Genomic DNA, 51,368 nt, shown 5'->3' on the forward strand with positions numbered 1-51,368 from the left:
GCAGACGCGCGTCTGGCATATTCGCACGCCCTGGTCGGTGGGCCGACGGAACTGACGCAGGACGCCACAAAAAGAGTCGCGGCCTTCGAAAGCTATTTCCGGTTGCAGACGCAGTATTTCAAACTGGACAGTATTTATTCTATCCTCGATATCGACAGCCTCTGGATCAAGAAGGATACGCTTGAAGGGAGGACAAAACCCGATTCCTCGCTGGGCCAGAGCATGAAAGAGCAGGCTGTCTCATCGACGAGGAAAAGCCGTACCATTGCATCAGTAACAAGGGATTCCACAGCGGCTCCACAACGGGACTCCGTACTCATTAGCGCTAGGGTGGACTCCGCGATCACCTCGGCCAAAACCGATTCGCTCCGGCCAAAAGGTGACAGCGCCCTTGTCTTCGCGCGAAGAGATACGCTCAACGCCCGCGGTGACACTCTTCACTCCATGGCTATGCGGGATTCGACCCAAACGAAAGCCAAAGATCTCCCAAAGTACTGGCCGAAGCCTAAGAAAGACACACTGATCGCGTCGCTCGGGAAGCTTTCATACCTCACGGGTGAGTTGTTCTATGCAGATTTGGACGTTCCGGACTCTGCGTTCTACTGGCTGAGCAAATCGCTCAAGCTGGGAATCGACAGCATCCAAACGCCCCGGGCCCTGTACGTATTGGCGGAGGTTGCGCGCGCAAATGCTGAAAAGAAATATGGAAACGAAGAAGACCTCTATCTGCTCATCACGGAGAAATATCCGAAATCCACATACGCGGAAGAGTCTCGCATCGCGCTCGGTTTTCGTCCAACCATGAAGGAAGTGGATCCCGCTGCAGGAGTGTACGCGGTCGCGGAATCGCTCATGTATGCCGGCGAACACAAGAGGGCGCTCGATACTCTGTGGCGGATCGTAGGCGAGTTTGGAGAATCCCCGCTTGTGGCGAAAAGCAGATACACTATGGCTTGGATCTATGAGAATTATCTCGCGCGTCCGGATAGCGCTCTTTCGCAATACAATACCCTTGCGCAGAAATTCGCTGCCACCAAATATGGCCTGGCCGCACAGAAACGAATTCCTCCCCTTGAAGCGCCAGTGAAGCCTGCCGCCGATTCGCTGAAGAAAGCACTCCCGGACAGTGTCAAGTCCGCTGGCAGCGGCGTGCCTGCAAAAGCCCTTCCGGATTCGACGATGAAGGGGACGAAAATGGCGATTCCGAAAATCGCGGACGATTCCACGGAGCACCGGAACATCACGCGTCCCCCGATGCCTGATTCATTGCGCATGCGATTCGAACCGGATCTCATGCAAAAGAAGCCCCCAGTTGAAGTCGACACAGTGAAACGTGAAGGTAAGAAGGAAAAGTAGTGAACGAAGCCCGTACAGCAATTATCCAGTCTTCAGTCGAGGTCGTCAGCCGCAAAGAGGTTGCCGAGAGCATCTACCGGTTGGCAATGCGATCTCCCGAGATTGTGCGACGATCGGCCCCTGGTCAGTTTGTCAATATCCGATGCGGTGAGGGATGTTTGCCGCTCCTTCGGAGACCTTTCAGTATCTCACGCGTCGATGGCGATCTGGTTGAGCTGATGTTCAACGTCATTGGGCACGGAACGAAGATGCTTTCATTGAAGCAGCCCGGCGATGTGCTCGATGTCCTCGGGCCGCTCGGGACTCCGTTCGGCACATCGGGGGACTTTGCCAAAGCGATCCTGGTTGGCGGTGGATTGGGAGTGGCCCCGTTTCCATTTCTCACGGATTTCCTGCTCAAAGAGAAGAAAGAAATCGTCACGCTGATTGGAGCCCGTACCCGCTCCCAGGTGACTGAACATCATCTCAGAAATATCCGGGTAGCAACGGATGATGGATCTATGGGGCTCAAAGGGAATGTCGTTGACCTCCTGAAGGCCGAATTGAGAGGTGTGGTTGGAACGAATGTGAAAGTATTCGGTTGTGGTCCCACCGCTATGTTGAAGGCGTTGTCTGCTTACGCGTCCAGCATGGGAATTGAGTGCGAACTTTCCCTGGAAGGAGATATGGCGTGCGGAATGGGGATTTGTCAGGGATGTCCCGTTGAGCGGACTGACGGCAAGAAGAAGTATGCCCTTGTCTGCACAGATGGCCCGACCTTTAAAAGTAAAGATGTCATTCTTCGGTAGTGTATGAAAGAATCCTTCTCCATACGAGGCGTCGAATTTCGAAACCGGGTGCTGGTTGCATCGGGCACGTTTGGCTATGGCGACGAGGTCAAACATCTCGTGGACGTAAACGAACTCGGAGGGATCTGCACAAAGTCGTTGTCCTGGAAACCCCGCGATGGTAATCCGCCGCGTCGCATTGTTGAAACGCCAAGCGGCATGCTAAACTCCATCGGTCTGGCGAATATCGGCGTGCATTCGTTCATTCAGGAGAAGCTGCCGTATCTCAGGACTCTCAACACAACGATTATTGCCAACATAGCGGCGAGTTCGGTGCAGGAGTATTGCGACGTCTTATCCCTTCTGGAACAGCAGGAAGGGATCCACGGATACGAGATCAACATTTCGTGCCCCAATGTGAAGGAAGGGGGCCTGAACTTCGGGACCAACTGCGACATGACACGCCAGATCACCGCGCGGCTCAGGCCCTTGACTCAAAAACCCCTCATTCTGAAACTGACGCCAAACGTCACGCACATATCCGAGTTCGCGAAAGCAGTCGAGGAAGCTGGCGCAGATGCGGTTTCGGTCATAAATACGCTTATAGGCATGGCTGTCGACATCCGCGCGCGCAAACCCAAGCTTTCAACTGTGACAGGCGGACTTTCCGGTCCTGCAATCAAGCCGGTAGCTCTCGCGAAAGTCTATGAAGTGGCTCAGGTGGTGAAGATACCAATCATCGGCATCGGCGGAATTATGACTGCCGAAGATGCTGCCGAATTCCTGCTCGTCGGCGCGACGGCCGTTCAGGTTGGCACAGCGAACTTTGTCGATCCCTCGACAGGCGTCAAGGTTGCGAAGGGGCTGCGAGCATTTGCCGAGTCGCAGGGTCTTTCGGATGTGGGACAACTTGTCCGTGCCATGGAGTCAAATGTGCAGTTTTCCGTCATGCAATCCTGGCTTTGACCTTTTCCTCATTTCCCTTGCTCACATACTCTCAATCCATTCAACTCCTTTTCGGGCTTGAACGGCTCGGAATGAAATTTGGCCTCGAAGGGATCTCCCGGCTCCTCAAGGAGTTGAAAGATCCGCAGAAGGAATTCCCCTCCGTGCACATCGCCGGTACGAATGGCAAAGGGTCGACTGCGTCGATGCTCGCTGCGATGCTGACAGCGGCAGGATATAAGACCGGGCTGTATACTTCACCCCACCTCGTCAAGTTCGAGGAGAGGATCCGCATCGACGGAAAAGCGATCCCGCGTGCCTCATTGAGCAGGCTCACCACGTTTCTGAAGCGGTCGATACTCAGGCACCATCCCACGTTTTTCGAAGCGACAACGGCTATTGCGTTTGCCCACTTTGCCCAGCGGGAGGTCGATGTCGCGGTCATCGAAACCGGTCTCGGCGGTCGGCTCGACTCGACGAATGTGTTGCGTCCGGTCTGCTCTGTTATCACGAACATCGGCCTGGAGCACACCGAAATACTGGGAGATACTCTGGAGAAGATCGCTCTTGAGAAAGCTGGGATTGTGAAGAAGGACACTCCCTGTGTCACAGGAATTCGTGAGCCGCGGGCTCTTGCTGTGTTGAAAAGAGCATGCAGACAGAACCACGCTCCATTGTTTCTCGGAACCGGGTACCGCGCCAGGGTGAGAGAGGCTACACTTGAAGGAACTTTGGTCGATTTCACCTTGGGAAAGAACAAGTATAAGAACCTCCGGGTCTCCCTGCCCGGACAGTACCAGCTGGGGAATCTGGGGGTTGCACTTCGGGCCGTTCAGGTGCTGAATGATTCGGGTTCATTTCGGATCGATGAGGCAGCACTTCGAAACGGGCTCGCCTCTCGGCTCTCCGATCAGGTCGTGGCAGTAGCTGCTCATACGCCCAGGTCACGCTCTGCAAGCGATATTGCAGCAGCATTTGAAAGGGAGAAATGCAGAACCCGGGCAGCTCTGAGTGTTGAAGGAGGTATCAGGCTTGCGATGGAGCTCGCCGGACCGAATGGAACGATTCTCGTCACAGGGTCGCATTTTGTCGTCGGCGAAGCCGTGGCAGCTCTGGGCCTAAAAAGGGCTTGACAATCAGGGCTCATTGGGGTATATTACCCCCGTAGTTCTTGAAGTTTCTTCTGTTCGTGTTGTTTGTCATCCAACCAATTCACTTCTCAATCGTCAAATCGCTACTCCCAACCTTTGATACTTCAACGTAGGTCATCCTCAGCGCCAACGAGAGGATTTCGTTTTCAGATTTCTCCAACTCCATCTTTCTTCCAATAGGATCGTTCTACTATGCCAATGGACATTACCGAACTCAAGTCCAAAAAGATCGCCGAGCTGAATCAGATTGCAAAAGAACTGAATATTTCAGGGTACAGTGATCTTCGAAAACAGGAACTCATTTTCAAGATTCTCGAAGCTCAGACAACGAAGGACGGCCTTAGCTTCAGCAAAGGGGTTCTTGAGGTACTGCCGGACGGGTATGGCTTTCTGCGTTCCGTAAACTACAACTATCTTCCCTCTCCCGACGACATTTACGTTTCTCCCTCTCAGATCAAGAAATTCGGCCTTCGGACGGGAGATAGTGTGAGCGGCCAGGTTCGCCCCCCCAAGGAAGGCGAACGGTTCTTCGCACTCCTGCGCGTCGAGGCCGTCAACGACGACCATCCGGACGTAATCAGGGAACGGACGCTGTTCGACAACCTGACGCCGTTGTACCCCACAAGTCGGCTCAAGCTCGAGACTGCGCCTGGTGAGTATTCGATGAGGATTATGGACCTCCTCGCCCCCATAGGCAAAGGTCAGCGCGGTATGATCGTTTCTCCGCCAAAAGCAGGCAAGACGGTTATCTTGCAGAAGATCGCAAACAGCATCCTCCGTAATCATCCAGAAGTAAAGCTCATCGTATTGTTGATCGACGAACGCCCCGAAGAAGTGACCGATATGGAGCGGACAGTCGGTGCTGAAGTGGTGAGTTCTACGTTTGACGAACCACCCGAGAGGCACGTGCAGGTGTCCGACATGGTACTGGAGAAGGCGAAACGCCTTGTGGAAGCGAAAAAGGACGTGGTTATTCTCCTGGATAGCATTACACGGCTTGCCCGTGCACACAATACCGTTATTCCTCACAGCGGCAAGATCCTCTCCGGCGGTGTGGACGCAAACGCTCTCCACAGGCCGAAACGCTTCTTCGGAGCAGCACGAAACATCGAAGAAGGAGGGAGCCTTACGATTATTGCAACGGCTCTTGTCGAAACCGGCAGCCGTATGGACGAAGTTATCTTCGAAGAATTCAAGGGAACCGGCAACAACGAAATTGTGCTCGACCGCAAGCTGAGCGATCGTCGAGTCTTCCCGGCGATCGACGTCAACCGGTCTGGAACACGCAAAGAAGAACTCCTTCAGGATGCGGAGGAACTCGCTCGTGTCTGGATCCTCCGAAAACTGCTGAGCGACCTTACGCCCGTGGAGGCAATGGAATTCCTGCTTGAGAAGATGAGGGGAACGAAATCGAACAAAGAATTCCTGAAGTCGATGAATAGCTGATCCTGTAGTGTGGGGGAGCAGTGGGGAGCGTGGTATTGCATGCGGCGTGAATCCTTCCTGATAGTCCAATCATTCGGAAAGAACTGAGTATGGCAAACGATGTCGTCATCGTGGGTGCCTGCAGGACCCCTATTGGCTCATTCATGGGATCGCTCGCTTCGGTCAGTGCTCCCCGGCTTGGCGCTCTTGTAGTCGAGGAGGCGGTTCGCAGAGCTGGTATCGGGAAGACCGATGTGCAGGAAGTCATTATGGGAAACGTCCTGGCTGCCGGCATTGGACAGGCCCCCGCCCGTCAGGCCGCGCTGTTCGCGGGTCTCCCGGATTCAGTCGAATGTCTGACGATCAACAAGATGTGCGGCTCCGGTCTCAAGGCTGTCATGCTCGCAGCCCAGGCCATACAGCTGGGAGATGCGGATTCAATTGTTGCAGGCGGTATGGAAAGCATGTCGAACTCGCCATACCTGCTCGAAAAGGCGCGTGATGGATACAAAATGGGCCATGGCAAGATCATCGATTCGATGATCAGGGATGGCCTGTGGGATGTTTACAACGATTTCCACATGGGGAACGCCGCGGAAATCTGTGCGCGTGAATGTTCCATCCCCAGGGAAGCCCAGGATGAATTCGCCATCCTCAGCTACAAACGGGCACAAAGTTCCTGGACTGACGGCAGGTTCAAGGAGGAAGTTATCCCCGTGACGCTCAAGAACAAGCAAGGCGACAGTCTCGTTGAACAGGACGAGGAGCCTTTCAAAACGGATTTCGAAAAAGTACCGAAGTTAAAACCGGCATTTCAGCAGGATGGGACTGTCACCGCAGCAAATGCGTCGAAAATCAACGATGGCGCCGCAGCGTTGTCTGTGATGTCAACGACGAGGGCGGCACATCTCGGCGTGAAACCATTGGCAAGAATTGTTGGCTTTGCATCGTCCGCGAAAAAACCGGAGTGGTTTACAACAGCACCGGTGGATGTGATTAAGAAGGTACTCACACGATGCGACCTGAAAGTCGAGGACATCGACCTCTTTGAAGTCAATGAAGCGTTCTCGGTTGTTTCGCTCGCAGTCCAGAAGATGGTGGGAATCGATATGGAGAAGCTAAACGTCAATGGCGGGGCTGTGGCTTTGGGACATCCCATCGGCGCAAGCGGCGCACGAATCCTCGTAACGTTGCTCCATGCACTGAAACAACGAAACAAGAGGCGGGGATTGGCGGCAATCTGCATCGGTGGGGGTGAGGCGAGCGCGGTAGTTGTCGAGCTTCTCAAGTGAAGTGGTGCATTCTTAACGTGAAACGGAATCCAATGCGATGATAACGGAACAGATCAAAGCGGTGACAGTTGTCGGAGCTGGTACCATGGGCAATGGCATTGCCCACACATTCGCACAGTTCGGCTATGCGGTGACGCTCCACGATGTCAAACAAGAGTTCATTGACCGTGGTCTCCAGACTATTCGAGCGAATCTTGATCGGCAGGTCAAGAAGGGGGCAATCACCGAAGAGAAAAAGGCGGTGACGGTTGGCCGAATCAAGGCGGAGCTGATCCTCGAAGCAGCGTGCAGCGGGGCCGACATCATTATCGAAGCGGCCACCGAGAACGAGCCGATCAAGAAACAGCTCTTCAGGGATTTCGACAGGTTTGCGAAAGTCTCCACAATCCTCGCATCCAATACGTCGTCGATCTCGATCACAGAGTTGGCCGCCGTCACCGCAAGGCCTGCGAAGGTCATCGGGATGCACTTCATGAATCCCGTCCCTGTCATGAAACTCGTTGAGGTCATACGCGGACTTGCGACGACAGATGAAACGTACCAGACAGTGAAGTCGCTTTCTGAATCGCTCGAGAAGGTGCCTGTTGAGGTGAATGACTATCCGGGATTCGTCTCAAACCGGGTTTTACTGCCGATGCTCAACGAGGCGATGTACTGTGTCATGGAAGGAGTTGCGACCCCCGAATCGATTGACACGGTCATGAAACTCGGCATGAATCACCCGATGGGTCCGCTGACCCTGGCGGATTTCATCGGCCTGGATGTCTGTTTGTCGATCATGGAAGTTCTCCACAAGGGACTTGGAGATTCAAAGTACCGCCCGTGCCCACTTCTGAAGAAGATGGTTGCAGCAGGACATCTTGGACGGAAAACGGGCCGGGGATTTTACACGTACACAACCTGACGGAATCTTATGGATTTCCAGTACTCGGATACTCACCTGATGATCAGGGACACGGCGCGGAAATTTGCGCAGGACAAGCTCGCTCCGACCGTGTTGGAACGCGATGAAAAAGAACTGTTCCCGTATGAGGCCGTGAAGAAGATGGGGGAACTGGGGTTCATGGGGATGATGGTGTCGGAAGAATACGGGGGAGCCGGGCTCGATACGATCTCGTATGTGCTCGCCCTCGAAGAAATAGGGAAAGTCGACGCTTCAGCGTGTGTGATCATGTCGGTCAACAACTCGCTTGTCTGCTGGGGACTGGACATGCATGGTTCGGACGAACAGAAACAAAAATATCTCATCGATCTCGCGTCCGGGAAGAAACTCGGGGCATTCGCACTTTCTGAACCTGAAGCGGGAAGCGATGCCACGAACCAGCGCACGACGGCCCGGCGGGACGGTGACCATTATGTTCTCAATGGAACAAAGAACTTCATTACAAACGGTTCGAACGCAGATGTGGTCATCGTGATCGCAGCGACCGACCGGTCGAAAGGCGCGCGGGGAATAAGTGCATTCATTGTCGAGAAGGGGATCCCGGGATTCTCGGTGGCGAAAAAGGAAAAAAAGATGGGGATCAGGAGCTCAGATACGGTCTCGCTCGCATTCGAAGAGTGCCGTGTTCCGGCGGCAAACCGGATAGGGGAAGAGGGATTCGGTATCAAGTTCGCCCTCAAAACGCTGGATGGCGGGCGTATCGGGGTCGCTACCCAGGGTCTCGCGATAGCCGAAGCCTCGCTTGACGCGTCAATAAAATACAGCAAGGAACGGAAGGCATTTGATAAGCCGATTTCTGAATTGCAGGCGATCCAGTTCAAGCTCGCAGAGATGGCGACTGACATCGAGGCCTCCCGGTATTTGATTCTTCACGCGGCCGCGCTGAAAGATCGCAAAGAGCCCTTCGCCGCTGAGGCTGCGATGGCGAAGCTCTTCGCTTCAAAGACCGCAGTTCATTGCGCGCTCGAAGCTATTCAGATTCATGGGGGATATGGGTACATGCGTGAGTACCACGTGGAGCGCTTTCTCCGTGATTCGAAAATAACGGAAATCTATGAGGGAACATCGGAGATTCAGAAGATCGTCATCTCGAGGGCGCTCTTGAAGTAGTATTCAGGATCCGTAGGAACGTAATGCCCATTCAAAGGCGACTCGCGGGTCGCCTTTTTTTTGTTCATGACGGAGCTTCCCGTAGACATTGAGTCCGGAAATCTGCTTCCTGGAGCGAAAATGGATGATTATCCGAAACCGCCAGTCCTTGTTTTTCCTGCCAAGTTTTGGTACAATGCTCATGATATTCTTGATATAAACTGTATAAGCGGCGAATTTCCAATCTATGACAGCCGTGTGGCGCTAGAAGTCTTTGCTGTGAAGAAACGCAGTTGAAGCACTCATTCATTTATATCGGAGTTTCCCTATGAATCGAACGTTGGCGATAGTTCTGGGAGTCGTTGCTTTCGTAGTTCTCATTGTGCTCGGATTTGTTGGCTATGGTATTTCCGTCAACAACAAAATTGTAAGCGCTGAAGAAGGGGTGAAGGCTGGCTGGAGCCAGGTGGAGAACCAGTATCAGAGGCGGTATGATCTCATTCCGAACCTGATCGAGACGGTAAAAGGATTTGCCAAACAGGAGAAGGAAGTGCTTGAGAACGTAACGGCCGCCAGATCCCGCGTTGGCCAAATGTCCATTACGCCCGAAGTACTGAACGATCCAAAGGCTTTTGCGAAATTTCAACAGGCCCAGGATGGTTTGAGTTCGGCGCTGTCACGTCTTCTCGTGGTGACGGAAAACTACCCTACGCTGCGGTCAAACGAGAACTTCCTTGCGCTGCAGAAGGAGCTTGAAGGGACCGAAAACAGGATCTCGGTGGAACGGCGCAGGTTTAACGAGACGGTACAGGCCTACAACACAATGATTCGCCGATTCCCTGCTTCTTTCATCGCTTCTATGGGCGGGTTCAAGGAGAAGTCGTATTTCGCGGCAGCAACCGGAGCCGATCAGGCTCCGAAAGTTAAATTCTGAGGAATCCATATGCGAACCTTTCGGGTTCTGTTGCTGATAATGCTTTCACTCTGTTCGGCGACGCTTCGAGCACAGCCGGAAGTGCCGCAATTGCAGCAGCGAGTAACCGATTTCACGAACTCGCTCAGCTTCAATCAGTGGCGGGCTCTGGATGCGCGTCTCAAGCAGTTTGAAGATTCCACCTCGACGCAGGTCGCGATCCTTCTCATCAATTCCCTCGAGGGCGGGTCGCTTGAAGACTACTCCATGCGGGTATTCGAGAAGAACAAGCTTGGTCAGAAGGGGAAAGACAACGGAATCCTCATTCTGATAGCCAAAGCGGACCGGAAGGCGAGGATCGAGGTCGGCTATGGGCTGGAAGGCGTCCTCACTGACGCCGCCACGATGCAGATACGAGAACGCGAGATGAACCCGCGCTTCAGAACGGGGGATTTCTACGGAGGCCTGGATGGTGCGGTAACGGCGATCATCTCTGCGACCGCCGGTGAATACAAGGTTGGGCCGAAAGGCAAGAAGGCTCCTCTGACATCAGTTATACTCGCGATGCTATTCTTCGGCATCATGGGAGCATTCGTGCTGCCGATGTTCTCGTCGCGAAGGCGCACTGTCATCGGTTCAGGGGGCTCGATGTATCGCTCGGGATGGGGATGGCCCTACATCGGAGGAGGAGGATTTGGCGGGGGATCGTCGGGTGGAGGTTCCTTTGGCGGCGGTGGCGGGTTCAGTGGTGGAGGAGGAATGGCCGGGGGCGGTGGATCCTCGGGCAGCTGGTAACAGTGTGAATGAAAGCGGAGAGATGCGATGCTTGTATTGATGAAACAGGGAGTCTCGAACGAAGAGCTCGAGAAAGTGAAGCAGAGGATTGTCTCCCTTGGCTACACTCCCCATGAAATTCCAGGTGCGCAGCGGGTGGCAATCGGAATTACGGGTAACAAGGGGGGACTTGACCCTGATCTTTTTCGAAGCCTCCCGGGTGTTCAGGATGCCGTTCCTGTTTCAAAACCGTACAAACTAGTCAGCAGGGAAGTCAAACCCGACGATACGGTAGTCGCCGTGGGTGGAGACCGTATCGGTGGTCGGGAATTGACAATGATTGCCGGTCCCTGTGCGGTGGAGAGTCGCGGCCAGATTTTTGAAATCGCTGAGATTCTAAGCGGGATGGGGGTCAGGTTTCTGCGCGGCGGTGCCTTCAAACCCAGGTCATCTCCTTACTCATTCCAGGGACTGAAGAATGAAGGATTGGAACTGCTCCGCGAAGCGGCAGACAAGTGGGGCATGCACGTAGTAACGGAGGTGAAGGATACGGAGACACTTCCGATGGTTGCACAGTATGCCGACGTTCTTCAGATCGGTGCGCGGAACATGTACAATTTCTCTCTCCTTGAGAAGGTAGGTGAATCCGGGAAACCGGTGATCCTTAAGCGGGGTCTTTCCGCGACGATCGAGGAGCTCCTGATGTCGGCAGAGTATATCGCCTCGCGCGGAAACTACAACATCGTGCTGTGCGAACGAGGGATCCGTACCTTCGAACCGTACACTCGCAACACGCTGGACCTGAACGCGGTGCCTCTTGTGAAGAAACTTTCGCATTTGCCCATCATTGTCGATCCGAGTCACGGAACTGGTGCCTGGGACCTTGTGGTCCCGATGGCTCAAGCCGCGATTGTCGCCGGTGCTGACGGCCTCATGATTGAAGTTCACCAGGATCCCACGGCTGCGTTTTCCGACGGTTTCCAGTCACTCAAACCGGAAAAATTCCGCCATCTCCTTGATCGCATCTCAGAACTTTCCAGGTTCGTAGGGAGGCGTGCAGTCACTCCGGTGGATCTGATCGAGAGGTCATGAAGAGCACCTCCGCCACATATCGGGGTTCCAAGGGAAGAGTGAAGAAGCGGGTGGCGAGCAAGAGCACCACGCCGAGAGATGCGAAAAACCCCTCTCCTGAGCCGCACATTGACGTGTTCAAATCAGCTTTTGGAAAATCCTTTGTTCCTCTTCTCATTACCGATCGGTTCGGCCGGTGCCTTGAGGCGAATGAAAGCGTAGTCAAGCTCTTGAATCGGCGGCGCAGTGTATTGCAGCGGAAGACGCTTGATGCGATTTTCACTCTTCGTGGCACCAGCACTGTGGGGGGATTCCGGGCCAGGCTCTCTCATGGAGAAGCCCTTGATGCCGAAGTTGCGTTCGAGCAGAAGGAAGGCAAACCGCTGAGGCTGCGACTGCATGCGACGATTCTCGACGGAGAGTTGAGGCTTATTGGTCTTGCGCGCATCCATGAGCAAACTTCAAACGAGGGTTTGGCAGTAAAGGCTCGCGGGACTACGGCTTTGTTGGACGAGTTCTTCTCCGTCCCCTGGGGTGACGAAGACACCGACTACCATTCTCTGTTTCAACATTCTCCGTACGGAATCGCAATACTGCAGACTGAAAAGCTGGCGGTTGTAAATCCAACATTCTGCAAGCTTCTCGGTTACCGGTCAGGTGAAGAGATTGTGGGGAAGGAAATCCGGGAATTCCTGGATGACGGTTCGCGCATGTTCTTTTCCTTGCTGCAGCACAGGGTGTTCCGGGGCGAGGCGATTCCCATGCGTTTTGAAACCCGCATGCTCAAGCCAGGAGGGGCGACCGTCGACGTGGAGACATCGTTTGCGCTGATTTGGTACAGGGGAGCGCCAGCTCTGAACGTGACGATCGGCGACATCACCGACCGGAAAGAACTCGAAAAGCGCCTCACCGACTCCGAAAGCCTTCTACGGAACGTCATCAATTCGATGGTCGACGCCCTGGTGATCACAGACCTTCAGGGAAAGGTCCTTGATGTTAATGACGAGTTCCAACGGTTCACGGGGTTCTCGCGGCGTGAGGCCTTTGCCGCAGAGATACCGTATCCATGGGTCCCTGAGGAGAGCCTTGGGTCATTCATGAGCTGGTTGGAACAATTACGCGAGCACAACGTATTGCGCGATTTCGATATCACGTGGCTGCGGAAAAACGGAGAACGCGTGGCGGTGAGCTTGAACACGACCTTGCTGCGCAATGCCACCGGCGATCCGGTTCTGATGGTCAACATCGCGCGCGACATCAGCGAACGTCAGGCCTCGCGTGAAGAACTGAGCCGGCAGCTCCAGAGACTCCAGGTTTTGTACGATCTTAGCAGCGCTCTCACGGAGACGCTCAACATCCAAGAAATTGCCCGGAATACGTACGAGCAAGTAGAGAAGGTCATCCCCGTCGATGGGTTTTCCATTGATCTCTATGATGACGAGCGGCGTGAAATTCGACCTGTCTACGCAGTCGACTTGGTCAACGGCAGGCGGGCTGAGATTGCCGTGCCGCACATGACGGAAGCGCTCGACAAGTCACAGTCGAGATTGACTGTCATCTCGACCCGGAAGCCCCTGTTACAGCTGAGAACGGAACCAGGAGCGAATCAACTCCAGGCAGTGGGGGAATCCACGGCTTCTTCGCTGATGATGGTACCAATGGTCTCAAAGCAGACAATTATCGGCGTGCTCTCGGTACATTCCTACACACCGGAGAGCTACTCGCAGGAGCATCTGACCCTGTTGCAGAGTATAGCGCATCTTGCGGGCATTTCGGTTGAGAAAGCGCAACTGTATCACGAAACGGTCCGGAAATCGCGCGAAATCGAAGCACGCAACAAGGAACTTGATGATTTCACGTACGTGGTCTCGCACGATCTGAAAGAGCCGTTGATCAGCGTCGAGGGTTATACGAAGATGATTCATCACGAATACCAGCATCAGCTCGACAAAGGTGGACGCGAATACCTTCAGGCTGTCATGGATTCGTGCCAGCATATGAAGCGTTTGATCGATGATCTGCTGCTGCTGTCACGGATCAGCAAGCTGACGGAGAAGCGGTCAACGATCGACCTCGCTCCGCTGATCAACGAAGTGCTTGAGGAACTGCGTTTTTCGATACGCGAACGCAAAGCGGTTATCGTGGTGCAGGAAAAGTTGCCTGCAATCGTGGGGGTGGACACGCATTTGCGGATTGTATTCCGCAACTTGATTGCCAATGCTCTGAAATTTTGTGACAAACAGATCCCGCGCATTGAGATCGGAGCGCGTTCGACGCCGGAAGGCGCAGCGCTGTTTGTCCAGGACAACGGAATTGGCATTGAACCGACCCATTTTGAAAAGATCTTCCTGATCTTCCAGCGTCTCCACAGGAAGGATGAGTACGAAGGCGTTGGTGCGGGATTGACCATCGTTCGAAAGATCATCGAATCCAGCGGAGGGAAGATCTGGGTGGAATCGACATTGGGGCAGGGTGCCACGTTTTTCTTCACGATGCCATCAGCCTAGGGAGAGAAGAAGAGTTGACCGCAGCGCCTCTGAAAATTCTGTTGATAGACGATAATCGCGACCATGCAAAAATTCTCCAATGGGCGTTCAGGAAAAGCGGACGGGCCGACGAGTTCACCTATTTCGAAGATGGCAGGAACGCCCTCGATTACCTGAAGACGCTCACAGCAGATCAGAAGGCAGTGCCGGATTTCATTTTTCTGGACCTGAATCTTCCGCGCCTCGACGGAAGGGAAGTGCTCAGGCTTCTCAAGGAAGGGGAATCCACGAAACCGATACCGGTGATCATCGTCAGCAGTTCGGAACGTGAAGAGGATGTACGGAGGGCATACGAACTTGGCGCAAGCAGCTATGTGTCGAAGACTGCCATCCTCAACGACATTGACCCGATGCTGAAGACAATCCAGGAATACTGGTCGAAAGCGGCCAGATCACAAACCAAGTAGTGAGAGCGCCATGGCTGCGAAAAAGCATATTACCGTACTGCTTGTCGAAGACAATATCGACTTTGCAAAGCTCGTGAAGATTTACCTGAGTCGATTCGAAGATGCTGAAATCGAAGTGCTCTGGAAAGAGAATGGCCCGGAAGGGATCGAAGAGGCTGTGCGCAATCCCGCGATCGATGTGATCCTGATGGACTATTTCCTTCCCGGGATGAACGGCCTCGAAATCACGCGAGCCATGCAGGAACGAGAAGTCGATACGCCGGTCGTGTTTCTCACCGTCAACAAGGACATGAATCTCGCCGTGGAAGTCATGAAACTCGGCGTGCGCGACTACCTGGTGAAAGAAGAAATCAGTACTCCGATTCTGCCGAAGACAATCATGACCGTCGTCGAGAAACGGAAGTTTCAGAAGGAAGTTGCCGAGCTGGAAATCCGCCAGAAACGGCTCGAAGCGATGCAGGAAATGATCGTGGGAATAGCGGGGGAGATCTCGATTCCTCTTCAGAACATGAAGGGTCTTGTTGGCGAACTCATCAAGAATGGTAACACCGAGAAGAGAGCGAAATACCTGTCGATCATCCGGGAGAATGTCGAACGGATCGAGTCAAAGATGGAAAAGCTGATCAATCTGAAAGAAGACAAGACCGTGCAGTACATCAAGGACATCAAGATGATTGACCTATCGTGAGGTGACGTGTGGCAAACCTTGTGAAACAATTCCTTTCTAAGCAAGATCTGGCTGACATCGCCGGCGCGATTGCCGAACAGGAGAAACGGACTGCAGGGGAATTGCGAGTGGCAATCCGGCAGAAGCGATCGAGGAAAGAAAAGGCGCTGTCGGTGGAACAACTTGCCAGGTTGGAATTTGTCCATCTCGGCATGATGAAAACGGAAGAACGAACCGGCGTTTTGATTTTTATTCTGCTGGAGGCGCGTGAGTTTTTTATACTCGCCGACGAACATATCAATGAAAAAGTGGGACCGTCTGTCTGGCAGGGAGTGGCTCAGACCATGGCAGCAAGATTCGCAACGAAGGAATACCGTCAGGGATTGCTTGACGCGGTTCGAGAAGTGACCGATCATCTGGCCTCTCACTTTCCCGCTCGTTCCGGGGACAAAAACGAACTACCAAATACTGTCGATATTTCATAAGCCGGAACGGACGGGCACACGTCCTGTTGCACTAATCTCACACCTGCACTTCTCACTATGAAATTCAAACTTGCAATAGCCCAGGTCGACGCAGCAGTTGGTAATATTGAGGCCAACCTCAACCGCCATTTGGATGCAGTGGACAGGGCGAAGAAGGAAGGGGCCGACCTCGTCATATTTCCCGAGTTGAGCCTCACCGGCTACACTCTTCGCGATCTGGCATGGGATGTTGCTTTGGATCCATTTTCAGATCCCCGTCTCTCTCGACTCAAGGAAGCAAGCAAATCCGTCTCGATCGTCTTTGGAATGGTTGAGAGCGCAGAGAACCATGGAATCTACAACTCCGCAGTGTTTCTCGAAGATGGTTTGATACGCCATGTTCACAGGAAGATCTATCCTCCGACATACGGAATGTTCGAAGAAGGGCGCTACTTCAGTCAAGGGAGTGAAGTGGCTGCATTCGATTCGAAACATGGAAGATTCGGAATGCTTATCTGCGAGGATCTCTGGCATATGTCCCTCCCTTATCTCCTTGCGCTGGATGGAGCTGAGGTTCTGTTCTCGCTGACCGCGAGCCCCTCGCGTGTTGCTCCTGGGAGCGCCGAAATGGACGCCGCGCGCGTGAACCACGAACATCATCGTGTGTATGCAAGACTTCTGAGTTCCTACGTGGTGTTCGCGAATCGGGTTGGTTATGAAGACGGAGTGAATTTCTGGGGCGGGTCGGTTGTCGTGAACCCCGGCGGCGTAATGATCTCAACAGCCAAGCTCTTCGAAGAGGATTTCGTGTCGGCTGAAGTCGATTCCCTTGAGGTTCAGAGAGCTCGTCGCTTTTCACGTCATTTTCTCGATGAAGATCCCCGATTGGTTGAAGAATCCCTCAAGCGTATCCGTGCCGGTGGCGGCATGCGCTCTTCCGAAAAACCCTCCTGAGATCATCAGTTTCGTTGTTGAAGCAGCTGCGCTCCGGCGGAAGTCGCATGTCGGGGCCTCCGGTTCAATCGGAAGGCTTTAAATCCATTGAATCTGCTTGGTTTTTTTCATAAATTACCTTGGTATTGAGTAACAATCACTTTCTCGGCGAGGAGAGATTTACATGGGTACCGTAAAGACAGTCGGTTTGATGGTGCTGATGATGGCCCTGATGATGCTTGTAGGGCAGTGGCTGGGGCAGGAACAGGGACTTATTTTCGCGTTCGCAATTTCATTGTTGATGAATTTCGGGATGTATTGGTTCTCGGACAAGATCGTTCTTATGACGTACAGAGCGAAGGAAGTGAGTGAACAGGAATCTCCGCGGTTGTATGCGACCGTGCGAAAACTCGCGACGCAGGCTCAATTGCCGATGCCGAAGGTATACATTGTACCGGGAGATTCACCAAACGCCTTTGCCACCGGAAGGAACCCTGAGCACGCGGCGGTAGCGGCAACAGAAGGAATCTTGCGCCTCTTGAGTGAGGACGAGCTCGAGGGCGTCATAGCCCATGAATTGGCGCACGTAAAACACCGGGATATTCTCACGGGGACGATTGTCGCGGCCATGGCAGGCGCGATCATGTTCATGGCCAGGATGGCTATGTTCGCATCCATGTTCGGAGGAGGCAGCAGGGATCGGGAAAACTCGAACCCGCTGGGAGAGATCCTTCTCCTCATCCTTGCTCCTATCGCCGCGATGTTGATACAGTTTGCTGTTTCCCGCTCCAGAGAGTTTGCGGCTGATGAAGGCGGAGCGCGGATTTGTGGTCGGCCTCTGAGTCTCGCGAGTGCGTTGAAAAGACTCGAGAGCGGGGCTGAGCGCATTCCGATGGAAAACGCGGGAAGGGCGACGGCGCACATGTTCATCGTGAATCCGCTTCGAGGCGGTGGCATGATGAAATTGTTCTCTACGCACCCGCCCACCGAGGAGCGTGTCGCTCGCCTGGAACAGCTGGCAATGGGGGGCATCCATTAAGATCGCGGTTGCGGCCACACTGAAACTACGGGGAATCCGAGTCTGACCTCCATGACCTCTCAGCGAATCCTTCGCGGAGTGCTCGCTCTTGGCCTGGCAACGCTGGTGCAGTTCTTCGGCGCCGCTGCGCAGGTGAGCGGGCTAAGTGCCGCATTGGTACTCCGTTCTCAGGCGGCGGGTATTGCCGAAGAAAGCTATTCCGCTATGAACCCGTCGCGCAACACACTTGAAAGCCTGGGAGTTGCTGTTACCGGCGGAACTGCCCGTGCGCTTGTGGAGAACGCTTTTTTGGATCTGTTCGGACGGAAGGGAATCCGCATATCGTTGCAGGGTTCCGAGGTGCGGGCAAAGAATCAGCTTCACGTGACTATACTTGATCAGAGCGTGCGCTATGCCGGCTTGGCAGATGGCCAGTACCGGCGCGAAATCCAGACTGCCATCGAGGCTCGACAAACGTCTAATGACACGGGGTCTGCGCAATACCTCGGGGTCTTCAAGCGACAGGTTGTCGACACGGTAGCTTTCCGGGAAGACGGAGGGGCGGTTGCTCTGATACAGGATACCGAGCGAACGCTTCTCGACAGGCTTCTTGGCCCCGTTCTCTTGATCGGAGGGGCTTTCTTGATCGTGTTCTTGTTCTTTACAGTGAGGAACTGAAATTGCGCGTGCGTTGCTTGATCGCTGTGCTGGTGCTCCTCTACTGCGAGGTTCTGCTGGCCCAGCCGGCGCTGAGTGAAAGGCCGGTTTCACTCCTCTTATTCGGTGATGTCAACCTGGGTCGTATGGTGGGCCAGGAATTGCTGAGAGGAGACACGCAGTACCCGTTTCGGTATGTGAAAGAGACGCTGTCTCGCGGTGATGTCGTGTTTGTTAATCTCGAAAGCCAGCTTTCGGATCAGAACGGCGAGACGCAGCACCCGAAGTACAATCTCATTTTTACGGGGCCTCCATCAGGTGCGGTCTCCCTTCGAATGGCAGGAGTCTCGGTTGTGTCCACTGCGAACAACCATGCGTTCGACTACGGGATGAGGGCCTTGCGTGAGACGATGCTGCATCTTCGCGGTGCCGGCATCGAATGCACCGGGACCTCGTTCGATTCGATGGCGGGCGCAGTCCCCGCAATTGTGGAGAGAGGCGGTATTCGTATAGGATTCCTCGCGTACGCGGAATTCGTGAATCTCCAGGGGACGTGGGGTGGGCGAATCGCACTGTATGACAGCGCGCAGTGTCGGAGCGATATTGGGGGATTGCGGCAGAAGGCCGATGTGGTTGTCGTGAGCTATCACGGAGGTGTGGAATACAGCGACAGACCGTCATCGAAGCTTCGACGAAACCTGCAACTGCTGATCGACGGTGGCGCTGATATCGTCGTGGGACATCATCCCCACTATGTTCAGGGAGTCGAATCGTATCGTGGCAAGCTCATTTTCTATTCACTGGGTAATTTCGTGTTCTACCAGCCGCAACGGGAGTTAGCCGGGTTTGGGCTGGGAGTTGAAGTGACGATTGCTCGGAATGCCGGGAAGGCGACTGTTGGACGTGCCCGTCTGCTTGCTCTGCGTGCAGGGTTCCAGCCGTCATTCACTCTGACGGACGCGGAGGATGACTCGTTCTTCAAGCGGCTACAGAAACTCTCGCCTGCCAGTGTCAGCAGGAGCAATAAAATGTGGTTCGTAAACTTTGAAAACAATCATGACTGAACGGAAGACTATGATTCGCAGTGTCATTCTTACGACGATGGTTGGGTGTGCGCTGGTTCTTGCCGGTTGCGCAGCCACTCATGAAGCTGAGCAGCTCTCGGTTGAAAAACGATTTGAGCACGCAATGGCTCTGGTCAAGGACGAAAGCTACCTCGATGCATACGAGGAATTCCGAATCGTGACTCTGCAGTACCAGGGCAGTACGTTTGCCGATCAGGCGCAGTTCTTCATGGCTGAATGCCGGTACCGCCGGGAAGAATATGTGCTCGCAGCGTATGAATATGATGTGCTTGTGCGAACGATGCCCACGAGCAAGTACGTCCCGCAGGCTCGCTTTCAACGCGCAATGTGCTACTATCGGTTGTCGCCGGCTTCGTACCTTGATCAGACTTACACGCGGCAGGCGGTGGATGAGTTTCAGTCCTTTATCGAATATCATCCTACAGACAGTCTCGTGACGCAGGCGGAAGCAAAAATATCGGAGCTGAACATGAAGTCAGCCCGAAAGGAATTCGAAAACGGCATAACGTACATCCACATGGAATACTACAAGGCTGCCGTGACGTCGTTCGACCACGTGCTCGAAAAGTACCATGACACGCCGTACGCTGAACAGGCGCAATACAAGAAGGCCGAGGTCATGCTTATGCGCAACAAAGTCAGCGAGGCCAAGGCAGAGGTCGAGAAATTCCTGCTGAAGTATCCGAACAGCACGTTGAAGTCTGACGCACTCGATCTCCAGAAACGGATCTTGTCACGGCCTCCGCAAAAGCCCGCTGAGCCGCGCAAGAACCAGCCGGTTTCTTCGGAACGTTGAGAGAGGAGCCAATGCCCCACGCCCGGGTTCGCACGGTAAAAGAGTCACAGGTCCAAATGGTGCAGATGGTGCTGCCAACCGACACGAATCGGCTTGGCAACCTGTTGGGCGGGCAACTCATGCACTGGATTGATATTGCGGCAGCTATCGCGGCTTCGCGACACACGAATCGTGTCTGTGTCACGGCGTCTGTGGACGAACTGAATTTTCACCACCCGATACTTCAGGGAGATGTTGTGACCCTCGAAGCTTCTGTGAACCGAGTTTTCAAAACGTCTCTCGAAATAGGAGTCCACGTTTCGAAGGAAAACCTTCTGACGGGAGAGCGGCTGTTCACCAACACGGCTTACCTCACGTTCGTGGCCATCGACGAAAACGGCAGGCCGGTGCCCGCCCCGCCCGTTCGAGCGGTGACGAATGCAGAGAAGCGGAGGTACGCCGATGCTTCGAGAAGGCGGAAACTCAGATTACTCCATCGGAAGCAACGATAGGACCTAGCCTTGGTTGTACAATGTTCCGCTCTACGTCGCAGAGGTGTCAGAGACTCGTGAGCAATCATTCAGACTCAAGCCATTATTCTTCCCACGTCGTTGCCGCCACCCTTGTTTCGTTTTGGCTCACGCTGTATCAGACCAGCGCACAATCGCGGGAGACGGCCTTCGGACAAGTACGTGTTGCCTCTGTTCCGGCGAAGGTCGATCGCTTCACGCTGAGCCACAAAACAAGCGAACCAGTGGCGTTCTACTGCTGGTCCTTCCATGGTGCGACGATTACATCAGCCTGGATTGATTCAAACGGGACGCCTGGCCGCTGGCGAGAGCACTACCTCAAGACGCCTGTCGATGACTTCATGCTGCCGGATTTCCCTTTCGAGCACAAACAGGTCGGCGTGGGTGTGGATAACGTCGCCCGTTCGCTTTCGTTCTACACGAACCTGTCCGCCGACACACTCACGGCAGTCTCAATACTCCAACTCCCACTGGCCCCTGACGGCATCGCGTTCGGAGATCTCAACGGTGACAGGAAGACGGATTTCGTTGCGTACGACAGGGACACGCCGGGTGCAATTCCATTTTTCGGATTCGGCAATGACAAATTCAAACAGGGCAAAGCGCTTGCTCCGGACAACGCCATCGGCGGCCTCAAGCTCGTGCACCTGAACAATGACAGCCTTCTCGATATCGTGTTGTACGACTGGGTGCGGAGCGAACTTCATTTTCTGTACGGTGTCGGACAGGGGAAGTTCCTGGATCAGGCGAGTTATCCGGTGGAAGGCGAAGTCCGTGATTTCGCGGTGAGGCCTCTCACGCAGAATGGAAACCTGGATATTGTTCTTTCGTGCAGGCGTCCAGCCAAGCTCGAAATCCTTCAGGGGAATGGCCTTGGTGATTTCACAATGAGCCAGCGTATCAGCCTGGATGTGCCCTTCCTGGCGTTTGCTGTCGATGACGTCAATGGCGACGGATTCAGGGATATCGTTGGAATTGATGGCTCCTCTACACTTCACGTGTACCTGAACGCGGGTGATAACACGTTCGATGAACACCTCGATTTCGCCTGCGGCAGGGATGTCACCCAATTTGCACTTTACTCTGCAGGAAGGCGCGGACTATCGGGCGTTGCGATGCTCGACAGAGGTTCACAGCACGTCGTCACGATTGCCAACGCTCAGCAGGCTGCTCAGATCAGGGATTCGGTTGACATCTCCACAGGATCGAAACCGAGGGGCGTTTCTGTGGCAGACATGAACGGCGATGGATTTTCTGACGTCGCAGTCGTAACCGGAGGGAGCAACTCCATCGCATTCTATTTCAACGGTAGGGGGGGGCTCTATGGACAATTGAGTTACGCCCTCCCGGCAAATGCACACGATGTTGTGTTTCATTCACTTGTTGACTCAACCGCCCGTTTGTTGATATCATATCCGAATTCGCGGCAAATGTCTCTCTTCTCCCTGGATGAGAAAGAACGTACATCCACCAACGCAACGATTAGCACAGAACGCGCTGTCGAGTTGCTGTATTGGAACGGTCTTCGGAAACCGGTGATTGATTTCTATACCTTCAGTCCTCCCGCAGGGAACATTCCTGCCTCGATGACGCTCTTCCAGGAAATCGGGTCTCATCAATTCATCGAGCAGAGCTTTCGGTTGCTGCCCACGAGTACCCTGCTGGGAGCAGGCGTGGGGAACATCAACTCCGATCAGCGGCCAGACGTTGCGTATGTCTATCGTAACAACGTCACGGGGAAGCATGAACTTGCCGTGTCGCTGGCTGACAGTTTGTTCACGTATAAGCAAAAGACGTTTTCACTCGAGCTTGCGGACAAGAGCATAGGACGAAGTCACGTTTGGATAATAGATCCGGCCTGGAAGGGTCATCCGGACATCTTTCTCCTCAGCGTTGGGTCGACGCCTCTGCTTGAGAGGCTTCGCTGGTTGAAAGAAAGCGCATTCGGACGCCCCGATACTCTTGCGAAAGATCTCCGCATCGAAGATGCCGCTCAGTTGAAGTTCGTGGATGTCGACGGAGATGGAATCATCGACATCGTCGTCAACGATCAGGACAAGGGCGAGATTGGCTGGATGAGGGCCCGTGGACAATCGTTCGATCCTTTTCGAAGGCTCTGCTCTGTGCCTGTGAGGAGCCACTTCGCGTTGGGGGATCTCAACGGCGATGGGATCCCAGACCTCGCTTTAACGTTGTCTGATTTGGGTATGCTCCGTATTTATGACGGCAAAACACTGGTCAGGAAGAGTCTTGAGAAAAGTCGTTAATTCCATAGGCGTGGCGCTCCTGTCTGCTTTCTTCGCGGGGTACCTCCATTCCCAGCAACTCCCGCAATCCGTGCGCTCCGCGAGGAACATCGGAGAGATTCTTGGGATGACCGAGGAAGAAACGGGAAAATGCGGTACAAGCGCTATTCTCCGTGCTCAGAGCGTCTGGAATCACCTGTCTGTTGAGACAAGGAACAAAGTTCTGCACGTGTCCCAACGGGTGGAAAGGCAGAAAAGCCGCCTCAGCCCGACTGGAAGATTTCGTATCCACTACGACACGACCGGATTCGACGCACCAGCTCTCATAACGGCTGGAGCGAACGGACAACGAGTTCCCGATACTGTCGAGCGATATGTCGACTCTGTGGCATACTATTTCGATTATGCCTGGAAACTGGAAATTGATACCCTTCGATATGCGTCGCCACCCGGCGATGGAGTGCAAGGAGGAGGTCCGGAGTACGACGTGTATATACAGGATTATGGCTCCGGCACATTCGGGTCAACGGAATGGTCGCAAAGTGACATTGTCGAAAATGGTTCGAGGCAGCGATACACAACGTATACGCTGATTGAGAACGACTTCCTTGGATACAGAACTCCCGGCATCGACGGGCTTCGAATCACCGCGGCTCACGAGTTCTTTCATGCGATACAAGTGGGAAGCTACGGGATTTGGACGACTGTTCCTGATATGGACAGATGGTTCCTCGAACTTTCTGCGGTATGGATGGAAAAGGTCTCTTCCCCCGGCGTTCACGATTACTGGTTTGACGCTCCAAACTACTTCCAGAGGTTTAGAGGCGCATTGAATCAATCACTTCCGCTCAATAGCTCTCTCTATGGCGGCTATGAACGCGCCGTGTGGGCGTTCTTCCTCGAACAGCGGTTTGGCAGGAAAGTCATGAATGATCTCTGGATCGGCATCAAATCGGCCCCTCCGATTGCAAGCATGGCGGCCGTGCTGCCGACATACGGCACTTCGCTGGAGTCGGAATTCGCTCTTTTCAGTTCGTGGAATTACTTCACATCCGACAGGGCGAACACATCCAAGTACTATGTCGAAGGGAACCGGTATCCCAGGGTTACGCCGAATGTCACCACCACCTTCACGGGGCTGACGGCTTCGATCTCGAGCGCTGCTCCTCCGCTGTCAACGCAGTTTTACGAGATCGTGCTTACGTCCGACACGATTACGGCGATCATCGCCAATGTGGATGTGAAAGGGGCGCAGGATCTGAACGCCTCGAAATCAAATCTTCAGATTAACCTGAGTGCCACGGACCTGAAACCACCATACCAGAAGGTTGCGAGGGGATTGGGACTCACATTTACGGCGGGCGATCCGAAAATGTGGAGAACGCAGTACATGCTCGCCTCGACAAGAGGAAATGCGAATACGGCTCCGGATCCATCCCCGAATCCCGTGCGGCTGGCTCAGGATTCGAAGCTGGTTCTCCCGGTGCAGGGTGCGACGCAGAATCAGGCAGAGGTCTTTCTGATGAACGGAGCAGTTGAGCTCGTGTTCACCCGGCAATACGCCGTCAAGCAGCTATTTGGAAACTCCTACATCGAATTGCCGACAGCAGACCTCCGCAGCTCGGTTTCATCAGGCGTGTATTTCGTTATGGTGAGATGCGGTGATCAGGAATTCAAGTGGAAGGTCGCGATCATACAATGAGCTCGATGACACTGACGCTGTCGGATGTTTCAAAGGAATTCAACCGGCGCTCGATCTTTCGCGATGTCTCCTTCACGTTGGGTAGGAGCGATTCTCTTGCGATCACTGGCCGCAATGGATCGGGGAAATCGACTCTCGTAAAACTTCTTTGCGGGCTGCTGTCCCCGACGAAGGGAACGATCGCGTATACGCTGGATGGGAAGTCAATCGAACACGACAATGTAAGAAACCACATCGGGTTGGTGAGTCCGTATCTGCAGTTGTATGATGAGTTCACCGGGTGGGAAAACCTCGAATTGCTTTCGAAGATACGATCGGACCGTGTTCTGGAAAAGGGAAGAATTGAAGAAGTGCTGCAGGACGTGGGATTGTGGGAACGGAAGGACGATTTTCTGCGCACCTATTCGTCTGGAATGCGGCAACGACTCAAGTACGCATTTGCCCTGATCCATAAACCTGACATTCTTGTGTTGGATGAGCCTACATCGAATCTGGATTCGGACGGAATAGAAATGGTCAAGCGAAGGGCAATGGATCAAAAAAAAGACTCCATCCTCATCGTGGCGACCAATGATGCTGAGGAAGTGACGTGGTGCGAGAAGAGTATTTCTTTGGGAATGAGCAATCCCCGGAGGTGAATCGCTTGCCATTAGCAATGATCTTTCTTATTTTTGACAAATGGGTATGAGAGCAATATCGAGTACACTGGCCCTGATCAGAAAGGATGTGCATTCTGAGTTACGGACGCGTTATGCGCTGAATGCTCTCCTTATGTTTGTGGTGACCGCAGTGTCGACGATAGTTTTCGCACTCCGCTCTGATCAACCGACCTCAAGCGTCCTTTCGGGACTGTACTGGGTCGTGGTTTTCTTCACCGCGATGTCCGGGCTTTCACGAACGTTCGTCAGCGAGGAAGAGCGAGGGACGACGATGACCCTGCAACTCGTCGCTACGCCGTCGACTGTCTACTTCGCGAAACTCCTTTTCAACACGGCGCTGACTCTTTCGCTTACGGTTGCGGTCACAATACTCTATATGACCGTATTTTCGAACGCTTTCGTGATCAAAACATTGTCGATCTTTGTCGGGACGGTGGTGCTCGGGAGCCTGGGTTTTGCATCCGCATCGACAATTATCGCTGCCATCGTCGCAAAGGCGAATACGAGGGGAACGCTGTACCCTGTTTTGTCGTTTCCTATTCTGATTGTACTCCTGATGACTGTCATGGAGGCGACGACGAAATCCCTCGACGGGCAAGAATTGAGCACTGCACTCGGAGATTTCCAGATCCTTATCGGCTATATCCTGGCGATGACCGGTGGATCGTACCTGCTTTTCGACTACGTTTGGAAGGATTGATATGAAATTCGCGAAGTACGGCTCGATATTCCTGATCACGTTCGTCCTGATCGCGGGACTCGCAATTCCGCTCTCGCCGACGCCCCAGGGATGGCTGGAGTTTCCTCGTATCCCGGGTCTCGAGGAGAAAGCGCGCAACATTCTGTATCACGTTCCGATCGCCTGGACCACGGTGGTTGCCTTCCTGGTCGGGACGTACTACGGTTTTCGGTATTTGAAAACCAAGAATATGGAATACGACATCATTTCAGTTTCCTCTGCCGGTTTGGGATTCCTATTCTGTTTTCTCGCGACTGTGACTGGCGCGATCTGGGCCAAATTCAATTGGGGATCGTTCTGGAACTGGGATCCCCGCGAAACGTCAATATTCGTCCTCTTGCTCATCTATGGAGCATATTTCGCCCTCCGTTCTGCGCTGGAGACTGATGAAAAACGGGCGACGCTGTCGGCTGTCTATTCCATTATCGCAGGTATCACGGTCCCCTTCTTCATTTTTGTTATGCCTCGGATCATGAGCGGCTTGCACCCTGGCGCAAAGGGTGATCCGGACGGGTCAGGTCCGGTTGTCCAGTTGAAGATGTCGCCGAATATGCTCGTGATCTTTCTGCTTGGCTTGCTTGGATTTACTCTTTTCTATATCTGGCTTCTCAATGTGCGGGTCAGGATTGCAAAACTGGAACATGAACGTTCTTCTCATCAGTCGTGAGGATTGCTATGATGGAATTCTTTAGTCAGAACCAACTGTTTATCGTGATGACGATAGTCCTGATCATCTGGGCAGGGATCGTCTGGTACCTGATGCGCATAGAAAGTCGCCTCAAGCAACTTGAAGATCATTCGAAGAAGGGTTGAACGCATGAAACTGAAAATCATCATTGGTGGTATCGTCGTGATCGCCGGGATTATCCTGGGCGCTCTGAATTTCGTGGAGTCGAACGTCGAGTACGCGAATTTTTCCGCGGCGGAGAAAATGAGCAAGAAGGTACAGGTAAAAGGGGAGTGGGTGAAAGAGCAGGGAACGAGTTTCGACGCCGACAAAGTGAAGTTCTCCTTTTATATGAAGGATGACGCCAACCGCGTCGCGAAAGTTGTTCTGGATGGTGCCAAGCCGAACAACTTCGAAATGGCGACAAGCGTTGTGGCAAAAGGGAAGTTCGTGAACGGCGAATTCCATGCGACGGATGTTCTCACAAAGTGCCCGTCCAAATACGAAGGAACGTCGGAGGCAGTCAAAAAAACTCTCTAATCAGCGGAGAAGGCTATGCTCGTGTTGGGTGTGATCGCAGCAAATATTGTTCGTCTTGCTCTCCTGGCCGCGCTTGCCGCGGCCTTTTTTTATTTTCGTAGCGTGCGTAAGGGGTCTCCTGGCCTGCTCCTGTGGGCACGGAACTGCTATCACCTTGCCACGCTTTCATTGATCGGTTCGGCATCGATCCTCCTGTATCTGATTATTACACATCAGTTCCAGTATAAATACGTCTGGGAATACAGCTCAACGACTCTCCCCCTTCCGTTGCTCATGTCAACGTTCTACGCCGGCCAGGAGGGGAGCTTTGCGCTCTGGGCGTTGTATACCTCGGTGATCGGGGTTATCCTTATGCTTTATTCGTCTCGTCGAGACTACGAAGGCGAAGTGATGTCCGTCTACTCCCTGATCCTTTCGTTTCTGCTCCTGATGCTCGTCGTGAAGAACCCGTTCGCTCTCATTTGGGATAGTTTCCCTGCGGATCTCATCAAGTCCGGGCCGATACCTGCGGGACTTGCAAATGTTGTCGTGCTGGACGCGGCCAAGGGCATTTGGGCGCAGTTTCCGAATGAAGGACGAGGCCTCAACCCGTTGCTTCAAAACTACTGGATGGTGATCCATCCTCAAATCCTGTTCACCGGTTTCTCCTCGATGGCTGTTCCGTATACACTCGCTGTTGCTGCACTTTGGAAACGTGATTACACTTCGTGGATTCGAATCGCCACCCCGTGGGCGGTCTTCGGGTCAATGGTGCTTGGGACCGGTATCATTATGGGCGGCTATTGGGCGTATGAGACTCTGGGTTGGGGCGGCTTCTGGGGGTGGGACCCGGTGGAAAACTCATCTTTGATCCCGTGGCTCATCTGTCTCGCGTCGATCCACACCGCGTTGAATCAGAGAAAAAGCGGAGCGTTCGTGAAGACGAATTTCGTCTTCAGCTTGTTGACGTTCCTGATGGCGCTCTACAGCACATTCCTGACGCGCAGCGGCGTTCTCGGCGATACATCGGTGCATTCGTTCGTGGATCCCGGCATGTGGGTCTATTGGCTGTTGCTGGCGTTCATAGCGGTTTTTACGGCCATCGGCTTCGGATTGTTTTTCAAGCGGATGAGGGAGATGCCCGTAGTACCCATTAAGCACTCTTATTTTTCCAGAGAGTTTGCGTTATTCCTTGGGGCGTTCACACTCAGTTTCGTCGCTCTGTTCGTTGCGATCGGTACCTCATCGCCAATCATTACTTCGATCTTGAAGGGGAAAGCTTCTGCAGTTGAAGTGGGATATTACGTGAAAACGAACCTGCCTCTTGGCATCGTGATCTGTTTCCTTTCGGGTTTGGGGCAGCTGTTGTGGTGGAAGCATTCCAACACCCGTTCGCTCTTGAAGAGTATGCTGATACCGGGGGCGTTGTCTCTTGGCGTGACGCTTCTTGTCCTCGTGATGCTCGGCCCGGAGGACGCCTTGATACTCCTTTTTGCATTCTGCGCGGCGTTCTCGCTGTTCTCCAACATCCAGGTGGGCTATGGTGTGTTCATGGGGAATCCGAAGTTCGTGGGGGGCTCCATCGCACACATAGGTATCGCCGTGATGTGCCTTGGATTCATAACGTCCGCGCGATACGATACCAAAGCGACCGTCTCACTGGAACGCGGTAAACCAGTTGAGACGTTGGGATATCGCCTGACGTACCTCGGATACAAGGAACTCGATAGCGAGCGGTACGCCTTCAACATCCAGGTGGAGCAAGGGAACATCAAGAAGATCGTTTCTCCTCTGATGCGCTTCAATACGCAGGAAAACACAACGATACGCAATCCGGATATCATCAACTTCATAAGCAGAGACTTCTACGTCTCACCGGTCAGCGTCGAAGAAGGCGGGCAGGCTCAGGAGGTCCCTCTGCGGTTGCCGAAGGGCTCACCGCAGCGACTCAAGGATCTCGAGCTTGAGTTCCAGGGCTTCGAGTTCAAAGACGACCAGCGTGCTGCCATGGCTGAGGGGAAAGAATTCTTCATCAACGCCAAAGTCAGAGTGAGTGACGGGAAGCAGAAGAAGGACATTCAGCTGAAAATGAAAAGCGGTCCGGCGGGGGCAGAGTTCATTCCAACCCCGTTCGTGTCTTATGAAGGGAAGGCGTATGAGTTGGCCATCAAGCAGATGATGCCGAGTCAGAGCGAACCGGAGAAGTCAGTCGTGGAAGTCACGGTGCGATTGCCTGTCGATGAGTCTACTCCGAAGAAGGAAGATACTTTGGTTGTCGAGGCAAGCGTGAAACCGATGATCAATCTTGTGTGGGCCGGGACCATCACGCTCATCATCGGGTTCCTGCTGACGATACTCCGTCGTGTCGAGGAAGCACGTCGTCAGGGAAATAAATGGGAAGGGGAGTAACGATCCGGTAACCTGGGACCGAAAATGAAAAGTCCCGCGAGGCGCTGCCTGGCGGGACTTTCTGTTTCTGTGAGGTGTGCCTGAGGAGAGGGCTACTCCTTTGTATCGGTTTTGCAGCAGGCGTCCAGTTTCTCGTATGCGGCAGGATCACGCTTGATGTTGTTCGCGTCGTAGCCGGCGTTTGAGATGGCTTTCTCGATCTGTGAAAGCGAGACCTTCGTTGACGCGTACGTCACCGTGGCGGTCTTTTTCTTGAGATCGATCTTTGTCGATTTGACACCTTCAACTGTTTTCAAAGCCTTCGTAATTGTGCTGACACACATGCCGCAGACAACAGTCGGCACTTTGACGATGGCTGTTTCAACCTTTGCTGCAGTTTTTGTCGTTTCAGCCTTCGGTTTTGTCTGGGCCGACAATACTGAGATAGCCAGCACTGCGATGACGATAAACGAGAAGATCTGTTTCATAGGAGTCTCCTTTGTGATTGTGTATGGTGTGCTACCGTTGATTGTAAAGATACATCAGTACTTTGATTACCGCACCAATCGGGTCAATCTTTCATCCAGCCCGACATATGGGAACGTTTGAGAGTCCCTTTTTTCAATGACCGCTCCTTCATGTATGTGAATAGTATGGGAGTTACGACCAGGACGTGTATGGTGGACGTGACCAGTCCCCCTATCATTGGGGCTGCGAGCGGCTGCATGACATCTGCTCCGACGCCTGTGCTCCACATGATGGGAACAAGGCCTATCATTGCCGTGGCCACTGTCATCACTTTCGGTCGAAGGCGAAGCACCGATCCTTCAACGGTTGCCTCAGTAATGTCCTGATTTGTTATAGTCCCGCGACGACCTAACTCGTGGTCCCGGACTCGCCTGTCGAGGGCCTCGTGGAGATACACGACCATCACCACGCCTGTCTCGACAGCAAGTCCGTACAAGGCGATAAACCCCACCCAGACAGCCACGGAGAGATTGTACCCCAGGATGTAAACGAGATATACTCCTCCGATGAGCGCGAATGGAACGGAGAGCATCACAACTAGCGCTTCCAGAAAATCCTTCGTTACAAAATACAGCATCACGTAGATGATCAGGAACACGAGTGGCATCAGGATAGTCAGCCGCTCCTTTGCCCGTATCTGGTTCTCCCACTGCCCGCTCCATTGGACTGTGTATCCCGCCGGTAAGACGAGTTGCTTGTCGAGTACTCCCTTTGCCTCATTCACGAAACTTCCCATATCTCTTCCACGGACGTTGAGGAAGACGATAGATCGTAGTTGTGCGTCCTCGCTGGATATCATGGGGGGACCGGGCGCAACAGAGATCGAGGCGAGCTGGCTGAGAGGCACGTAGCTGCCTTTGAACAGCGATCCCGACGATTGGTCCGGCGCTTTCGATCGAGGGGCCGGGACCGTTGCTGACATACTAGAACCGGACATTGATCCCCCTCCTGAAGAAGCTGAAGAGGAGGTCGTCATCTTCGTCGATCCTGACGGACTCATCGTGTTCGTCGGGACGAGCAGACCTCGAAGCGCCTCCAGATTGTTGCGGAAGTCTTGTTGGTACCGCACACGGATCGGAAAACGTTGCCGCCCCTCGATCACTGTTCCGATGTTTTCTCCGCCGATAGCCGTTTCAATGACGTCCTGCACATCGCCGATGTTTATCCCATAACGCGCAACGGCGGCACGGTCGATGTCGATATCGACAAACAATCCTCCCTGTGTTCGTTCGGCATAGAGATCTGCTGCGCCGGGGACCTGCCGAAGAATCTGTTCGGCGTGAATGGCGAGCTGTTCGAGGGTGTCAAGGTCTCTTCCGAAAATCTTCACGCCCAGATCGGTGCGAACGCCCGTCGAGAGCATGTTGATCCGGTTGATGATGGGTTGAGTCCAGCCGTTTCGGACTCCCGGAATCTGCAGCTTGGCATCAAGCTCGGCGATGATGTCGTTGGTCGTGAGACCTGGGCGCCAGTGCGACTTTGGCTTCAGGAGGATAATACTTTCAATCATGCTTACGGGGGCAGGGTCGGTGGAGGTTTCCGCTTTACCTGCCTTCCCAAGAACGAGCTCGACTTCGGGGACGGACTTGATGATCTGATCCTGCGTTTGCATGATGCGATTCACCTCCGTGATCGATGCGGAGGGGAGTGTTACCGGCATGAAGAGCAGGCTTCCTTCGTCGAGCGGGGGCATGAATTCTGACCCCATTCTGATGAGCATCGGTACGGCAATGACGAGTGCGAGGATGTTCAGACCGATCGTTGTCTTCCGCCACCGAAGCACCCAGTGGATGATCGGCGCATAGAGGTTGTTGAGAACCCTGGTAACCGGATTCCTGTTCTCTGTTCTGAACTTGCCCCGTGTCAACATCGTCATGAGCATTGGAACAAGTGTTATCGCGATGATGGCTGAGCCTGCGAGCACGAATGTTTTCGTGAAGGCGAGCGGGCGGAAAAGCTTGCCTTCCTGTCCCTCAAGAAGAAAGACCGGCAGGAACGAGACGACCATGATTGCCACGGAATAGAAAATAGCCGGTGCGACTTGCTTTGCAGAAAGGATGGAAATCTCCACATAGTCTTTCGTTTCCAAAGTCCCTTTCTCTTCCTGCGCACGGGCGACGTTTCGATAGGCGTTCTCAACGAGAACGATGGAGGAGTCCACAATGACCCCTATGGCGATCGCAATCCCTCCGAGCGACATGATATTGGACGTGACTCCGAACAGTTTCATGAATATGAAGGCGATCAGAACTGCGATCGGTATTTCGATGATGACCCGAAGGACACTCCGGACATGAAGAAGGAAGATGAGGACGATCAGGGTCACAATCAGCGCTTCCTCGACAAGCGCTTTCTTCAAGGTGCCAATTGCAGCGGTGATGAGGTCGCTTCGATCATACGCCGTTTTGATCTCGACCCCCCTGGGCAGGCCCGGAGTGATCTCTGTGATCCGTCGTTTCACTCTGTCGATGACATCCTTGGCGTTTTCGCCGTACCGCATCACCACAATGCCGCCGACAGCTTGTCCCTCGCCGTTCTTCTCAAGCGAACCGCGCCGCAAGTCCGGACCGAGCTCCACCGTTGCAATATTTCTAATGTAAACGGGGATTCCGTTCGTGCCGGTTGATACAACGGCATTCTCTACATCATGCACGGATCGAATGTATCCCTGGCCACGAACGAAATACTCGGCGTCGGACATTTCGATGATCTTGCCGCCGACATCGTTGTTCGAGCGCATGACAGCGTTTTTGATGTCACCCAGCGAAACGCCGTATGACTTCATCTTTTGAGGATTGATGTTCACCTGATACTGTCTGACGAATCCTCCCACGGAGGCGACCTCTGCCACACCCGGGACGCCCTGCAGGTTCAGCTTGATGTACCAGTCCTGAATCGCGCGCAAAGCTCCGAGATCGTATTTCCCCTCCACGGTGTACCAGTACACATGCCCGACACCTGTGCCGTCCGGGCCAAGTTCCATTTTTGCGCCAGCGGGAAGTGCAGATTGAACGGTCGAGAGTTTCTCGAGAACCCGGCTGCGCGCCCAATAGAGGTCTGTCGACTCGTCGAAGATAATGTAGACGAATGACATCCCAAACATTGATTGAGCTCGAATGGCATGGACTTTTGGCACACCCTGCAACGCTGTGACCAGCGGAAAGGTGACCTGATCCTCTATGATCTGCGGGGAACGTCCCATCCATTCGGTGAAAACAATCACCTGGTTCTCAGACAGATCCGGGATCGCATCTGTCGGCGTATGGATGACCGCCCAGATGCCCCAGCCAGCGATGAAGAGGTATACCAGGATCACGATGAATTTGTTCCTGGAACAGTAATCGATGATGTGTTCTATCATAGCCAACCTGAATTCTGTGTCGAAAAACGAATTGAGCCTGCCGGGCCCTCGGTGCTATTTCTTGTGTTCTCCCGTCGCTGCAACCTGGAGTTGGCTTTCCGAATCAATAAGGAATCCACCTGAGACCGCAACTGCCTCTCCCTCGTTCAATCCATCAAGCACCTGGTAGAAATCGCCGGCTCTGTGTCCCAGTTTGACAGCCCGCGCTTCAAAGTGATTCGCTTCTCCTTCTACCCACACCACACTGTTTCTTCCCGTAGTGATGACCGCCGACGCCGGAACGACGATTGCCTTTGCAAGAGAAATGTGAAGAACAGCCTGAGCGAACATCTCTGGTTTCAGCTTGTAGCCAGCGTTGTTCAACGACGCCCTCACGCGGACTGTTCTGGTGGAGGGTTCAACAACTGCTCCAATGAAAGACACGGTTCCTCGAAACTCTTCTGACGGATAAGCATCGATGGTCGCCGTGACGATCTGGCCGAGTTTAACCGCCGCAAGTTCGGATTCATAAACCTCCATCTGGAGCCAGACGGTGCGGAGGTCCGACACGTCAAAGAGAGGGTCGCCCGGAGCAATGTATTGCTGGAGGTCGACATTCTTTCTGATCACCGTCCCGGAAACGGGTGAGTGAACAGTGACGAGCGTTTTGACGATTGAGGTCCTGGCGAGTTCGTCGATCTGCGTATCTGTGAATCCCCAGTATTGGAGCTTCGATCTGGAATTCTCGGTGAGGAGTGGAGCTCTGCGTTCTGAATGGTCAAGTACTTCCGTTTCCCGAGTCGATGTTCCAAGCGTAACCAGAAACTCACGCTGAGCCGCAATGGCCTCGGGGCTGTAGATGTCGGCGACCGGATCGCCGCGTCTGACTTGCTGTCCGGTGTACGAGATAGAGAGTTTCTCGATCCGGCCTCCAAACCGCGCTGTGATTTGCTGCGTGTTTGGCTCGGCATTATAGATCTTTCCCGCGAGGATGAGCTCCCTCGTGAGGGATCTCGATTCCGTTTGGAATGTCGCGACGTTCGCGAGAACCTGTCGTGCGGTCGTGAGGTGCACGGATCCTGACTGATTTCCAGATTCGGCTGATGTTTCAATCTCGGAGACCTTCACCAGCGTCATATGACAGACAGGGCACACTCCTGCTTTGTCGCTCCTCACCGACGGATGCATTGGGCAGGTATAGTAATCAGATGCGGCCTGGCGATGCGCTTCATTGTTCGCGGAGTCGCGGCCTTCATTCTTTGACCCGCAGCCCGAAAACGGCAGCCCGAACGCGGTGAGGATAATGAACAACGAAATGAAATATCTCATTGATGATGGTCCTTTCCAAAGGAAGCAACGAATTGAATGTCGGTCACCCCAACGGACCGTTCTAGCGATGCAAGCGTTTCCTGATAGCTCATTTGTGCCATTGCGTAATCGAGTTGCATTTCGTTGAACATGCGGTATCCGTCGAGAACCATCATGTAAGACGTTGTTCCGGTCTCGTATTCACTCAGAAGAAGCTGGATGGATTGGCGCAACTGAGGCAGTATGGTATTCCGGATTGTGAGGAACTGCGTCTCCAGGGATTGCAGCGATGCGTAGCCTGAACGGATTTGCAGCTCCACATTGTTTTGTGAAGCCGTGTACATTGACGAGATCATCAGGTGTTCTGCCTCTGCTTCCTGAACTCTCGAAGTCGCCTTCGCAATTGACCAGGGAGCGAAGGGAAGGGTGATCCCGGCGGACACGCTCCACCGGTTCTCCATCATGACTGGCATGCGGACGTATTCGACCGAGAACTTGAAATCGGGGAGGTATTCCTTCTTCATCAAGCTGATCGTCAGAGATTTTTCCAGGACGTTGAGCGAATCGTGCATCAGCATTGGCCTGTTGCGGTGTGCGTACGCCAGCAGGGCGTCGATTGTTGGAAGAGGAACCGGTCCGCGGGCTACATCAATCTGACCGATTGGTGCCGTTGACTTGCGATTGAGGAGCGCCCGCAGGGTGCTCTCACTGCTAGTGATTTGTTCACGAATCTTTGCTTCGTTCATCGAAATCCTGGCAAGCTCGATGTTGGTCTTCAGGACCTCCTGCTGTGACGCTTTGCCCACGGTATAGGCGGTCTCAGCGGACCGCAGGATTTTCGTCAGGATATCCCTGTTCGATGTATTGAGGGTCAGCGATTCACGGGCGAACCAGAGCATCGCAAGAGAGGTTTTCAACTGAGCCACGATCGCAAGCACGGTCTCCATGTGCTCATGCTGAGCATGTTCCGTGAGGAGTTCAGCGATAGAGCGCTGTGTGGAGAGCTTGGCCGGGAATGTGACGACCTGCATGAGCTCGATATTGGCGAATGTGGCCTTGTTGAAGTCGGTACCCGGGATTTCCATGAGCTTGAAATTCAGTTCGGGATCCATGAGAGCGCCTGCTTGTGGAACGCGCGCACGCGCCGCCTCCATTTTATGCATCTCGACAGCGATCTCCGGGTTTCGTGAAAGCGCTTCTGTGATGAGTTCTTGAATGTTCTCTGCCTTTGCGTCGACGGACAAAGGATGCACGCTTTGTGCCATCGCAGTCTGTAGGAAGAGAACAGCCAGCAGAAGCATCGCGTTGGCGTACTTCATTGTTGCTCCTTGGTTTAGATGTGGCTATGTATCGAGACTGAGGAAATGGCCTCTGAGGGCAATGCAGGGAAGAACGAAGAATGCTAAATGAGTAAAGCGGAAGAAAGGAGATAAATTGGGTTGGGCGAAACCGGTGGTCCCGTGTCGGATGCATAGTGAAACTGCTCTGGATGCGCGGGATCCGCTATGGGCATTGTCATTGCTGACAGAACGAGAACAACTTCGGCTGCGGGGACTTGATATTTCGCAGAGCCAAGAAAAGGCATTGTGTTGCGCTCCGCCACGACCACATGGCTGCAGCAGTTCGCGCCCTCAAAAGAGATCGAAAGTCCTTCGCTGGGCGCACTGTTACAGTCGCAGACCTGGCCATCGCTCATCATCGGGCAAACGAACATGACGATCGGGAGCCCTACGTTGAACAACGTGAATAGACCTGCGAGCGCGTATGCAACTACTATGGTAGTCCGGGATTTCATTTGCTGAGATACGATGAATGCTTCTAATTCTATAGATTCAAGGTACTGAACAGAGGACTCAGACGCAAGGTGTCAGTCAACACGCTCCACATCGTCCAGCTTGCGCAGATCTACCCGGATATTTCCTTCGGAGGGGAGATACATGTCAGCGAACTTCGCGCCCCAAACAACTTCCCTGTATTTGTATGACGATCTCACGTGCACCGACTGGGATGATGTCTCATCGATGCCAGACAAGAGTATGATGAATTCCGCGTCTGACGCGGCGAGTTGACTCTGCGCAACGTCGGACAACGGGCTTTCATCGTTGATAGGATGAACGACCACCCAGTGGAGCGGAAAGAGCTTTACGCTGCTCCTCTCGAGCTTGAGCTCGTGAAACTTGCGCGACAGTTTGCCAGCGTGTTCTTCCATGCGGCTGAGTACGACCGTGGCATGGACCTCGACAAGCTGTGTGTTCCGGGCATTCACGATTCTGAACTCAAATGCGGTCAAGTCTTTGTAGGGTGCAATCACTGCCCGTTCGCTGAATACGATTTCAGCGTTCGGGCGGGAGAATCTGGCAAAAGCAAGCCCGGTCGCGAGCGCGAAACCAAGTCCTCCGACGAGGGCCTGTATCGTGACAAGGAAATTCGCAGCGAAGCCGGAGGGACTCAGCCCGCCGTAGCCGATCGTGGCGAGAGTCTGTACGCTGAAGAAGAACGATTCGAGGAAACGATCACCGATTGATACTGCCTGTGATCCTGCAAGCGCCCCCGGACCGCATAAAAAATAGCCGAACGCAAAAATGAGGTTTGTGGTGAAATAGAACGCTATGAGCAGGAGAAAGAACGTCCCCCACGTCATTCGAAGGAGTGCATGATAAACGCTCAGGGAGCGGAAGAAAGAGAAACCTGTCCGGGAGACATTGAAGGATCCATCACGATTGACGAAACGTTCGTGGCTCTGCTGGAGGACCTTTGACCCGAATCCAAGATCGCGGTTGTCCTCGTCCAGTCTTTGTGTGGTCTGTGATCGTCGACGAATCATGGGTTTGAGTGCACAGCCGTTTGGTGCGCTTGCTTAGCGCTTGTGGATGATGAGGTCGAACACGTCCTTGACACCAAGAGAATAGTGGGTCAGAAAAGGCTCACCGTACTTCACCCCGATGCGCTGGCCATAGTACTTTGCGCGGGTTTCAATGGTTTCCAGAAATTCAGGGCTGCTCAGTTTTGTTTCGGGATCGCTGCTCCTGGGATTGAAGAACTGCGATGTGTGCGCCCTGACAGCTTTCATCTTCGTTTCGTACGAACCGGTAATGTCGACGATGAACGAGGATTCGAATTCGTGCCACTGCATGAATTCAAAATAATGATGCGGACGATGCGGGAGCTGCCTGGCGCCCCCCTGAGAAGTCTTCAGCTTCTGAAGCCCGGAGTAGTACCATGCTTGTTTGGCAAGATGGTGTGTGCTCACATGATCCGGATGCCGTTCAACAAAGTGAGGGATAATGAGAATGGCTGGTTTGAGCTCCCGGATGAGGACTATGAGCTTCTGCACGTTTGACTTGTTGACTTCAACATTGCCGTCGGGAATGCGCAGATTGCGCCTTGTGCTTACGCCGAGGATGTGTGCAGCGTCCTGTGCTTCTTTGGCGCGGATCTCTTTCGTGCCGCGGGTTCCCAGCTCCCCTTGAGTAACGTCTGCGAGGGCGACTCCGTAGCCTTGCTTGACGAGTTTGGCGATCGTACCGCCGCAGGACAATTCGATATCATCCGGGTGGGCTCCGATGGCGAGGACGTCTGTTTTCATGATTCTCCTTTGTGGCAATGATTCGAAAATATACCTATAGCCCGCTTGAAAGACAAGGAGGGCAGCCGGGATTTGACCGCGCTCGTACTCTAAGGTCAAACAACCGAAGTCCCAAAGAAGTGCCGCCTGAGTAATGAAGTCGATGTGGATTCCAGTTCCAGTTGGCTGGCGATCCCGAAGGGCCGGAAGGAACATTCTTCGTGCTCTCCATCGCAATGTTTCTTATATTCAAAAAGAAGGAGGTCTATGAGTCTCCCCACATGACAATAGAAAAACAGGTCATATCTGTCACAGATATCACGCGTCAGATCAAGTTCTCGCTCGAACAGCGGTTCACGAGGGTCTGGATCCAGGGAGAGATATCGAATTTCAAACGGCATACTTCTGGACATCTCTACTTCACCCTGAAAGACGAAGGAGCGCAGATCTCCGCCACGATGTGGCGCAGCAGGGCTTCCGGGCTCCTTTTCACGCCTGAAGATGGCATGAAGGTCATTGCCCGCGGCGGGGTCACCGTCTACCCACCGCGCGGGAGTTACCAGATTGACGTAGATCAGATTACGCCCGTCGGCGTTGGCGAACTGCAGATTGCCTTCGAGCGGCTGAAACAGAAACTGGCAGCGGAAGGGCTGTTCTCTGAGGAAAGAAAGCGCCCGCTTCCTCTCTTCCCTGAAAGAATTGGAATCATTACTTCTGAAACCGGTGCTGCCTTGCAGGACATGCGGACAGTGCTCGGCCGGCGGTTCCCGGCTGTTGAAGTGGTGCTCTTGTCAGTTCGTGTCCAGGGTGCTGGCGCATCGGACGAAATTGCGCAGGCGCTCCGGGAAATGAACCAGTACGGAAACGTGGATGTGATCATCATCGGGCGGGGAGGTGGGTCACTGGAAGATCTCTGGGCATTCAACGAGGAGATTGTCGCCAGAGCAATCGCGTCGTCGAAGATCCCGGTTGTGAGTGCAGTGGGGCACGAAATCGATTTCACAATCGCCGATTTTGTAGCCGACCTTCGCGCACCGACTCCATCCGCTGCAGCGGAGCTCGTTGTGCCGGACCGGCTGGAGCTTCTTGAAGTTATTCGCAACAATGAGTATACTATGAGGCAATCGCTGCTCCAGATGATTGCAGCCAACCGCGAACGGATTGGCGGCCTCGTTTCAAGCTATGCATTCAACAGGCCGAGAGACCTTATTCGCGAATTTGTTCAGCGGATTGATGAACTTTCCCGGTCGATGAGCGTCAACCTCGCTCATCGATACGAACGGGCCGCCCAGGATGTCGATTCGCTGTCGAAAAGACTCGTTGGTGTCGGTCCCTCCAATATCCTGAAACGCGGGTATGCAATTGTGCGGAAAGGGAAGGATGTGGTGACGCGTTCCGGTGAACTGCGGCCCCATGACGAAGCTGTGATAGAGTTCCACGACGGTAAAGTCGCTACGAAGGTGCAATGATGGGAACGAAGAAAACGCCGAAGGGATCGTTTGAACATTCGCTCAAGCGGCTGGAAGAAATCATCGACTCGCTCGAACAGGGAAAGGTGACGCTGGACGAGGCGGTAGGGCTCTATGAAGAAGGAATTGCGCTTTCGAAAGAATGCGCTGAGAAACTCAAAGTGACCGAGCTGAAAATCAGGAAACTGGCGAAGTCGGTCGACGGAGAATTTGAAGTCACAGATTTGGATCAGGAATGAGCGATTCACAACAGCACTACGAGTTTTTGAGCAAGATCAATCTCCCGGAAGACCTCCGCAAGCTTGAGGTGAAGGACCTTCCGAAGGTTTGCGCTGAGGTGCGGGAGTTCCTCATCGACTCCGTATCGAAATCGGGTGGTCACTTCGGAGCCGGCCTCGGCACAGTTGAACTTACCGTGGCGTTGCATTACGCATTTCACACGCCGAAGGACAAGCTCATCTGGGATACCGGACATCAGGCGTATCCGCATAAGATACTGACGGGGCGAAAGGATCGGATGGAGACGATCCGGCAGCTGGGCGGATTGAGCGGTTTCCTCAAGCGGAATGAAAGCGAGTATGACGTTTTCGGAGCCGGGCACGCCAGTACGTCGATATCGGCGGCGCTCGGGATCGCGACCGCGAGGGACTTTGACGGGGAGAACTTCAAGGTTGTCGCGATCGCTGGTGATGGATCGCTGACAGGCGGGATGGCGTATGAGGCAATGAATAACGCGGGCCTCTTGAAGAGAGATATGATCGTCATTTTGAACGATAATGAAATGGTCTCGCTCTCCTCTGTCCGCCCGACCCTTTGGTCCCTGCACAATTACTTCTCAGAAGCGCTGACGCACCCGTCATACAACAAGTTCAAGACGAATGTGTGGGAGTTGACAGGCAAGCTGGATACGTTTGGAGACCGCCTCCGGTCGGTTGCTCAAAAGGTCGAGCGCGGTGTGAAAGCGGTTGTGACACCGGGAATGATGTTTGAAGCCCTCGGGTTTCGCTATTTCGGTCCGTTCAATGGGCACAATGTCTACAAGCTCGTAGAGATCTTCAAACATGTTCAGGATCTGAAAGGTCCCATCCTGATTCACGTACGGACGATGAAAGGGAAGGGATACGCTCCCGCCGAGAAAGAAGCGACGCGCTTGCACGGTGTGACGCCGTTCGACAAAATCACGGGAATTTCGCCAAAGAAACCGCATGAATTGCCAGCGTATACCAAAGTCTTCGGAGAGGCATTGGTTGAAGTGTGCAGGCTGAATCCAAAAGTTGTCGGCATCACCGCTGCGATGCCGGACGGGACCGGTCTTACCCTGCTTCACACCGAATTGCCCGAGCGGTTCTTTGACGTCGGGATCGCGGAACAGCACGCAGTGACATTCGCTGCCGGATTGGCCACAGAGGGCTACATTCCGGTGACGGCAATATACTCGACGTTTCTCCAGCGCGCATTTGATCAGGTTGTCCATGACTGCGCCATCCAGAAATTGCATGTAGTGTTCGTGCTCGACCGGGGCGGACTCGTAGGAGCTGACGGTCCAACCCATCACGGCGCACTTGACCTTTCGTACCTCCGTTGTGTGCAGGGGATGGTTGTCATGGCGCCAAAAGACGAACAAGAACTTCGCGATATGTTGTTTACAGCTGTCGAATACAAGGATGGGCCTATAGCTCTCCGTTATCCCCGCGGCAATTCCCTTGGCGTGTCTTTGAGGAAAGGGTTTCAAAAGCTGGAAATCGGTAAGAGCGAGACAGTTCGGATCGGGAAGCACGTTGCGCTGCTGGCTATAGGCAACATGGTGCCATCCTCGCTGGAGGCGGCCGAGTTGCTTGCGGCTGAAGGTATCGAAGCTGAAGTGGTAAATATGCGGTTTGTGAAACCCCTTGATGATGAGGCCGTCCGATCGGTTGCGCAACGGATTGGCTCCGTTGTCACTGTGGAGGACAACGTGACTGACGGCGGGTTTGGTTCAGCAGTGCTCGAATCGTTGAGCAGGCAGGGGCTGACAGGTGTGGCCGTGAAGCTTCACGGACTGCCGAACGATTTCGTGGAACAAGGAACACCGGGCGAGCTCTACCGAATGTCGAATCTCGATGGGCCGGGAATCGCGCGGGTGGTTCGCGAGTTTCTTTTCTCCCGCAAGAATGCGGGAGCACCTCAAGCGGCAGGATCCAGATAAGAAACGGAAGACGCTATGCAGAAAGTGCGGATTGCAGTTGTCGGGATGGGAACGATCGGTCAGACTGTTCATCTCCCCATTCTCGCGAAGATACCGGAAGTCGAGATTGTCGCGGTCTGTGACCTGGAGGCATCCAAGGCTGAATTCGTTTCAAGAAAATACGAGATCCCCAGATACTACACGGACCTCGAGGAGATGCTGAAGACTGAAGAGGATCTTGACGGGGTCGACATTTGCACATCGACGTTCTCTCATCTTGATGCTGCTGTTGCGTCGCTCGAGGCAAAGAGGCATGTCCTGGTCGAAAAGCCACTTGCGAGAACTCTCGACGAGGCTGTGAAGATCGTGAATGCCGCAAAGAAGAATCAGCGGAAGTTGATGGTCGGCATGAACAATCGATTCCGGCCGGATGCGATGATCCTCAAAAGCATGATCCAGGGGGGAGAATTGGGCAAGATCTTCTACGCGAAGGCCGGATGGCTGCGCAAGTTGAAGACGACGAGCCCCTGGCTTACGAAGAAGGAGAAGTCCGGCGGGGGAGTGGTGCTTGATCTGGGTATCGTGATGTTCGACCTTGCGTTCTGGCTTATGGGTTTGCCGGAGGCAAAAGAAGTCATCGCGTCAAATTACTCCCACAACACCAAGGGTGTGGAAGACTCATCGGTTGTCTTCATAAAAATGAAGAATGGTTCGACGCTTACTATTGAATCGAGCTGGTCGTTCGAGTCGGAATCAGATTTCTTCTATTGCGATTGCTTCGGGATGGACGGGGGAGGGTCCCTGAATCCCTTCCGTATCATGAAGCGGATGCATGGAAACCTAGTTAATGTCACGCCCGCGTCGCATGAAACACCGCAGACGTTGTACTGGAAATCGTATGACAATGAGTTGCGGCATTGGGTAGGTTCGCTACGGGGTCTGCATCCGGTGCTCTCAACCGGAGATGAAGCGCTCCACCGGATGAGAATTGTGGACGCGATCTATCAATCTGCGAAAAAAGGGAAGAGCGTCGTCGTGAAAGCGTCGTAGATAAGGTCCCTGCGCGTCCAGTTCTCTGCCGTGCGCGGCGCTGTATTGTCTTCCGAGAACTTCCATTCAATCCCGCCATGTCAAGAACTCAGCCTCTGGTTGCGCTCCTCACAGATTTTGGGTTGTCTGATCACTACGTCGCGTCGATGAAGGGAGTTTTGCACTCGATCTCTCCGTCGTTGCATGTAGTGGATATCAGTCATGAGGTCGAGGCGCACAACCCAGCCCGTGCGGCGTACGCGATATGGGCTTCGTATCGTTCTTTCCCGAAACGCACGGTTTTTGCATGTGTGGTGGATCCTGGTGTTGGCACGTCGAGGGAGATAGTGATAGCCCAAACCAGTCAGCACGTCTTTGTCGCGCCTCAGAATGGCATCCTTGATCTAGTACTATGGTCAGAGAAGGTAAATACAGTCACCGTCGTCCAGTTCGAGAGCAAGAGGGTTCGCACTATGCTCCCGCCCCTGGTTTCGAATTCTTTTCATGGACGTGACGTCTTCGCGCCGCTCGCTGCACACCTTGCAATGGGGATAGCGCCACGCTATCTCGGGACGAAACGGCTCGTAGATTGGGTGCAAGCTCCGTTTGTCGACGAATCGCATCCCTCTGTCAAAGCGAGTATACTTAGTATCGATCGATTCGGGAACATCATCACAAATGTCGCTTGCGTTCGGTTTCAGCGGCCCCCTGGCTTGATAGGCATCAAGCTCGGATCAAAGAGGATCGCCAGGTGGATAGAGAACTATGATTCAGCGCCTCCTGATGTTTCGTGTCTCATCGCAGGGAGCAGCGGACTTGTGGAAATTGTCATGAAAAGACGGAATGCGGCTGCGGCACTTGAAGCGAATCAACTTGATTCACTAGAGATCATCAGGCAATGAACTGGGAATCTCGAAGATGAGTCGAACAATAATTCTGATTCTTATGACACTTGTCCCAACTGTTGTTTCAAGTCAGAATCTCGAGAATCTCCGGACTGACATTCGCCAGATGCTCAGTTCAGCTGAGGGGACATTTGCTGTCGCGTTCAAAACGTTGGATGGCAGCGCCGATGTCATGATCAATGAGAGGGCGATGTTCCATGCAGCGAGCACGATGAAAACCCCTGTGATGATCGAGGTCTTCCATCAGGCGGAGGAGGGGCGCTTCAGACTCGATGACAGCCTGACCATACGAAATGAGTTCAAGAGTATTGTCGATGGTTCTCCGTACCAGCTTGATCTTGGAGATGACAGCGACGAATCGATGTACAAACGCATCGGGGGCAAAGTCTCCATCCGCGAACTCGTCTGTCAGATGATTACCGTGAGCAGCAACCTCGCGACAAATATCTTGATTCAGCTCGTTGACGCAAGGAACGTCACTGCCACGATGCGGAAACTCGGGGCACCTGATATCGAGGTGTTGCGTGGTGTGGAAGATTCGAAGGCATTCGAGAAGGGGTTGAACAACCGTACGTCCGCTCATGATCTTGCGCTTGTTTTTCGCGCTCTTGCAGTTGGGAAGGCGGGTAACCAATCGTCCTCCCGAGAAATGACCGACATTCTTCTTGCCCAGAAGTTCCGGGATATCATTCCGGCTTTGCTCCCACCCGATGTCAAGGTTGCTCACAAGACAGGCAGCATCAACGGCGTTGAACACGATTCGGGCATCGTGATTCTCCCTGATGGCCGAAGGTATATCCTCGTCGTTCTATCCAAAGATCTGAAAGACGCAGCCAAGGGGAAAGCGGTTCTTGCAGCGGTTTCAAGACGTATCTTTGATTTCATGATGGAAGCGAGGTAGATCTGTTATACGTCGACATGCTGCTGCGCTGTTGGCGGAACAAGATGAGGACTGATGCATCGCGGAAGAACGCAGGGCGTGCGTTGAGGCAAGAGAGAAGGTAGTGTATGGGGCGGAGGATCATTTACAGAATAGAAGACAACAGCTCGAATCGATTCTCGGAGGAGGAGTGGGATGAAGTCGAGCGTCTGCAACATTGGTACAATTCCGAATTTGCCTGGAGCACGGGCCGCCTTGCGTTCAAGCCTTATGTGGTGTTCCCGAATACGGAGGATTTCGAAAACCTCGACACGCCAGTCTGGGAGGTAATCTCCAAGAGACATCAAGTGCTTCGGGATGCCGGGCTCGGCGAGCGCGCCATTATCGCTCAGATGGAGAAGGACAAGCTCCTGGTCGTCAAATGGGGAGGCTATTACGATAACTGCCTCGCTAGCGGGTTCACGAGGGTTGCTGACAATGAGTGGAACGCGTATCTGACATGTGATTTCCTGCTTAAGGCGTCAACCCTTCTTCCCAGCGTGACGATCAGTGTCAAGGACGAGGGAAAGTTCATCAAGACCGGGTGCGTACAACTGCACAATGCGTCTGCAATCCTTCCGCATGATGTGATCGCAGACGATGGCGAGGCTGAAGAACTGTTCCGGATGCAAAAGGTGTTTGCTGTCGTCGACGAGGGCAAGTACAATCGCCATCCGTCATTCCGGAACATTATTCCGGAATTCAACAAACTGAAGGCAAGCGAACGCAAAAAGCTTGTTCGTAATTGGAATTGGCTCGGATATGAAGGAAACTTCGATGCTGGCGGAGACGACGAGAAAGGCTTCGACCTGAATTCAAAGGTCAGATCGTTCGGTTCAGGGGAGTAAAAGGCCGTGCAGGAATTGCCTTGCATTTCTCCCCTCTGCAGAGTATATTAATTTCGAACCCCAAAGTAGTTGGGGTTTTTATATGTCATAGAGGAAGACCTATGTATACGTTCTTCATATCAGTCGAAATTCTGATCAGTATCTTCTTGATGGTTGCGGTATTGATGCAAGCGAGCAAGGGGGGAGGGCTCGCCGGGACTCTCGGTTCGAGCAATCTTGGGACGGTCTTTGGCGTGCGCAGGACATCTGATTTCTTGACCAGGACAACCACAATCCTGGCAACGCTGTTCATGGTGCTTGCGTTGTTCATCAATCTCGTAGTGTTGCCCCGGACAGAGAGAGCCTCGGAGAGCGTCATCCAATCTGGGCCTCAGCCAGCAGCATTGCCGCCGGCAGAGCAGCCGATCCAACAACCGGCCCAGCATCAGCCGGCTCCGCAGCAAACTCCTGCGAAGAAGTAGTTTTTGGTTGTCTCAGCGGTTACCTTGTTCGCCCAGAATGCTGGGGCAGCAGGAATGTAGTCGCACCCATGGCTCAATTGGTAGAGCAACTGACTCTTAATCAGTGGGTTCCAGGTTCGAGTCCTGGTGGGTGCACAGCAACGAGAGGGGTCCGCCAGAAGCGGACCCCGATGTGTTTCTGGGTATCGTCGAAGATCGGCTCATCCGATTTGCCCTGACGTTTTCCGATGCTTCGTGATCGGAGGACTCGCTCTTTGTCGTTGTTTAGAGCGGAGTTGCCGCGGCGTCAAAGGCCAGCGGCCTCAGTTTTGTATTTCGCGAGTTTTATTTGTACTTTTACACCAGTGAAGTGCTCTGGCACTGAATCCAGGTTTGCCGAAGTGGCGGTATTGCCTGCCCGCTTTACGAGCGCACGATACGCAGGCGTTGTAAACTAGACTCAAAGCATCGAGAAGGGCTGCTTCGAGAAAGGTATCTCAAGAGTGGTCCAGGTCCTGCGTTTCTTAGAAGCGCAATCCCGACGGTGCCCTGATCCTGAACGAATAGTCACTTGCCGAAGTGGCGGAATTGGTAGACGCGCTGGACTCAAAATCCAGTTTGGCTCACACCAAGTGGGGGTTCGAGTCCCCCCTTCGGCACGAATCTTCTATGGAGGATGTTGATGCGCTAAGGATACGATTGTTCCACACTCGACATTTGTAGTATCCTAAAACATCCTTGCTTCGAAAACTCGCCATAGCGCTTCTTACGCTGGTACCCTTCATTCTCCAGGCCCAGGACGACTCGAGCCGATCTCCGGCTGGTCTCCATCATCTCGCTATTTTTCCGTTAACATCGACTGACTCATCATTCTCCTTGCCACACACGTTCGTGGTTCAGGGAAGTGAAAGAGTCGTTCTCGATTCACTGCGTGTCTTGCGTCGCGGTCTTGACTATGACATCGAGTATTTCCGCGGGATAATCACATTTCGCCGTGAGTGCTTGGAAGCCCTGTTCGCAGACTCGTCGATTCATGCCATAAGCGTTCTATACGAGATCCCTCCATTTTCCCTCCGGCGGCAATACTCGCACCGGACTCTCACATCACGTCGCGACTCCGTAGATGGTACAAGCCGAAAGGTGGAATCATCATTGACCAGGTTTTCGATGGATGACGTCTTCGGTACGGGGTTACAGAAAAGCGGCTCCATATTTCGAGGACTTACGGTCGGATCGAACAGGGACCTGTCGCTTAATTCGGGATTTCGCATGCAGCTTGCCGGGAAACTATCGTCAGATCTTGACATTGTCGCTGCCTTGACGGATGAAAATGTCCCCATACAGCCTGAAGGGACAACCCAGACACTTCAGGAATTGGATAAAGTATTCATTCAGCTGAAAAGCCCCCGGTACGGAGCTACGCTGGGTGATTTTACGTACGCCATTCGTGTGGAAGATGGCGGAGAGTTCGGGCGACTTTCGAGAAAACTGCAAGGAGCAAACGGCACCGCTTCGTTGCGTGACGTGTTCGGTCAGGGGAGCGCACTCACAATCGGCATAACGGGAGGCACGACCCGCGGTAAATATACGAGTAACCAGTTCCAGGGTATTGAAGGCACCCAGGGGCCATATCTTCTGACGGCACTGGATGCTGGCATCAGACCAATTGTGATTGCTGGGACAGAGAAGGTGTTCATTGATGGTCAACCGATGACTCGCGGAGAGACGAACGACTATACTATTGACTATAGCACTGGTGAACTCTTCTTTTCAGCCAGGCGGCTTATTACGAATGCGTCTCGCATCACCGTCGACTTCGAATACACCGATCGCCAATTCACACGCAACCTGGTTGGAGTTTCTGCTGAGGCGACCGCTCTGGAGAATCGACTCCGGATGTTCACGTCAGTCACGCAGGAGGCAGACGATCCTGCTTCGCCGATCGATCTGGCGCTTAACGATAGTTTGAGGTCTGTGATCGCTGCAAGCGGCACTGACCGGTACAAAGCCAGTGTGAGCGGATTGAACTACGCTGGTCGCGATTCGCTCACGCTGAAAGGCCAGGGGCAATATGCGCTCATGGACACTCTCCTCAACGGGAAGCGACGCTCGTTTCTCGTCTATGCGCCGGGAGATGCGAGAGCATACTATACGGCGACGTTTGCGCAACTCCCTGACATGCCGCCCGATTCGCTGGGTTACAATAGATCCAGCAGGGGAGGGTACGTCCTCGCCGGCTTGGGGAAGGGAAATTATCTTCCTGTCCAATTCCTGCCAATTCCGGAACTGCACAGGGTCCTCAATGGGCGGTTGAGCTTCGCGCCACGATCTGATCTCACGCTCAGTGCCGACTACGCGCTCAGTTCCTTTGACCGGAACAGATTGTCAGCTTTGAGTGCTGTAACCAACCAGGGCGGCGCATACAAAATCAGGGCAGAATATCGCCCAAAAGAACTTCAGATCGGTGCGTTGAAACTCGGTGACCTTGGAATCAGCTTGTCTGAGAGATTTGTGGATCACCGTTTTGTCTCCCTTGACCGTTCCAACGAAATCGAATTCAACCGGAACTGGAACATCGTCGGGCTTGCCGGTGGAGATGAGGACATTCAACAGGCTGAGGTGACATACAATCCCACGCGCAATATTGAATTCAGCGCTGGATACGGTTTGCTCGATCGACAGGGGAGCTTCCGTTCAACGCGGGTGACGACAAACATTGCAGTCACAGACTCCTCCTTGCCTTCGATGAGGTATGGATCCGAGCTCATTCGCAGCAGAGATCTCGTCACACTGGTGGAGTCGGATTGGATACGCCACAACGGAACGATTGCTGCGACGATTTGGAACATGGAACCCTCAATGAGAATTGAAACTGAGGAAAAGCGGGATCGATTCGGTGGGATGGATTCTCTTCAGCGGGGCAGCTTTCGATTCATCGAAATCGCTCCTGGAATTACGTTGTTCGATCTGGAGCCCCTTCGTGCAACGGCGGAGATTCAGATGAGGAGGGAGGATAGCACTTCTGCGGGAACGTTCACGAGAGCGTTCAACGCATTGACACAGCTGTATGATGTCCGGTTGAGGGAGTGGAAGTCCCTCTCATCGTCGATCTCGCTGGCATTGCGGCGCACCGACTTATCGGAGGAATTCGCCGCCCGCGGCGGGATCGCGGCGAACACAATGCTCGTGCGTTCTCAACTCCGGTATTCTCCCTGGCAACGGGCTGTTGACGCTGACGTGTTGTACGAGTTCGCGCGCGAGAGATCTGCGTCGATGAGGCGCGTGTTCGTCAGAGTCCCAAGAGGGACAGGCAACTACACCTACAAGGGGGACGTAAATCAAAACGGGATCGCAGACGAGAGCGAGTTCGAACTAGCCAGGTTCGACGGGGAATTCGTGGCAATCTACGTCCCGGGCGATCGATTTGTGCCCGTTGTAGATTTGAGGACCGGCGTGCGTTTGCGATTTACACCTTCCAAGTTGTTTCCACAGCGCCATAGTATCCTTGAGAAGGTTCTCGCCTCGCTCTCCACGGAGACAGTTGCGCGAGTGGAAGAAAAAAGCACCGAACCGGATGCGTCTCAGATCTACTCCCTCCGCCTCTCAAGATTTCTGAGTGATAGCACAACGATTGCTGGGACGAATCTCTTCACGCAGGATGTCTATCTTTTCGAATCCGACCCGACCTTTTCATTGCGTCTTCGTTTCAATCAACGGGAAAGCCTGCTACGGCTCGTAGGTTCAGTCGAGAAGACCTACATGGGTGAACGGAGCGCTCGCCTCAGGACTCAGCTTCTGAAAGAAATTGGCAACCAAACAGAATTCAGCAGCAAAGTAGATCAAATGAATTCGTCAATCGATTCTCCGCGTGAACGCGATTTGCAGTCTACAGCATTGAAGACGGAGTTTTCGTATCGTCCCTATCCGGAATGGGAAATTGCGTTTGGGTTTGGCGCGTCGCAAATCGTCAATCGTTTTCTAGGCGCTAACACGACGGCCAATCTGAACAATCAGTTCATTCATCTCACGTATGCGATTCTTTCTCTTGGCCAATTGCGCGGAGAGTTGGACCGGGAAGATGTCCAAGTTGATACCCCCGTCCATGGAGTTTCACAGGAGTACCCGTACGAGTTCACGAATGGTGAATCCATCGGGAAGACTCTCCTCTGGCGGCTTGCTTTTGACTACAGGATTAGCCAATATATTCAGATGACCGTGAACTATGACGGGCGTTCAGAGGGGGGGCGTGGATCAGTACACAATGCTCGGGCGGGGGTTCGGGCCTTTTTCTGACAACTCTGCTTCTGATTGCTTTTTCCCTGCGATCGAGAGTGTTCACATCACCCGGTGGATGCCTGATAATTATCCATTGACTCATTCAAACAGGAGTGAGGTTCCAGGGATCTTCTCCAACGAGCATCTCCCGTTTCTTGCCTTTCGTCTTCGAATTAGCTATACTCAGAGCGTTTTTTGCCCCACGTACAGACTATCAGGTGACATGTCCTTTCTGAAAGATCTCAACCCGGTTCAGCAAGAAGCAGTCAAAGCGCTGAATGGCCCGGTTATGATTATTGCCGGAGCGGGAAGCGGGAAAACGCGCGTCCTTACCTATCGGGTCGCCTACCTCATCAGCTGCGGGGTTCCGCCATATCAGATCCTCGCGCTGACATTCACGAACAAAGCCGCGAAAGAGATGAAGGAGCGTATCGTGAGGCTTGTAGGCGACAAAGCCTCGGAGGTCTGGATGGGCACATTCCATTCGATGTTCGCCCGCATACTCCGCAAAGAGGCACCGCTGCTGGGTTATGACAGGGCGTTCACAATCTATGATTCTGATGATTCACAGAGTGCCATACGACGCTGTATGGAGAGGGTAAACGTATCGACCCAGCAGATCACGGCCCAAACCGTTGCCTCCCGGATCAGTGCCGCGAAGAATCAGCTCATCCCTCCTGCAGAATACGCTCAGCTCGCCTCCGATTTCCTCGATGAAAAGATCGGGTCGATCTATGGTGAGTATGTAAAGCTTCTCCATCGCAGCAACGCAATGGATTTTGATGATCTCCTGATCAAGCCGATAGAGTTGTTTCAGAAACATCCCGACGTGCTTGAGAAGTACCATCAT

General features: G+C 53.5%; 45 protein-coding genes and 2 tRNA genes. 41 read left to right on the forward strand and 6 right to left on the reverse strand.

The annotated features are described in order from the left end of the window. The 29 genes from NTU47_15270 to ccsA (NTU47_15410) all read left to right on the forward strand — a co-directional run. A partial coding sequence (locus tag NTU47_15270) for a hypothetical protein (GenBank protein MCX6135170.1) occupies nucleotides 1–1,356 on the forward strand: 1,356 nt, incomplete at its 5' end. After that, entirely contained in the window at nucleotides 1,356–2,144 is a 789-nt protein-coding gene (locus NTU47_15275) for a dihydroorotate dehydrogenase electron transfer subunit (GenBank protein MCX6135171.1), read from the forward strand. The genes NTU47_15270 and NTU47_15275, both read left to right, overlap by 1 nt. Nucleotides 2,145–2,147: 3 nt before the next feature. Further along, a complete protein-coding gene (locus NTU47_15280; GenBank protein MCX6135172.1) occupies nucleotides 2,148–3,089 on the forward strand; it encodes a dihydroorotate dehydrogenase in 942 nt (313 codons plus the stop codon). A 71-nt stretch (nucleotides 3,090–3,160) separates the two neighbouring features. Further along, complete coding sequence (locus tag NTU47_15285) at nucleotides 3,161–4,201, forward strand: Mur ligase family protein (GenBank protein ID MCX6135173.1); 1,041 nt, start codon at nucleotides 3,161–3,163, stop codon at nucleotides 4,199–4,201. Between the two features lie 216 nt (nucleotides 4,202–4,417). Continuing rightward, nucleotides 4,418–5,665 carry a transcription termination factor Rho gene (gene rho / locus NTU47_15290; protein ID MCX6135174.1) on the forward strand — a complete coding sequence of 416 codons (1,248 nt, stop codon included), beginning with the start codon at nucleotides 4,418–4,420 and terminating at the stop codon, nucleotides 5,663–5,665. 89 nt (nucleotides 5,666–5,754) lie between these two features. Continuing rightward, nucleotides 5,755–6,936: a thiolase family protein gene (locus NTU47_15295; protein ID MCX6135175.1), complete on the forward strand. Its 1,182-nt coding sequence runs from the start codon at nucleotides 5,755–5,757 to the stop codon at nucleotides 6,934–6,936. A 37-nt stretch (nucleotides 6,937–6,973) separates the two neighbouring features. After that, the gene (locus NTU47_15300) at nucleotides 6,974–7,840 is read left to right on the forward strand and encodes a 3-hydroxybutyryl-CoA dehydrogenase (GenBank protein ID MCX6135176.1); all 867 of its coding nucleotides are present in this window, start codon (nucleotides 6,974–6,976) and stop codon (nucleotides 7,838–7,840) included. Between the two features lie 9 nt (nucleotides 7,841–7,849). After that, nucleotides 7,850–8,989, forward strand: coding sequence for an acyl-CoA dehydrogenase (locus NTU47_15305; GenBank protein ID MCX6135177.1), 1,140 nt, complete (start codon nucleotides 7,850–7,852; stop codon nucleotides 8,987–8,989). A gap of 307 nt (nucleotides 8,990–9,296) precedes the next feature. Continuing rightward, nucleotides 9,297–9,902 carry a LemA family protein gene (locus NTU47_15310; protein MCX6135178.1) on the forward strand — a complete coding sequence of 202 codons (606 nt, stop codon included), beginning with the start codon at nucleotides 9,297–9,299 and terminating at the stop codon, nucleotides 9,900–9,902. A 9-nt stretch (nucleotides 9,903–9,911) separates the two neighbouring features. Continuing rightward, nucleotides 9,912–10,676, forward strand: a complete 765-nt coding sequence (locus NTU47_15315; GenBank protein ID MCX6135179.1) for a TPM domain-containing protein — start codon at nucleotides 9,912–9,914, stop codon at nucleotides 10,674–10,676. A 27-nt stretch (nucleotides 10,677–10,703) separates the two neighbouring features. Continuing rightward, complete coding sequence (aroF, locus tag NTU47_15320; protein MCX6135180.1) at nucleotides 10,704–11,747, forward strand: 3-deoxy-7-phosphoheptulonate synthase; 1,044 nt, start codon at nucleotides 10,704–10,706, stop codon at nucleotides 11,745–11,747. Beyond that, nucleotides 11,744–14,233: a PAS domain S-box protein gene (locus NTU47_15325; protein ID MCX6135181.1), complete on the forward strand. Its 2,490-nt coding sequence runs from the start codon at nucleotides 11,744–11,746 to the stop codon at nucleotides 14,231–14,233. Before aroF ends, NTU47_15325 begins: the two co-directional genes overlap by 4 nt. A gap of 41 nt (nucleotides 14,234–14,274) precedes the next feature. Continuing rightward, complete coding sequence (locus NTU47_15330) at nucleotides 14,275–14,679, forward strand: response regulator (GenBank protein MCX6135182.1); 405 nt, start codon at nucleotides 14,275–14,277, stop codon at nucleotides 14,677–14,679. Between the two features lie 10 nt (nucleotides 14,680–14,689). Further along, the gene (locus NTU47_15335; GenBank protein ID MCX6135183.1) at nucleotides 14,690–15,367 is read left to right on the forward strand and encodes a response regulator; all 678 of its coding nucleotides are present in this window, start codon (nucleotides 14,690–14,692) and stop codon (nucleotides 15,365–15,367) included. Between the two features lie 8 nt (nucleotides 15,368–15,375). Beyond that, nucleotides 15,376–15,831, forward strand: a complete 456-nt coding sequence (locus tag NTU47_15340) for a TPM domain-containing protein (GenBank protein MCX6135184.1) — start codon at nucleotides 15,376–15,378, stop codon at nucleotides 15,829–15,831. Nucleotides 15,832–15,888: 57 nt separating this feature from the next. Next, on the forward strand, nucleotides 15,889–16,764 hold the full coding sequence (locus NTU47_15345) for a hypothetical protein (protein MCX6135185.1): 876 nt from the start codon (nucleotides 15,889–15,891) through the stop codon (nucleotides 16,762–16,764). Between the two features lie 163 nt (nucleotides 16,765–16,927). After that, the gene (htpX, locus tag NTU47_15350) at nucleotides 16,928–17,782 is read left to right on the forward strand and encodes a zinc metalloprotease HtpX (protein ID MCX6135186.1); all 855 of its coding nucleotides are present in this window, start codon (nucleotides 16,928–16,930) and stop codon (nucleotides 17,780–17,782) included. 51 nt (nucleotides 17,783–17,833) lie between these two features. Further along, nucleotides 17,834–18,439: a hypothetical protein gene (locus NTU47_15355; GenBank protein ID MCX6135187.1), complete on the forward strand. Its 606-nt coding sequence runs from the start codon at nucleotides 17,834–17,836 to the stop codon at nucleotides 18,437–18,439. Between the two features lie 8 nt (nucleotides 18,440–18,447). After that, entirely contained in the window at nucleotides 18,448–19,482 is a 1,035-nt protein-coding gene (locus NTU47_15360) for a CapA family protein (GenBank protein ID MCX6135188.1), read from the forward strand. After that, nucleotides 19,475–20,299: an outer membrane protein assembly factor BamD gene (gene bamD / locus NTU47_15365; GenBank protein MCX6135189.1), complete on the forward strand. Its 825-nt coding sequence runs from the start codon at nucleotides 19,475–19,477 to the stop codon at nucleotides 20,297–20,299. Before NTU47_15360 ends, bamD begins: the two co-directional genes overlap by 8 nt. Before the next feature lie 11 nt (nucleotides 20,300–20,310). Next, on the forward strand, nucleotides 20,311–20,790 hold the full coding sequence (locus NTU47_15370) for an acyl-CoA thioesterase (GenBank protein ID MCX6135190.1): 480 nt from the start codon (nucleotides 20,311–20,313) through the stop codon (nucleotides 20,788–20,790). A 56-nt stretch (nucleotides 20,791–20,846) separates the two neighbouring features. After that, on the forward strand, nucleotides 20,847–23,075 hold the full coding sequence (locus tag NTU47_15375; GenBank protein MCX6135191.1) for a VCBS repeat-containing protein: 2,229 nt from the start codon (nucleotides 20,847–20,849) through the stop codon (nucleotides 23,073–23,075). After that, nucleotides 23,059–24,756, forward strand: coding sequence for a hypothetical protein (locus NTU47_15380; GenBank protein MCX6135192.1), 1,698 nt, complete (start codon nucleotides 23,059–23,061; stop codon nucleotides 24,754–24,756). Before NTU47_15375 ends, NTU47_15380 begins: the two co-directional genes overlap by 17 nt. Beyond that, nucleotides 24,753–25,394, forward strand: a complete 642-nt coding sequence (locus NTU47_15385; protein MCX6135193.1) for an ABC transporter ATP-binding protein — start codon at nucleotides 24,753–24,755, stop codon at nucleotides 25,392–25,394. The genes NTU47_15380 and NTU47_15385 overlap by 4 nt, the downstream gene beginning before the upstream one ends. Nucleotides 25,395–25,440: 46 nt before the next feature. Continuing rightward, on the forward strand, nucleotides 25,441–26,115 hold the full coding sequence (locus NTU47_15390; protein ID MCX6135194.1) for a heme exporter protein CcmB: 675 nt from the start codon (nucleotides 25,441–25,443) through the stop codon (nucleotides 26,113–26,115). Between the two features lies 1 nt (nucleotide 26,116). Continuing rightward, the gene (ccsA, locus tag NTU47_15395; GenBank protein MCX6135195.1) at nucleotides 26,117–26,821 is read left to right on the forward strand and encodes a cytochrome c biogenesis protein CcsA; all 705 of its coding nucleotides are present in this window, start codon (nucleotides 26,117–26,119) and stop codon (nucleotides 26,819–26,821) included. Between the two features lie 8 nt (nucleotides 26,822–26,829). Next, the gene (locus tag NTU47_15400) at nucleotides 26,830–26,967 is read left to right on the forward strand and encodes a CcmD family protein (protein ID MCX6135196.1); all 138 of its coding nucleotides are present in this window, start codon (nucleotides 26,830–26,832) and stop codon (nucleotides 26,965–26,967) included. Nucleotides 26,968–26,971: 4 nt separating this feature from the next. Continuing rightward, entirely contained in the window at nucleotides 26,972–27,361 is a 390-nt protein-coding gene (locus NTU47_15405) for a cytochrome c maturation protein CcmE (GenBank protein MCX6135197.1), read from the forward strand. Between the two features lie 15 nt (nucleotides 27,362–27,376). After that, entirely contained in the window at nucleotides 27,377–29,749 is a 2,373-nt protein-coding gene (ccsA, locus tag NTU47_15410) for a cytochrome c biogenesis protein CcsA (protein ID MCX6135198.1), read from the forward strand. 92 nt (nucleotides 29,750–29,841) lie between these two features. Here the strand turns inward: ccsA (NTU47_15410) and NTU47_15415 are convergent, their stop codons facing one another. From NTU47_15415 to bshB1, 6 genes are all read right to left on the reverse strand, one after another. Then, a complete protein-coding gene (locus NTU47_15415; GenBank protein ID MCX6135199.1) occupies nucleotides 29,842–30,216 on the reverse strand; it encodes a heavy-metal-associated domain-containing protein in 375 nt (124 codons plus the stop codon). Between the two features lie 83 nt (nucleotides 30,217–30,299). Beyond that, nucleotides 30,300–33,617 carry a CusA/CzcA family heavy metal efflux RND transporter gene (locus tag NTU47_15420; protein MCX6135200.1) on the reverse strand — a complete coding sequence of 1,106 codons (3,318 nt, stop codon included), beginning with the start codon at nucleotides 33,615–33,617 and terminating at the stop codon, nucleotides 30,300–30,302. Nucleotides 33,618–33,671: 54 nt separating this feature from the next. Next, entirely contained in the window at nucleotides 33,672–34,925 is a 1,254-nt protein-coding gene (locus NTU47_15425; GenBank protein ID MCX6135201.1) for an efflux RND transporter periplasmic adaptor subunit, read from the reverse strand. Continuing rightward, nucleotides 34,922–36,223 (reverse strand): TolC family protein, encoded by a 1,302-nt coding sequence (locus tag NTU47_15430; GenBank protein MCX6135202.1) that lies wholly within the window; start codon nucleotides 36,221–36,223, stop codon nucleotides 34,922–34,924. Before NTU47_15430 ends, NTU47_15425 begins: the two co-directional genes overlap by 4 nt. A 548-nt stretch (nucleotides 36,224–36,771) precedes the next feature. Then, complete coding sequence (locus NTU47_15435) at nucleotides 36,772–37,728, reverse strand: ion channel (GenBank protein MCX6135203.1); 957 nt, start codon at nucleotides 37,726–37,728, stop codon at nucleotides 36,772–36,774. A 33-nt stretch (nucleotides 37,729–37,761) separates the two neighbouring features. Further along, nucleotides 37,762–38,490: a bacillithiol biosynthesis deacetylase BshB1 gene (gene bshB1, locus NTU47_15440; GenBank protein ID MCX6135204.1), complete on the reverse strand. Its 729-nt coding sequence runs from the start codon at nucleotides 38,488–38,490 to the stop codon at nucleotides 37,762–37,764. A gap of 200 nt (nucleotides 38,491–38,690) precedes the next feature. Here bshB1 and xseA point away from each other — a divergent pair, with 200 nt between their 5' ends. The 12 genes from xseA to NTU47_15500 all read left to right on the forward strand — a co-directional run. Beyond that, complete coding sequence (gene xseA, locus NTU47_15445; GenBank protein ID MCX6135205.1) at nucleotides 38,691–39,938, forward strand: exodeoxyribonuclease VII large subunit; 1,248 nt, start codon at nucleotides 38,691–38,693, stop codon at nucleotides 39,936–39,938. Then, nucleotides 39,938–40,177 carry an exodeoxyribonuclease VII small subunit gene (locus NTU47_15450; protein MCX6135206.1) on the forward strand — a complete coding sequence of 80 codons (240 nt, stop codon included), beginning with the start codon at nucleotides 39,938–39,940 and terminating at the stop codon, nucleotides 40,175–40,177. Before xseA ends, NTU47_15450 begins: the two co-directional genes overlap by 1 nt. Continuing rightward, a complete protein-coding gene (gene dxs / locus NTU47_15455) occupies nucleotides 40,174–42,123 on the forward strand; it encodes a 1-deoxy-D-xylulose-5-phosphate synthase (GenBank protein ID MCX6135207.1) in 1,950 nt (649 codons plus the stop codon). The genes NTU47_15450 and dxs overlap by 4 nt, the downstream gene beginning before the upstream one ends. Before the next feature lie 15 nt (nucleotides 42,124–42,138). Then, nucleotides 42,139–43,152: a Gfo/Idh/MocA family oxidoreductase gene (locus NTU47_15460; protein MCX6135208.1), complete on the forward strand. Its 1,014-nt coding sequence runs from the start codon at nucleotides 42,139–42,141 to the stop codon at nucleotides 43,150–43,152. A gap of 77 nt (nucleotides 43,153–43,229) precedes the next feature. After that, the gene (locus NTU47_15465; GenBank protein MCX6135209.1) at nucleotides 43,230–44,033 is read left to right on the forward strand and encodes an SAM-dependent chlorinase/fluorinase; all 804 of its coding nucleotides are present in this window, start codon (nucleotides 43,230–43,232) and stop codon (nucleotides 44,031–44,033) included. A gap of 16 nt (nucleotides 44,034–44,049) precedes the next feature. Beyond that, nucleotides 44,050–44,937 carry a class A beta-lactamase-related serine hydrolase gene (locus tag NTU47_15470; protein ID MCX6135210.1) on the forward strand — a complete coding sequence of 296 codons (888 nt, stop codon included), beginning with the start codon at nucleotides 44,050–44,052 and terminating at the stop codon, nucleotides 44,935–44,937. 107 nt (nucleotides 44,938–45,044) lie between these two features. Further along, a complete protein-coding gene (locus tag NTU47_15475) occupies nucleotides 45,045–45,803 on the forward strand; it encodes a hypothetical protein (GenBank protein ID MCX6135211.1) in 759 nt (252 codons plus the stop codon). A gap of 101 nt (nucleotides 45,804–45,904) precedes the next feature. Further along, nucleotides 45,905–46,264 carry a preprotein translocase subunit SecG gene (gene secG, locus NTU47_15480; protein MCX6135212.1) on the forward strand — a complete coding sequence of 120 codons (360 nt, stop codon included), beginning with the start codon at nucleotides 45,905–45,907 and terminating at the stop codon, nucleotides 46,262–46,264. Nucleotides 46,265–46,326: 62 nt separating this feature from the next. Further along, a tRNA-Lys gene (locus NTU47_15485) sits at nucleotides 46,327–46,399 on the forward strand. Between the two features lie 417 nt (nucleotides 46,400–46,816). Beyond that, a tRNA-Leu gene (locus NTU47_15490) sits at nucleotides 46,817–46,902 on the forward strand. Between the two features lie 508 nt (nucleotides 46,903–47,410). Next, complete coding sequence (locus NTU47_15495) at nucleotides 47,411–50,536, forward strand: hypothetical protein (GenBank protein ID MCX6135213.1); 3,126 nt, start codon at nucleotides 47,411–47,413, stop codon at nucleotides 50,534–50,536. Nucleotides 50,537–50,741: 205 nt separating this feature from the next. Further along, nucleotides 50,742–51,368 (forward strand): UvrD-helicase domain-containing protein (locus tag NTU47_15500; GenBank protein ID MCX6135214.1); only part of this gene is annotated, 627 nt, incomplete at its 3' end.

This window comes from Ignavibacteriales bacterium (assembly GCA_026390595.1).
Lineage (GTDB): Bacteria > Bacteroidota > Ignavibacteria > UBA10030 > UBA10030 > UBA9647.

Excerpts from the sequence above, each read along its gene's own strand:
- NTU47_15280 (MCX6135172.1), top strand. The coding sequence starts at position 2,148 with ATGAAAGAATCCTTCTCCATACGAGGCGTCGAATTTCGAAACCGGGTG.
- NTU47_15285 (MCX6135173.1), top strand. The coding sequence starts at position 3,161 with ATGAAATTTGGCCTCGAAGGGATCTCCCGGCTCCTCAAGGAGTTGAAA.
- rho (MCX6135174.1), top strand. The coding sequence starts at position 4,418 with ATGGACATTACCGAACTCAAGTCCAAAAAGATCGCCGAGCTGAATCAG.
- NTU47_15295 (MCX6135175.1), top strand. The coding sequence starts at position 5,755 with ATGGCAAACGATGTCGTCATCGTGGGTGCCTGCAGGACCCCTATTGGC.
- NTU47_15300 (MCX6135176.1), top strand. The coding sequence starts at position 6,974 with ATGATAACGGAACAGATCAAAGCGGTGACAGTTGTCGGAGCTGGTACC.
- NTU47_15305 (MCX6135177.1), top strand. The coding sequence starts at position 7,850 with ATGGATTTCCAGTACTCGGATACTCACCTGATGATCAGGGACACGGCG.
- NTU47_15310 (MCX6135178.1), top strand. The coding sequence starts at position 9,297 with ATGAATCGAACGTTGGCGATAGTTCTGGGAGTCGTTGCTTTCGTAGTT.
- NTU47_15315 (MCX6135179.1), top strand. The coding sequence starts at position 9,912 with ATGCGAACCTTTCGGGTTCTGTTGCTGATAATGCTTTCACTCTGTTCG.
- aroF (MCX6135180.1), top strand. The coding sequence starts at position 10,704 with ATGCTTGTATTGATGAAACAGGGAGTCTCGAACGAAGAGCTCGAGAAA.
- NTU47_15325 (MCX6135181.1), top strand. The coding sequence starts at position 11,744 with ATGAAGAGCACCTCCGCCACATATCGGGGTTCCAAGGGAAGAGTGAAG.
- NTU47_15335 (MCX6135183.1), top strand. The coding sequence starts at position 14,690 with ATGGCTGCGAAAAAGCATATTACCGTACTGCTTGTCGAAGACAATATC.
- NTU47_15345 (MCX6135185.1), top strand. The coding sequence starts at position 15,889 with ATGAAATTCAAACTTGCAATAGCCCAGGTCGACGCAGCAGTTGGTAAT.
- htpX (MCX6135186.1), top strand. The coding sequence starts at position 16,928 with ATGGGTACCGTAAAGACAGTCGGTTTGATGGTGCTGATGATGGCCCTG.
- NTU47_15355 (MCX6135187.1), top strand. The coding sequence starts at position 17,834 with ATGACCTCTCAGCGAATCCTTCGCGGAGTGCTCGCTCTTGGCCTGGCA.
- bamD (MCX6135189.1), top strand. The coding sequence starts at position 19,475 with ATGACTGAACGGAAGACTATGATTCGCAGTGTCATTCTTACGACGATG.
- NTU47_15370 (MCX6135190.1), top strand. The coding sequence starts at position 20,311 with ATGCCCCACGCCCGGGTTCGCACGGTAAAAGAGTCACAGGTCCAAATG.
- NTU47_15385 (MCX6135193.1), top strand. The coding sequence starts at position 24,753 with ATGAGCTCGATGACACTGACGCTGTCGGATGTTTCAAAGGAATTCAAC.
- NTU47_15390 (MCX6135194.1), top strand. The coding sequence starts at position 25,441 with ATGAGAGCAATATCGAGTACACTGGCCCTGATCAGAAAGGATGTGCAT.
- ccsA (MCX6135195.1), top strand. The coding sequence starts at position 26,117 with ATGAAATTCGCGAAGTACGGCTCGATATTCCTGATCACGTTCGTCCTG.
- NTU47_15400 (MCX6135196.1), top strand. The coding sequence starts at position 26,830 with ATGATGGAATTCTTTAGTCAGAACCAACTGTTTATCGTGATGACGATA.
- NTU47_15405 (MCX6135197.1), top strand. The coding sequence starts at position 26,972 with ATGAAACTGAAAATCATCATTGGTGGTATCGTCGTGATCGCCGGGATT.
- ccsA (MCX6135198.1), top strand. The coding sequence starts at position 27,377 with ATGCTCGTGTTGGGTGTGATCGCAGCAAATATTGTTCGTCTTGCTCTC.
- NTU47_15415 (MCX6135199.1), bottom strand. The coding sequence starts at position 30,216 with ATGAAACAGATCTTCTCGTTTATCGTCATCGCAGTGCTGGCTATCTCA.
- NTU47_15420 (MCX6135200.1), bottom strand. The coding sequence starts at position 33,617 with ATGATAGAACACATCATCGATTACTGTTCCAGGAACAAATTCATCGTG.
- NTU47_15425 (MCX6135201.1), bottom strand. The coding sequence starts at position 34,925 with ATGAGATATTTCATTTCGTTGTTCATTATCCTCACCGCGTTCGGGCTG.
- NTU47_15430 (MCX6135202.1), bottom strand. The coding sequence starts at position 36,223 with ATGAAGTACGCCAACGCGATGCTTCTGCTGGCTGTTCTCTTCCTACAG.
- NTU47_15435 (MCX6135203.1), bottom strand. The coding sequence starts at position 37,728 with ATGATTCGTCGACGATCACAGACCACACAAAGACTGGACGAGGACAAC.
- bshB1 (MCX6135204.1), bottom strand. The coding sequence starts at position 38,490 with ATGAAAACAGACGTCCTCGCCATCGGAGCCCACCCGGATGATATCGAA.
- NTU47_15450 (MCX6135206.1), top strand. The coding sequence starts at position 39,938 with ATGGGAACGAAGAAAACGCCGAAGGGATCGTTTGAACATTCGCTCAAG.
- dxs (MCX6135207.1), top strand. The coding sequence starts at position 40,174 with ATGAGCGATTCACAACAGCACTACGAGTTTTTGAGCAAGATCAATCTC.
- NTU47_15460 (MCX6135208.1), top strand. The coding sequence starts at position 42,139 with ATGCAGAAAGTGCGGATTGCAGTTGTCGGGATGGGAACGATCGGTCAG.
- NTU47_15465 (MCX6135209.1), top strand. The coding sequence starts at position 43,230 with ATGTCAAGAACTCAGCCTCTGGTTGCGCTCCTCACAGATTTTGGGTTG.
- NTU47_15470 (MCX6135210.1), top strand. The coding sequence starts at position 44,050 with ATGAGTCGAACAATAATTCTGATTCTTATGACACTTGTCCCAACTGTT.
- NTU47_15475 (MCX6135211.1), top strand. The coding sequence starts at position 45,045 with ATGGGGCGGAGGATCATTTACAGAATAGAAGACAACAGCTCGAATCGA.
- secG (MCX6135212.1), top strand. The coding sequence starts at position 45,905 with ATGTATACGTTCTTCATATCAGTCGAAATTCTGATCAGTATCTTCTTG.
- NTU47_15495 (MCX6135213.1), top strand. The coding sequence starts at position 47,411 with ATGGATGACGTCTTCGGTACGGGGTTACAGAAAAGCGGCTCCATATTT.